This is a genomic window from Jiangella asiatica (assembly GCF_004349065.1).
Lineage (GTDB): Bacteria > Actinomycetota > Actinomycetes > Jiangellales > Jiangellaceae > Jiangella > Jiangella asiatica.
On sequence record NZ_SMKZ01000007.1, the window covers coordinates 1 to 57,671 of the forward strand.

A 57,671-nucleotide genomic window follows, 5' to 3' on the forward strand; every position below is an offset into this window, starting at 1 on the left:
GGCCGCCTCGACGAGGTGGTAGCCGCCCGCCGCCGCGGTCTCGAACGTGGCGAGCGCGGCTGCAAGCCACGGGCCCGTCGGCACCGCCGCGAGAGGTGTCGCCGCGACCGAGGCCGGCTCGGGCGCCGGCACGTCGGCCGGCGCGCCGGCGATGTCGAGCAGGCCGTCGGGCAGGACCCCGCAGACGGTCACGTCGTCGGGAAGCTCCCACGGGTCATAGCTGACCCACGCGCCGGTCCGCGGGTCACGAGCGACCAGCGGAGCAGCATCCAAGACGGCTTCTTCGAACATGTGAACGACTCTACCCGACCCCACCGACAACGTCGATCTCGCACCGAGCAGCCGCCCGAGCAGCCGCCTCGTGGCAGAGAACCCGTGACGACGCCGGCGGCGGCTGGCTAGCGTCGCGCTCATGAGCGGACACGCGATCATCGTCGGGAGCACGGGGCAGATCGGCCGCGCCAGCGTCGAGGCGCTGCTGAGCGCCGGCTGGGCGGTCACCTCCCTGCACCGCGGCACCACCACGCAGCCGGCCGACTGGCCGGAGCGAGGCGTCGTCGAGGTCCGCGCCGACCGCGCCGACCTGCTGGCCGCCGTGCGGCAAGCGGGCGGTGCGGACGTCGTCGTCGACACCGTCGCGTATGACGACACGCACGCCCGGCAGCTGCTCGACCTGGCCGGCGACATCGGCTCCGCCGTCGTGATCTCCAGCGCGTCCGTGTACACCGACGACTCCGCCCACTCGCTCGACGAGGCCACCGGCGTCGACGACTTCCCGGACTTCGACGGCCCGGTCGTCGAGACACAGCCGACCGTCCCGCCCGGCACCGCCACCTACTCGACCGCCAAGGTGCTGCTGGAACGGACCCTGCTCGACGATGGACGGCTGCCGGTCACGGTGCTGCGCCCGTGCGCCATCCACGGCGTCGGCAGCACCAGCCCGCGGGAGGTGTGGCCGCTGCTGCGCGCCCTGGACCGGCGGCCGGCCATCCCGCTTGCCTACCGGGGCGAGAGCCGGTTCCACACCACGAGCGCCGTCAACCTGGCCGAGCTGATCCGGGTCGCCGCTGGGCAGCCGGCCAGCCGCGTCCTCAACGCCGGCGACCCGGAGCCGCCCACCGTCGCCGAGATCGTCGGGGCAGTCGGTGCCACCGTGGGCCACGAGCCGGAGCTCGTCCTCCTGGACAAACCGTCGACCGACGGGGTCGGGCGGACGCCGTGGTCGGTACCGCGCCCGTTCTTGGTCGACATGGGCGCGGCCGAGCGGGAGCTGGGCTACGCACCGGCGGCCCGCTACGCCGACGCCGTCGTCGAGACCATCGCGTGGCTGCGCGACCGGCTGGCCAAGCGGCCGTGGCGCGCCGCGTTCCCGCTGCTCGAGACGTACTACGGCGACCTGATGCAGAACTACGACGCCGAGGACGCGCTGCTGGCATCGCGGCGGAACTGACGCGCCAGGACCCGCCAGCCGAGCAGGAACAGACCGAGGAACACGGTGGCGACCACGACGAAGGACACCGCAGTGCCCTGACCCGACGGCACCAGGGCGGCGTCGAGGACGATTGCTCGACCGGTCTTCACGCCGAGCTCTCTGGCTGCTCGGACCACCAGCGCAGCAGCTCGGCGCGGGCGGCCTCCTCGTCGAGGACACCGTGGTCGAGCCGGACCTCCAGCAGGTGCCGGTACGCGCGGCCCACGACCGGCCCGGGCGGGATGCCGAGGATGCTCATGATCTGGTTGCCGTCGAGGTCCGGCCGGATGGCGGCCAGCTCCTCCTCCTCGGCCAGCCGCGCGATGCGGTCCTCCAGGCTGTCGTACGAGCGCTGCAACGCCTGCGCCTTGCGGCGGTTGCGGGTGGTGCAGTCGGCCCGGGTCAGCACGTGCAGCCTGGCCAGCTCGTCACCGGCGTCGCGCACGTACCGGCGGACCGCCGAGTCGGTCCACTCGCCGCCTCCGTAGCCGTGGAAGCGCAGGTGCAGCTGCGTGAGCAGGGCGACGCTGTCGACGACGGCGGACGGGTAGCGCAGCGCGGTGAGCCGCTTGCGCGCCATCTTGGCTCCGACGACGTCGTGGTGGTGGAAGCTGACGCCGCCGCCGCTCTCGAACCGGCGGGTCCGCGGCTTGCCGATGTCGTGCAACAGGGCGGCCAGCCGCGTCACGAGGTCCGGCCCGCCGCCGGGCAGCCGGTCCTCCAGCTCGATGGCCTGCTCCAGCACGGTGAGCGAGTGCTCGTAGACGTCCTTGTGCCGGTGGTGCTCGTCGATCTCCAGCCGCAGCGCCGGCAGCTCCGGCAGGACCCGCTCGGCCAGGCCGGTGTCGACCAGGAGGGTCAGCCCGGTCCGCGGCCGCGGAGACAGCACCAGCTTGGACAGCTCGTCGCGGACCCGCTCGGCGGAGACGATGTCGATGCGCTCGGCCATGTCGCTCATCGCCGCCACCACCTCCGGCGCGACCGCGAAGTCCAGCTGGGAGGCGAACCGCGCCGCACGCAGCATCCGCAGCGGATCGTCGGAGAACGACCGCTGCGGCGTCCCGGGCGTCCGGATGACCTTGCGGCCGAGGTCGGCCAGGCCACCGTGGGGGTCGACGAACTCGCGTCCGGGCAGCAGCACCGCCATCGCGTTCACGGTGAAGTCGCGCCGCACGAGATCGTCGGTGATGGACGTGCCGTACTCGACGGCCGGCTTGCGCGTGGTGCCGTCGTAGCTGTCGGCGCGGTAGGTTGTGATTTCGATCTGGAAGCCGTCCTTGTGCGCGCCGATGGTGCCGAACTTCTGGCCGACGTCCCAGATGTTGTCGGCCCAGCCGGACAGCAGCCGCTTCGTCTGCTCCGGGTGCGCGGACGTGGTGAAGTCGAGGTCCTGACCGAGCCGGTCGAGAAGCGCGTCCCGGACCGACCCGCCGACCAGCGCCAGCTCGTGTCCGGCGGCACGGAAGCGCGCGCCCAGCTCGTCGGCCACCGGAGCGATGCGCAGCAGTTGCCGCACCGCCTGCCGCTGGGCCTTCGAGAGCACGTCGGTCGCTTCCTTCGGTTCGGTCACGACGCACCAGGGTACGGCTCCCAGCCGGGTGCCACCCAACCGCGGCCCGCCCGCCCGGCGGAGCATCGCGGCTCATGGGAGCAACCCGGCTACTCTGGGCGTATGCCCGGCTCGCCGCCTACGCCAGCCGACGGCTCGCACCACCGGCGACGTCGGGGACCGAGGCGTCGGCGGAAGTCGGCTCGGCCCAGGCTGCGCACCGTCCGGGAGACCTCAGCGGGTGGGCTCGTCGTGGACGACTACGAGGACGCCTCCGCGGTGGCTCTCATCGGCCGGATCGACCGCCGCGGCCGGATGGAATGGGTGTTGCCGAAGGGACACGTCGAGGCAGGTGAAACTCCGGAGCAGGCTGCGGTCAGGGAGGTATGGGAGGAAACTGGGCTGCAGTCCAGGGTCGTCACGGCGGTCGGCGACATCGACTATTGGTTCGTTGCGGACAATCGGAGGATCCACAAGACGGTGCACCACTTTCTCCTGGAAGCGACCGGCGGGAGCCTGAGCACCGACGACGTGGAGGTGAGCGACGTGGCATGGGTGCCGCTGGACGAGCTGACCGAGCGGATGCGCTATGCGTCCGAGCGGCGACTGGCCCGACGGCTGCGCGAGCTGCTGCCAGCGGCGCGGGACCTCGAGACCACACACGACACCGCTCGACACCGAGAGGAGACGCCGTGACGTTCCGGCGCCTGCTCCTGGTGCCGGCCGCGGTGGTGACCGCCGTGCTGGCACCCGCCGTCGCGGCGGCGGCGACCACCGCGACCGCCACCGTGCCCGCCGCGGATCCCGCGCCCGCCGAGGGACCGGCCGCCGTCAGCACGATCCAGGGCGTCACGCCCAGCGTCCTGACCCCCGAGGACGAGTCGATCACGCTCACCGGCACCGTCCACAACACCGGCGACGTCACGCTCCACAACGTGCAGGCGCTGCCTCGCTTCAGTCGCGTGCCGCTCGACAGCCGCACCGACGTGCGCCGGGTCTCCGCCGACCCCGAGGTGAACCCCGGCCAGCGTTACGCCGACGTGCACGACGTCGTCGACGAGTCGCTGGAGCCGGGCGAGGTGGGCACGTTCTCGCTCGAGATCTCCACCGACCTGCTCTCCTTCGACCAGACGGGCGTCTACACGGTCGGGACCGACATCCGGGCCACCCCCGACGACGGCGAACGGCTCGACGTGGCCACCTCCCGCACGGTGGTGCCCTGGCTGAGCAGTACCGCCGACCTGCCCACCGTCCCCGTCGGCGTGCTGTGGCCACTCGCGGCGCGGCCGACGATGATGCCCGACGGCACCCTGCTCGACGACTCCCTCGCCGCCGAGATCGGCCCCGAGGAGTCGCTGAACGGCCTGGTCGAGGCCGGCGCCGGCGCGCCGGTCACCTGGGCCGTCGATCCCGACCTGCTCGACACCGTCAACGTCATGGCCGAGGGGTACGAGGTCGCGTCGCCGTCCGGTCCGGTCGATGGGTCGCGGGCCGACTCCGACGCCGCGCGCGAATGGCGGGAGTCGCTCTCGCAGGCCACCGGCGAGAGCGACCTGTGGGTGCTGCCCTATGCGATGCCCGACGTCGCGGCGCTGGCCGGCTCCGATCCGGGCCTGGCCACCGAGCTGACCGCGCAGGCTACGGCCGCCGCGGACCAGGCCGCCCGGGCCCTCGGCGGCGGCACCTCCGGTGTCGCCTGGCTCGACGCGGCCTCCGTCACCGACGAGGTGCTCGGTTCGCTCGCCGCGGCCGGCACCGAGACCGTGGTCGTCCCCGGCAACGCCGTGGCGGAGTCCGGGGCGCTGGGCGAGTTCCGGGTCGACGACGCCGCCATGCGCGTGGTGGCCACGGACCTCGGGCTCAGTGACGCACTCACCGACGCCGGCGCCATCGACGACCCGCAGGCCGCCGCCGTCGATCTGCGGCAGCGGTGGCTCGCCGAGACCGCGATGGTCGCCATGGCCGCGGCCGCCGAGGACGTCGAGCCGTCGCTCCTGGTCGCCGCGCCGCCGGTTCGCTGGCGACCGGATCCCGCCGTCGCGCTGTCGGTGATCGAGACCTGGACGACCATCCCGTGGGTCGAGACGTTCGACGTCTCCCAGCTGGACCAGACCGGGGAGCGCGAGAGCTTCACCCCTGATCCGGCCGAGGACGCCAACTTGCTGCCCGCGGCGAACGTCGACGCCACCGCGGCGCTGCACGAGGACGCCGCCCACTACGCCAGCCTGCTCGCCGACGACGACGGCGTCACCGACGCCCTCACCCTGGCCACGCTCCGCTCCGCGTCCACCGGCTGGCGCGACGACCCCGTCGCCGGCGCCGCCTACGCCGCGGCCATCACCGACGACCTCGACGCGCAGTTCTCGCGCATCACCGTCACCGTCCCGGAGTCGGTCACGCTGTCCAGCCGCACCGGGTCGTTCCCGCTGACCATCACCAACGAGCTGTCCGAGCCGGTCAACGTGACGCTCGACATCCACTCCACCAACGTCGACCGCCTGCGCGTCGAAGAGGTCGAGCCGACCCTCGTCCAGCCGGGCGAGCGGCAGCAGGTCACCGTCACCGCGGAGGCCGCCGCCAACGGCCGGGTGCCCATCGCCGTCCGGCTCACCACCGCCGACGGCACACCCATCGGCCCGGCCCAGCCCACCATCGTCAACGCCACCGACTACGGCACAATCGGCTGGATCATCGTGGGCGCCGCCGGTGCGCTGTTCGCCGCCGCGATCGTCCGGCGGACCCTGCGCAAGGGCCACCGCGACGATGATGACGCCGTCGACGACGACCCCGCCGACCGGCCCGTCCCGCCGGACGAGCCCCCGCGAGGCTCGTCGCACGACCCGTCGCCGGCCCAGGAGGTTACTCGGTGACGGCCACCCAAGAGCCATCCCGCAGCTCGGGTCTGCTCGGTTCCAGCGCCATCATGGCCGCTGGGACCGTGGTCTCGCGGCTGACCGGGTTCGCGCGGGCCGCCGTCATCGCCGCCGCCATCGGCCTGACGGCGGCCACCGCCGACGTCTTCAACGTGCCCAACGTCCTGCCCAACATGATCTACATTCTGGTGGGCGGCGGAGTCCTCAACTCCGTGTTGGTCCCGGTGCTGGTGCGGGCCATCAAGAACGACGCCGACGGCGGCCAGGCGTACTCGCAGCGGCTGTTCAGCCTGGCCATCACGGTGCTCGGCCTGGCGACGGTCATCGCGGTACTCGCCGCGCCGCTGCTCATGCGGCTCATCGTGGACGACCGGTTCCTGCAGCCGGACATGCGGCCGTACTTCGACAACATGGTCATGTTCGCCCGGTTCTGCCTGCCGCAGATCTTCTTCTACGGGCTGTACGTGCTGATCGGCCAGATGCTCAACGCCAAGGGCCGGTTCGGCCCGATGATGTGGTCGCCGATCCTCAACAACGTCGTGGCCATCGCGGTGTTCGGCGTGTTCCTGGGCGTCTGGGGCACCCAGGGGTTCGAGCCGTTCACCACCACCCAGACCCTGCTGCTCGGCGTGGGCTCGACGTTCGGCGTGGTCGCGCAGGCGCTGATCCTGATCCCGGTACTGCGCAAGACCGGCTTCTCGCTGCGGTTCCGTACCGACTGGCGCGGCCACGGGCTCGGCGAGTCGGTCCGGCTCGGCCTGTGGACGGTCGCGTTCGTCGTGGTCAACCAACTGGCCTACCTGGTCGTCGTCAAGGTGGCCTCGGGTGCCAGCAGCGTCAGCGCGGGCGACGCCGGCGCCGGATACTCCGTGTACGCGAACGCCATGCTGATCATGATGGTGCCGCACTCGGTCATCACCGTGTCGCTGGCCACCGCACTGCTGCCCAGGCTGTCCGACCTCGCCGCGGACGGTGAGCTGAACCAGGTCCGCACCAAGCTGATCTCCGCCTTGCGGATGTGCCTGGCGGTGATCATCCCGCTGGGCGCGCTGATGGCGGCGCTGGCGTTCCCGCTGACCGCCATGATCTTCGACTACGGTTCGGCCGGCGGGCAGACCGATCGACTGGCGTTGACGCTGGTCGTGCTGATGCCAGGGCTGGTCGCGTTCACCGTCCACTACCTGGTGCTGCGCGGGTTCTACGCGCTGCAGGACACCAAGACGCCCTTCTACACGCAGATCTGGGTGTCGGCGGTCATCATGGTCGGCGCGGTCGGCGTCGCCGTCTTCGCCCCCGGCGACCAGTACGTCACCATGGCGTTGGCCGGCGGATACAGCGTCGGCTACCTGATCGGCGCCATGGTCGGTGTCCACCGGCTGCAGCGCCGCATCGGGTCGCTGGCCGGCGGCGAGCTCGTCCAGCACGTCATCCGGCTGGTGCTGCACTCGGCCATCGCCGCCGCATTGGCGTGGCTGGTGTGGCGCGGCTGGAGCTCGCTCGGCGCACTCGACGCGCTGCCCTCGATGATCGTGCGGCTGGTCGAGCTGATCGTCGGTGGCACGGTGGGGCTGGTGACGTTCATCGGCCTGGCCTACGCGTTCCGGGTCCAGGAGATCCGGCGGGCCGTCGCCCTGGTGCTGGCCAAGCTGCGCGGCGACACCGCGCCGTCGATCGCCATCGACCCCGGCGACCTCCTGGAGGACACCGCCGAGTACCAGCTGCCCGCCGAGACCGGCACGCTGAGCATCTTCCGCCGCCCCATGGACCCCGGCATGACGTCGGAGTTCTTCCTCGACGAGACCCTGCCCGGCGTGCCGAGCTTTTTCGACACCACGGCCCACACGCATCGCGACCGAACCAGTTCGATTCGCCCTACCATGGAAGTGGACGGGGGTCGCGACGGTGCGAGGGCTGCCCAGCCCCTTGCCGGCACCCACGCGGGTCCCTCGGCGGAGGCGATGCTGGACCAACGCGGGCCGCTCCCGGGGCAACGGCGCACGGTCGCCGGTCGCTACCGGTTCGAGCGCCTGCTCGACGACTCCGACGGTGTCCAGTCCTGGCAGGCGGTCGACGACGTCCTACGCCGTGCCGTCTTCGTCCAGGCGATCGCCTCCAACGACCCCCGCGCGCCCGGGTACGCCACCGCCGCCCGGGTCTCCTCCACCGTCTCCGACCCACGCTTTTTGCGCATCCTCGACATCGGTGCCGACGACGTCACGTACGTCGTGCGCGAGTGGACCCCGGGTCAGAGCCTCGCCGCGCTGTTGGCCAGCGGGGCGTTCCACCCCGAGCAGGCGGCCGCGGTCGGCCGTGAGGTGGCCGAGGCGCTGTCCGCCGCGCACGCCCAGGGCCTGGCGCACCGACACCTCGACCCCAGCCTGGTCTTCGTCACCGCGGACGGCTCGGTCAAGATCGCCGGGCTGGAGACGGAGTACGCCCTGCGCGGTCCCGCCGCGGTGCCGGAGGAGCTCGGCGACCCCGGCCAGTTCGACCCCTCCGGCCGCCCCAACCCGGCCGAGCTGGACGCCATCGGCATCGGTTGCGTCCTATATGCGGCGCTGACCGCGCGCTGGCCCACCGGTGGCGTCGAAGGGCTGCCGCCCGCGCCGCTGATCGACGGACGGCTCGCATCGCCGCGGCAGGTGCGGCCCGGCGTCCCCCGTCACCTCGACGCCGTCACCGACCGCTCCATCGGGCACGCCCGCCGTCACCACGCCACGCCGCTGGTCACGCCCGTCGCCGTCGCCGCGGAACTGGCCGCCGGTGCCCGACCGCAGCGCGCCGTCATCACCGAGCCGGCCCGGTTCATGGAGCAGCCACCGGCCCTGCTCGACGAGCCCGGGACGCCCCCTCCGCCGAGCCGCATCGAGCAGCGGCGCGAGCGCCGCCGCTCCGGCCGCACCGCCCGGCTGCTCGGCGTCATGGCCGCGATGCTGCTGCTGGTCGGCGCCACCCTGGTGGGCCTGCAGCTGCTGCTGGGCGCCATCGACGATGCCGGCGACGACGAGTCCACGCCACAGCCATCGTCGTCGGCCTCCGCCACGACGTCGCCGGAGGAGGAGACCCCCGCCGCCGAGCCCACGCCGCTCGCGCTCGCCGCGGCCACCGACTTCGACCCGTTCAGCGACAACGGCCAGGAGAACCCGAGCGACGTCGACAACGTCCTCGACGACGACCCTGAGACCGCCTGGACCACCGTCAACTACTACGACCCGATGGAGCTGCAGAAGCCCGGCGTCGGGCTGTACCTCGATCTGGGGGAGGCCGTCGACGTCCGCGAGCTGCGGCTCGCGCTGCTCAGCGCCGACGCCGACTTCGAGATCAGGGTCGCCCCCGCCGATGCCGGCGAGGCGCCATCCGATCTCGACGGCTGGACGGCGGTGGGTTCCGTCGAAGGCGCGGAGCAGAATGTCACGCACACGCTTGACGAGGCCGTCAGCACCCGGTACGTCCTTGTGTGGTTCACTCGGTTGCCCCTGGATGGCGGCAACTACCGAGGTGGTATCGCCGAAGCGGAGGTATTGGGGTGACACAGCCCCAGCGAGGGCACGGGGTGACTGACGAGGAGTTGCTGCGCCGCCACGTCGACGGCGATCCCGAGTCGTTCGGCGAGCTGTTCACCCGGCACCAGGACCGCCTCTGGGCGGTCGCGCTGCGCACGCTCGGTGATCCGCACGACGCTGCCGACGCGCTCCAGGACGCCATGATCAACGCCTTCCGCCGGGCCGGCTCGTTCCGGTCGGAGTCGGCGGTCACCACCTGGCTGCACCGCATCGTCGTCAACGCCTGCCTCGACAGGGTGCGGCACAGCGCCGCGCGCCCCGCCGATCCGGTCGCCTTCGACGGCACCGAGATCGCCGGTGTGACTCCTGTCACCGAACCGGCCAGCGACCCGGCCGAGCAGACCGCGCTGCGGGTCGATCTGGAGCACGCTCTGGCCTCGCTCCCGGACGAGCAGCGGGTGCCGCTGGTCCTGGTCGATGTCGAGGGTTTCCCGGTGGCCGAGGCCGCTGAGATGCTCGGACTGCCGGTCGGGACGGTGAAGAGCCGGTGCGCGCGGGCCCGCGCGAAGCTGGTCCCGCTGCTGGCACCCGGGCGGCTGGCCTCCGGCCGGTCGGCGCCGGAGCGGGCGGGTCCGGGTCGCACGGGGCCGGACCGGTTGGCGCCCAGCGGGAACCAGCCCGCCGGCGGCGACGTCCCATCGGGGACACGACCACGACCAGGAGGTGAGCAGCGGTGACCGCAGCCGGCGCGCATCCTCCTGCTCACGTCCTGGCCGAGCTGGCCGGCGGTGCCCTCGACGCGCGCCAAGCGCGCGAGGTCCAGGCCCATGTCGGTCAGTGTGCCGAATGCCAAGCGGTGGTCGAGCAGGTCACCCAGGTCGGCGCCGCGCTGCGGCACGCCCCGGCCGAGGTGCCCGTCCCCGAGTTCGTCGCGGCGCGCATCGGCGCCGCGTTGGCGGCCGAGCAGGCTGCCAGGGCCGGCACCGTCGCCGACGGCGTCGCGGCGCGGTCCGCACCGGTGCGTACCGGGGCCGAGAGCGACGGCGGCACGGTCGCCTGGTTCCGTCGCCGGCTGCCCACCGCGCTCGCCGCGGCCGCCAGCGTCAGCGTCCTGGGCCTGGCCGGCTATGTGGTCGTCACCTCCGGCAGCGGTGGCGACGACGCCAGCAGCGGCGAGGTCGCCGCGGGCAGCGGGGCCGAGTCCGCCAGCGGCGACGACTCCGTCCAGTCCGACGCCCGCGTCGGCCCGGCTCCGAGCCTCTACGAAGGACAGGGCCCTTCGGCAGCCGAAGAGGAGGCCACCGCGGGTCTGAGTGCCGAGCAGCTGGAGAGCGCCGTCACCGAGGTCTGGGAGAGCCGCGGCCAGGTCGTCGACGAGTGCGGCCAGGTCCTTGCCGACGAGCTCGAGCAGGACCTCGTCGGCTCCAAGTACGAGTACGCGGGAGTGCTGGTAGTGCTCGACGCCGGCGACGGTAGCCTCGATGGCTGGCTGCTCGACACCTGCAACTCCGGCAGCACCGGGCAGATCGCCGAGCCGGTCACGGTGCCCATCCCGGACTGAGGTTTGACGCGGCGCCCGACCGCACCCCGTCGGGAATGCCGAACGCCTAGTATCCGTTGGGGCAGATGGAACCGACGAGCTAGGGAAGGCACCAGCGTGACCGACATCCGTGACCTGATCATCATCGGTTCCGGTCCGGCCGGCTACACCGCGGCCGTCTACGCCGCCCGAGCGCGGCTGCGGCCGCTCCTCCTCGAGGGGGAAGTCAGCTGGGGCGGAGCCTTGATCAACACCACCGATGTGGAGAACTACCCAGGATTCCGCGACGGCATCCTGGGCCCGGCGCTCATGGACGAGATGCGCGCCCAGGCCGAGCGGTTCGGCACCGAGATCCTCACCCGCGACGCGGTCGAGGTCGACCTCACCGGCGACGTCAAGGTCGTGACGGACAGCGAGGGCAACGACCACCGCTCCCGCGCCGTCATCGTCGCCACCGGGTCCCGGTACCGCGAGATCGGTCTGGAGAACGAGAAGCGGCTTTCCGGACACGGGGTCTCGTGGTGTGCCACCTGTGACGGCTTCTTCTTCCGCGAGCAGGACATCGCCGTCGTCGGCGGCGGCGACTCCGCGATGGAGGAGGCCACGTTCCTGACCCGGTTCGCGCGGAAGGTCTACCTCATCCACCGTCGCGACAGCCTGCGGGCGTCGAAGGTGATGCAGGAGCGGGCGTTTGCCAACGACAAGATCGAGTTCGTGTGGAACACCGTCGTCACCGACGTGCTCGGCGAGGACAAGGTGTCCGGGCTGCGGCTGCGCGACGCCGTCACCGGCGACGAGCGCACCCTCGACGTCACCGGGCTGTTCGTCGCCATCGGCCACGACCCCCGCTCGGAGCTGTTCAAGGGTCAGCTGCGGCTGGACGACCAGGGCTACATCCTGGTCGACGCGCCATCCACCAAGACCGGTGTCTCGGGCGTGTTCGCCGCCGGCGACGTCGTCGACCACACGTACCGGCAGGCCGTCACGGCCGCCGGCACCGGATGCCAAGCGGCCCTCGACGCCGAGCGGTACCTCTCCGACCTCGACGTCGCGCGCGAGGTCAAGCCGGAGCTCGTCGTCTCTTGAGACTCTCACCCGAAAAAGAAGCGCCCACCAACGAGGAGTCACACATGGGCAACATCCAGCACGTCACCAGCGCCGACTTCGATGAGAAGGTGCTGCAGAGCGACAAGCCCGTGCTTGTCGACTTCTGGGCCGAGTGGTGCGGGCCGTGCCGCATGATCGCCCCGGTGCTCGAGGAGATCGCGAACTCGCAGGACAACCTGGAGATCGTCAAGCTGAACGTCGACGAGAACCCGGACATCGCGGCCAGCTACCGGATCACCTCGATCCCGGCGCTGAACGTCTACTCCGGCGGCCAGGTCGTCAAGCAGATCGTCGGCGCCAAGCCGAAGGCGGCCCTGCTGAACGACCTCTCCGACTACGTCGGCTGACCGGAGAGCCTCAGCACCCCCAGCACGACCCGACGGCGCCCGCCCGGGACACACCTCCCCGGCGGGCGCCGTCATGTGTGCTCGGGTGGCTCGGCCGTCCGGCGGAGTCGGTTCGGCCGTCCAGCGCTCGCGCCTCGGCCATCCGGAGGAAGAATTTATCGGACATAACTGAACAATCGCACCAGAAGGCTGTTGTTCCGTGTATCAGTTTGGTTCGGACCTCTTGCCCCCGGACATGCTTCGGTCATTGAATGGCATATCCGTTCAAAGGAGCCGCTCCGTTTGCCGAGCGCCCAGTTCTCCCGGATCATCTCGTCACGGAGGTGCTTGCTCGGACACCTACGTGTCAGTGATCGGGGCTCCTGGGGCGCCATGGCGAAGAGGTGTACATGGAATACAGAGATGATTTCTTGAACGCCGAGAATGCCGCCGTCGAGGCTTATACCTCGATGGCGGTGCGGCAGACGAAGCTGTTGCTGCTCGGCATCGGCACCATGGTCGCGTCCATCGTGGCGATCGTCCTCGCCGCGGTGGCTACACTGCTCGACCTCGGCGGCATCGCGCCGTTGCACGAAGCCTTCATCCCGGTGGCGGTCATCGGCTTGGGGTGCGGCGGCGTCGACTTCATCGCTCGCCGCCGCGACAACGACCACGTGGCGGGCTGGGCCACGGTGATCGGCCAGGGCGCATTGACGGCTGCCGGGACGATCGGCCTGTTCGGGTGGTTCTCTGGCGACCTCTGGGTGTTCGGTGTCGGGCTGGTCACCGGCATCGTAACCAGTTCGATCTTGGTCAAGTACCCAGAATGGGAAACTGAGGCAGAAATGCTGGAGCGATTTGTCCGAGTTCCCGACGACGGCGACGACGAATACCGCTGACGTCGTCGAGATTTCGTGACATTTCGGACCCTCCACCCCGATCCGTGGGCACGCGGGACCTCGAAATGATCACGTTCAGCACGAAATCCCGTGTCACACCATGCTCGCAATCATGGTGAGGCACGGGGGATCCTGCTGAACGTGATCATTTCGGGGGCCACGGTGTGAGGCTGCTGCGGTTGACCGGGCGGCGGGGGCAGCGATGCCACCCGGCGGCCGCGGGACCTCGGGGGCACGGCAGGGCCTCGGCGTGTGCAGACAGCGACGACCCGCGGCCAGGAGCTCGCACCTACTCGGTCACAGAGTGACCTCTCCGTGCACTTTCGTAGAGGACAGACACCTGGGACCGGGAGGAAGAGCAGGCATGCGCATCTCCGCCCTCCACAACGGGCCGTTTCGAGGGCCCGCCGTGGCCGACGACGGCCCCACCCGGCTGGTCCACGCCGTCGAGGCCGCCGAAGACGCCGCGCGGCACCTGCGCACGCTGGCGGCGTCGGCCGCCGAGAGGGAGCGTCGTCGCCTGGTCGACGACCAGCACGAGATCGCCACCGCGGCCCGCCGCCGCCAGGCGCGCTCCACCGCCTCGCTGTTCGCCGCGGCCGACCGGGTCCGGCTCGACATCGCCGAACTCCTCGAGCGCGGCCCCGGATACGCGCACGCCGGCTGGGAGTCGCCGGTCTGGGCGGAGCAGTACGACGAGCCCGTCGAGGCCACCCAGGTGGTCCGGGTCGCCACACTGGGCCTCGCCTCCCCCAGCAGCATCGTGGAGCTTCCGTTCGTCCTGCCCGCGTTGGGCGGCAACGTCGTCATCACGCACGCACCCGGCGGGACTGCGCCCGCGCACAACCTCGCGCAGGCCTTCGTCACCCGCGCGCTCGCCTCCGCGCTCCCCGGCTCGCTGCGCGTCCACCCGCTCGATCCCGGCGGCCTGGGCCAGAACCTCGGCATTCTGAGCCGGTTGCCCGAGCCGCTGGTGGCCGGCGGCGTGCGGGCCACCCACGAGGAGGTCTCCGCGGAGCTGCGGGCCCTGCGCGAACACGTGCACCGGCTCAACAGCCAGGTGCTGCTCGGCGACGACGACTCCCTGGTCGGCCGCTGGCAGACGGGCTCGGCCGGCGGCATCCCGTGCTCGCTGGTGCTGGCCGCCGGGCTCGGGCCCAACCTCGTCGCCGACGACGCCCAGCAGCTCTGGTCCCTGGCCCGCACGGGGCAACGGTGCGGCGTCGCCGTCATCGCCGTCATCGACGCGGGTCGCCAGCTGCCAGGCGGCCTCGCCCTAACCGACCTCCTCGAGAACGCCGAGCACCTCCACGTCGACCATGAGGGTGGGGCCACCTGGGAGTCGTCACCACCGGTGCTGCACCACAACGCGCGCATCCGCTGTCCCAACCCGCCCGGTTCCGCCCAGCACCGGTTCCTCACCACCGTGCTCGCCCCGGCCGTCCGTCGCGGCGTCAACCGCCCCGTCGTCCTGGCCGATCTGCTCGCCACCCAGCCCGCCGGCACGGGCAGCACGCTCACCACCGTCGCGGCCACTGTCGGACAGAGCGCGAACGGCTCCCCTATCGAGCTGCGCGTCGGCGACGACGAAGACGTGGCCATCGGCGGCATCGTGGTCGGCCCGTCAGGCTCGGGCAAGACGACTCTCCTCCACGCGTTCATCCACGCGCTGGTCCGCCGCTACCCGCCGGAGGAGCTGGAGCTGTACCTGCTTGACATGAAGGCCGGTGTGGAGTTCGCCGAGTACGCTCCCCGGCCGGGCCGCCCCGCGGTGCCGCACGTGCGCGCCGTCGGCATCGAGGCCGACGCCACGTTCGCGCTGGGCGTGCTGAGCCACCTGCTGACGGTCGACGCCGGGCGCAAACGGCTGTTCAAGGAGGCGTCGGTCAGCAGCGGACGCGAGATCAAGAACCTCGCCCAGTACCGGGAAGTGACCGGCGAGGTCCTCCCCCGGGTGCTGTTCGTCGCCGACGAGTTCCAGCTCATGCTTGCCGGACCCACCGAGGACGCCGCGTGGGACACCCTGGACGTGCTGGTCAAGCAGGGCCGCAGCCAGGGCATCCATGTGCTGCTGGCCACCCAGAGCCTGAACTCCGTCGGCGCTGGGCGCGGCTCGCAGAAGGCCTCGGTCTTCGACCAGCTCGAGCTGCGGGTCGGCCTGAGGTGCAAACCCGACGAGCTGAGCCTGCTGTTCGACCGCACCGTCCGCGACCGCCTCGACACCGGGCGCCGCGGCTCCGGCGTTCTCAACCAGGCACGCGGCGACAAAGACGCCGACCAGCTGTTCCAGGCCGGACTGCTCGACGCCGACGAGCGTCAGCGCCTGCGCACCGACGTGGTAATCCGCGACGGCTCCAGCCCACGCATCCGGGTGAGCCGCGGCTCCGGCGGCGTCGACGTCTCGGACGTGGCGCCGGCGCTGGCCGCCGCCGCCGAACCCACCATCTACCTGGGCGCACCGGTCGGAGTGGAGCCACCGCTGGTCGGTGTCCCGGCCCGCCCGGGCGACGGTCGCGGGCTGCTGCTGGCCGCCCGCGACGAGCTCCGTGCAGTCAGCACAATCAGCGCCGTCCTCGCCGGCCTGGCGCTCCAGCCCAGCGCCGACGATGCCGGTTTCGTCGTCGTCGACCTGCTGCCCGAGCGCATCCCCGGCCGCCGGCCGCTGGACCAGGTCACCGAGTGGCTTGGGCGCCGGGTCGTGACGGTGGGCGAGGACCAGCTCGACCTGCTGCCGTCGTTCGCGACCCGAGCGGCCGGGCCGACGTTCGTGGCAGTCCTCGGACTGCAGTACGCCGGCATCGAGGTCCCGTACTACGACGACGAGCCGCACCCCCTCGCCTGGCTGTGCGGCACCGGTCCGTCCACGTCGGTGTTCCCGCTCATCTGGCTCGACACGCCGGACCGGCACCGCAAGCTGGGCCCGCACGGCGAGCGCCTCCAGCTACGCGCCGACGCCGGTGCCGACATCATCGACACCGGTGGGTTCATCGGCCGGCGTCCGCCGTTCGCGGCGTCACGGGGCCGGTTCTGGTTCCACGACCTCGCCGGCACCGGCGAGCCCGTGCTCGTCGATCCGCTCCAACCCGGCGAACAGCTACCGCCGTCGCGACCTGGTGTCGTGGCCGGCTTGGGCGAGCGGCTGGCCGGATCGTCCGAGGCACCGCGATGACCACCGACCTCGAGCCCGGCGCGACGAGCGCCTCCGGCGAACGCCACCAGCCCTCGCGCGGACCGGCCATGCGCGCGTACTGCGCGACCCTGTCCCGGTTCACCTCGGCGGTCCAGAGCACCGAACAGCTCCTTCGCAACGACGAGGCCGGCACTCGCGAGGACTCTGAGCAGCGCGAGGTCGCCTCGGCGGCGCGGCTGCGCAGCATCGAACGGGCCGGCGCGGCCGCGGAGGCCGGCCTCGAACACACCGCGGTGGTCCGCGCCGAGCAGGGGCTTCCGCCGCCGACGACGGACGACACCGGTGGTTCGGCGAGCGAGCCGCACCTGCTGCGACGGGCCGCGGATTCCGACGTCGGCGTGGCGCTGACCTCCCTCGGCCGCCGCCGCGACGCCGTGCGCGCGGCCGAGACGGAGTTCGCGCAGTGGTTGACCCAGCGCGACGAACAGTCCCGGCGCATCGTCGTGACCGTGACGGCTGTGGTCGCCGTGGTCGCGGCCGGGGTGATGGCCGTCGTCGGCACCACGGCGTCGGCGGCGACGTCCCTGGCGCTGCTGGCTGCCTGCACGGTCGCCGTGGTGGCGACGGCGCTGATGACGGCGGCCGCGCGGCGCCTGCCGCGGGTGTGCGCCGGAGCCGGTCTCGCGCGCAGGCCCCATCCGGTCGCCATGGCGCGGTATGGAGGGGAGCTGACGGTGGCGACCGCCGTGGCGCTGGCAGCCGTGAACGTCACGGCCGGAGCCCTGTGATCGATCCAGACCAACCCCACCGGTCGTGTCACATCCGGCGCCCCGGACGCACCTACAGAAGTGGGCGGCCCGCTGGACCACGGCGCGGCCACGAACGCTGAGAAAGGTGGCCCAGCATGCCGGGCATCAAGGAATCGGGCGAGATCCTCATCGAGGTGTCGGCCAGTCTCACCCACGGCGGTGACGAGACGTCGCGCGGCCTCACCGAGCTGGAGCAGAAGGCACAGGCCGCGGTCGAGGCGTTGAACGAGCTGCGTGCCCCGGCCGAGGAGGCGCGGGCGGCCAGCGAGCGGCTGCGCGCCAGGGCTGAGGAGGCGCGGTCCCGGTTCGCCGCGCTCGAACGCGCCGCGGCCGAGACCGAGGGCGGCGCGCGCATCCTCACCCAAGCGTGCGACCAGCTCCAACGCGGCGACGCCGATCTGGCGGCCGTGTTCGAGCCGCAGATCAGACCCATCGCCAGCCAGGTCGCCCAGCTCACCGAGAGCCTGCGCGCCAGCGCTGGCTCTCTCGAACACGCTGTCGACGACGTCGCCGCGGGCGCCGGGCAGCTCGGTAGCGGAGCCACGCAGATCCTCACCAGCGGTGAGCAGCTGCGAAAGCGCACCGACGACGTGTCCGGCACGCTCGGCCGCGCGAAGAAGCGACTGAGCCAGATCATCCCGCAGGCGGCCCGCGCCGTACGCGACCGCGGCCGCGAGGCCGTCCACGTCACCCGCCGCTGAGCGAGCTCTTCAGCGGCCTACCCGCCCCCGACCATGGCACGTGCACGAGCAGCGAGGAGGTGACAGGTGTCGACCGCACCGACCCACCGACGAGCCGAACTGGAGGACGAGGTGCGCCAGCTGGAGCGCACCGTCCGAACGCTGGAGAATGGGCTCGCCGAGGCGAGAGCAAGCAAGGAGCGCACCGTCGCCGAGGTCGGCGCCCTCCAGCGGAGGATCATCCGCAAGACGTACGACGCGGTGCCGAACCCGGCCGACGCCGCCATCCCGAAGCGCATCGAGAACGCCGTCACCTCGGTGTGCAATGCCGTGATCAGTTCGCTCGGCGAGCGGTGGGCCGCCATCCAGAACCTCATCAATGATGCGCTCAAGCGGGTCCGAGGCCGGCTCGAGGAGAAGAAGCGGGCGCTGCGACTACTCGAGGGCGAACGCCACGCTCCCACCACCGGCGCACGCGACGGCCACCTCGGTTTCATCGGCGGCCCAGCCGGCCACGGGCCCAGCGGCTGACCATGTCGCCGGTGTCGGATCGGGACGGAAAACGCATAGTCAGCCGGCGCCGCCATGCGCTACACAAGGACGGTGACGAACGAGCTCGAGCTCCGCACCGCGACCGACGATGACTACGACGAGCTGGAAACCCTGATCACCAGAGCGTTCCTCGACGATCCCGATGACGACGCCTCCAGCCTGTACCGCAAGGTGTTCGAGCCGGAACGGATTCAGGTCGTCTCCGACGCAGAGGCCATGGTCGGCACCGGCTCCGTCCTCACCCGCGATCTCGCCGTCCCGGGCGCGGTGGTGCCGACGGCCCACGTCACCGGCGTCGCCGTTGCGTCGACGCATCGCCGGCGCGGAGTGCTGACGTCGGTGATGTCCGCCATGCTGACCGATGCGCGCGGTCGCGGCACGGAGCCCATCGCGGCCCTGTGGGCAAGCGAGGGCGCCATCTACGGGCGCTTCGGCTATGGGCTGGCGTCATGGGAGGTCCCCTACGAGATCCCCACCCGCGCAACCTCGCTGCCGGGCAGCGTGCCGGCCGGCGCCCGGCTGCGGCACGCGGTGACCAGCGACGTGGTCGACCACCTCCGTGCCGTCTACGAGCGCATCCTCCCGGAGCGTGCAGGGCTGTCCAGCCGTCCCGGCCGCTGGTGGGAGTACCTGACCTCCGACCCGAAGAGCTGGCGCCGTGGCATGAGCGCCGAGCGCGCGGTCATGTACGAGGACGACGGCGGTGTGCGCGGCTACGCCCGGTACCGCACCAAGGGCGGCTGGAACAGCACCGGCCCGGACGGTGAGGTCAGGGTCATCGAGCTGGTGGCCGAGACGACCGACGCATACGTCTGCCTGTGGCGCTTCCTGCTGTCCATCGACCTGGTACGCACCGTCAAGTACGGCCACAACCCGATCGACGACCCGCTGCCGCACCTCGTCACCAACCCCGACGCGCTGGGCGGCGGGAAGCGCGGAGCGCTCTGGGTGCGTGTGCTCGACGTGCCGCGTGCGCTCGCCGCCCGCCGCTACGGCGCCCCCATCGACCTCGTGCTGGAGCTCACCGACACAGAGTTCAGGGAGAACGCCGGTCGCTGGCGACTGGTCGGTGACTCAACCACAGCCAACTGTGAGCGCACCGACGCCGAAGCGGACCTGACACTGGACGTTCGCCAGCTCGGCTCGCTGTACTTGGGCGGTGTGTCCGCGGGGACGCTGGCCGCCGGCGGTCTGATCATCGAGCGGACACCGGGCGCCGTCGCCCGCGCATCGGCCGGGTTCGGTTGGCACCGAGCGCCGGCGACACTGGAGATCTTCTGACACCGACCACAGCTGACAGAGCTGGATCGTCCTGGCCGCCGTGTCTGGGGCTACAGTCAGCTGGAGCCCCAGCCCTCGGTGTCGATCTTCTTGCTGCGCTGGCGCCGCGACACCATGGAACCGATGGCCAGGACGAGCACGATCAGGCACACGAGCAGCACGACGTGTGCTCCGCTGATGCCTGCTCCTTCCCAGCCCGGTACGGTCCACACGGCATCCTCGGCGGACGCGATGAAGCCGCGCTCGATCATCCATTCGCGGCCCTCTTCCCACGCGCCGAACACCAGTGGCGCGGCGATAGGTAGCGCGAGCGGGGCGGCGAGGAACATCATGAACAGGTCGTTGTCGGAGACGGAGTCGGCCATCGACACCCCCTAGTAGATGCCGTCGTTGAGGTGCCGGATGCGCACCGCGCGGGTCCGCGAGACGACCTGCGTGCCGGCGCCGTGGTTGCCGCGCCAGTGGATGCGCAGGCTGGTGCCGTCGTTCTCGACCGGATCGACCTGCTCGACGACGACCCAGCCGGTGTCGTCGTCGAGGCGGACGAGGTTGCCGGGTTGGACCTGCGACACCATGATCATCTCCGACCAGCCGGTGGCGTCCGTGCCGTCGGTGCCGCCGGACGGCGACGGTGTGCGGGCGCGGCTCCAGTCGGCGAGGCTGGCGGCCGGGCCGTAGCCCTCGGCGAGGTCGGCGTCGAGGTTGAGCCGCCACGCCGCCTCCGGGTTGTCGGTCAGCGCTCGCGACCGCCGCACATGCAGCACCGGATGCGTCACCAGGTTGGGCCGCAGGGCGTCGAGCATGTAGAGCTCCTGCTCGTCGTTGCCGCGTCGAGCCTCGCGCGGATCCGGGGTCCAGTAGCACTGGACGACCACGGGTGGCGCGTCGCCAGTCTGGATGGTGGCCCGGCCGGGCACGTGCTCGGCCGGATCGGCGTTGGCGGCGCTCCCCCACAGAGCGGATGCGGCCTTGCCGTCCAGCCGGCCCAACGCCACGACGGCGCCGAGGTCGTCGCGATTCTCCTCGCGTAGCAGCGGGTCGTCGGCGCGCTGGATGCTGAGCACCAGGAAGACGTTGACCTGCCGGCCGTGGCGCAGCAGGTCGGTGACCCGGTCCAGCGCCAGTGACGCCGAACCCGCGCCCAGGCCGGACCGGTGGGCGGAATCGGCGACGGCCCCGGCGAACTCACGGAAGTGGTGCACCACCACCACCAGAGGCTCGAGCTCGGACCGGCTGGTGCCGTTCTCGACCAGCGCGACCCGGCCCTCCATCTCACGCCAGGCCTGGTTGAGCACGACGATCTGGTCGTCCAGCGTGGAAGCGACGATTTGCACGTTCGGCCAGTCGCGCACGCCAAGCAGGTCGACGCGCCGGTGGTCGACGACCCAGACCGGCCAGCCGCGGGCGGCGATCTCGACCGCGATGCCGGTCAGCAGTACCCGCTTGCCCGAGCCCGACCGGCCCAGCACCAGCAGGTGTCCCTGCGGACCGGCGAGGTTCCAGCCCACCCGGGTGCCGGTGGCGTCGACGCCGAGCGGGATCAGCCACGAGGCGAGGTCGGCCTGAGTGGGCACCGGACGGTCGATCTTCTCCGGCAGCGCGCGCCGGACGGCGTCGCGGGCTCGCTCGGCCCGCCCGGCCGGGTCGGGCGCCAGGGACCCGCTGGCTCTGGTGGGATCGCGCAGGGTGAGGCGCCGCCCGCGGATGTTGTGCCGCCCCACCACGTACTGATGCTCCAGCTGCCCGTGCACGACCTCGACCATGCCCGCTGCCCAGTCCGCGGCCGTGTCGTCGACCTCGGTCGGGTACTGGACGTTCAGCACGTGCGGCACACCGACCCAGCCGTCCTGCCACTGGCGCGCGTCGACCTCCAGGTACGACGCGTCCGGCACGCCCAGGTGATCGGCCAGCGCCGTCGCCAGTTCGTCGATCACCGCGTCACGCTTCCGACGCCGGACCGACACCACGTACAGCCAGGCGGCGCAGCCCAGCACGGGCAGCATGAACAGCACGCCGAGCCCGGGCTCGCCGAGTACGGCCAGGATGACCCACAGTGCGAGGCCGAGGACAACAGTGGCCACCGCACTGGCCACGAGCGCGGCTGGCGTGAAGCCCTTCATGGTGGGCTCCGGCGGACGTGCGGCGAAGCGGCTCTCCGTCGCGGCGGACTCCGGCGCAGCCTCGCCGGCGGCGGTGTCCGCCGGATCGTGTCGCGCCACGGGACTGCCTCCGTTCGGTGGGCCTACTTCTGAAGGTGCTCCCGGAGGGCGGTTTGTGACAAGGGGCGTCGGGTCAACGGTGGGCGAGCGGGGTCTGCATCTCGACGATGCGCCATTCGTCCGTCGTGGAGTCGCGGGCCAGGAAGACGAACCACTGATGGACCATGAGATCGCCGTTCCAGGCGTCGCGGCCGACCGGCGTCACCCGCACGTAGAACCGTCGCTCCGCCTGGGTCGCGGTGTCGGGCCGGTCGACGTCGGTGGTCTGTGGCTCGATGGAGTTGATCGAGGCGAACGCCTGGTGCTCCGCCCACAGCTCCCAGTCGCGCTGGACATCCTGGGCCAGCCCTTCCAGGTCGTACGCCGACGACGCGTACTCCTCGGTCAGCCAGGCCTCGGCACGGGCCATGGCATCGCTGGCCGAAGCGTCACCGGCGGTGTCGAAGCTGTATGCCGCGGTCAGGGCGGCGAGGGCCACCGCGGACGGGTTACCGCCGTCGACGGTGACCGGGTCGGGCACGACCACCGGCTCGGGCAGCCGCATGCCGGGTGGCAGGGTGGGGGTCTGACGGGGCGCGGGAGTCGGCGCCGCGGTCGGGGTGTCCGTCGGCTCCAGCGGCTCGTCCTGGTCGGCGGGCGGGTCCGGCGACCCGTCCGCGGTGGGGCCGGGCGTCGTCGCTGCTCCGCTGCCCTCGTTGCCGGCTCCGCCACCGCTCGCCCCGCTGCCACCGGCCCCGTCGTCGTCCGTCGTCGGATCCTCGGCCGGTCCCTCCCCGGCGGTGACCCCCGCGGAGCCGCCGCTGCCACCGTCGTCGTCGGGACCGGAGAGGACCAGCACGAGCCCGACCACGGCGAGCACCGCCGCGGCCCCGATCAGCAGCCGCTGCGAACCGAGGCGGGCGCTCATGGGTTCATCCGGCCGTAGCCGACGACCGGGCCGCTCGGCCCCATGGTGAATGTGCCGGACGAGCGCTGTATGCGGTTGCTCTCGTTGCCGCCGACGGTGACCAGCGTGCGGCTGGCCTCGTCGACCTCGACCACGATGCTCACGTGACCGGAGTAGATCATGACGTCGCCCGGACGCGGCGGCTTGGCCGGTCCGCTGCCGGTGACGGGGATGAACTCCTGGCCGCGCCCGCCGGAACGGAACCACGCCTCCATGCCGATGACGGCCGGTATCTGCCAGTCGTGTCTCCAGAAGTACTGCGATGTTCCCGAGACCGCTTGGAACGGTATGCCGGCTTCCAGGAACACCCAGCTCACGAAGTCGGCACACCACTGCTCGCAGCCGCTGGCGATGTAGGTGTCGCTGATCCGCGGGCCGCAGTTGCTGCCCATCGGCTGCTCCTCGATGCCCTTGGCGTACTCCTGCTCGGCGATCTGCACGACGCCGTCCAGGCCACCGCCGGTGCCCCCGCCGCCGCAGCCGGTCCAGCCCCCGTCACCGCCGTCCTCACCGTCGCCGATGTCCATGCCGTATGGCGCGGGGTACGTGGCGAGGCCGCCGTAGTCGCCGACGCCGCCCTGGGTGAAGTTGGACGAGATCAGCGCATGGACGTTCTCGACGTAGCGCAGCGTCTCGTTGTTGTTCCAGTTGCCGGCCGGTCCGGCGTTGTAGCTGGCCGCGGAGTAGACGAACGTGCCCGGCTCCCAGCGATCGACGTCGCCCAAGGGCGTTTGCGCCGTGACGCTGCCGTACAACGCGTCGGCATGGGTGAACAGGTTGCCCGCGGTGTAGATGGCGTCCCAGGGATCCATGTAATCCGGTGGTCCGCCGTCGGCGCTGTACTTGTACGCATCCCACGTTCCCGCGCCCAGATTGAACTGCATGGGGCCGTGACAACACGCAGAACTGGGCCAATCGGTGTCCAGCGGTTTCCACTGGTTGCCGTTCTCGGTCAGGTAGACGGCGGCCAGGTAGGCGGGGTCGATCTGGAACTCCTCTCCGGCCGCGGTGAAGACCTCCGCCCACGGCTCAGGCACGTTGACCATGGTCGCCGAGCCCGTGCAGACGTCGCCGCCGGGCTCCATGACGCACTCCGCACCGGGAGCCCGGTCGGTGATCTCGCACCAGATGGCCATGACCGTGGCGACCGGGATGAACGCGATGGTCGCGGCCGCACCCACACTCAGGGCGACGGCGAGCGCGATGCCCATCAGCCACTTCTTGCCCGTGCTCGTGCCGCCCGGAGGCCGCGCCGGCGCCGCGCCCGTACGCGCCGCGATCGCGCCGGCGACCACCGAGCCCTGTGCCATACCCTGCCCTCCGTCCGGGCGTCCCCGACGGCGGCTTGCCGAGGACACCCATGTAGGTCAGGCAGGGTGGAGTTCTGTGACAGGCGGCGCCAGGCGGAACATGGGATCGGCCCACCGGGCTACCGCGGCGCTGTTGCCTTCAGGACCGATCGGCACTCCACGCGACAGCACGAGCACACCGTCCGACGCCTACCGGCTCCACTCCGGGGTGGGCCTGCGCCGATCGATGATCGACGACGTGCCGTAGAAGACTGCGACGTACACCACCCACGTCGACATGACCAGGCCGAACATCCACCGCTCGTCGGTGGTCGCGATGTCCCAATAGGCCAGCGGCCAGCCCGCCAAGCTCACCGCGACACCGAGGTGCAGATACTCCAGGCCATTCGGCGGATAGCGGATCGAGATGTACGCCACGAACCCGTAGGCGGCAACGAGCACCGCGACAGCGATCGGATAGTGCAGGGCGGCGCCCAGAGCATCCGCTCCAGCCGCGTCCGGGCGGATGAGGTCGTGGCCGAAGACCAGGACGCAGGCCAGGACGAGGAAGAGGGCGGCAGCGACCGCGTATCCGACCCGCAGCGCGACCGTTCCGCGCTCACTTCGGGCCCACAGCGTCAACGAGCCGGGCTCTCGCGCTCCGAAGCTGTCCTCGTATCGCCTAAGCTCCTGGCGGGCGCCGGCCAAGGCCATGTAGCCGACGAGCATCGCGTTGTAGAGAAGCCACAGCAGGACACCGGCGACGTAGGACCAACGCGCCGCACCACTGGCGATGTCCCAATACGCGATCGGCCAGGCCACCACCGCAGCCGTGAACGCACCATGAACCACGAGCAGGCCACGCGCGGACGCAATCCAAGCCAGACCGAGGAGCACGATGTACGCGAGGGTCACGACCAGCCGGACCCCGGGCCGATCCGCGTACCAGCCCAACAGGTCTGTGCCGGCCGATGCGGGCTGGAGCGCACCGGGGTTGTAGAGCAGGAAGGCAATGCCGATGACGATGCTGGCGACCAGAGCACCGGTCAGGGTCCGGAAGGCGACTCGACCACCTCGGCCATGGGCCCATGAGTCCGGCCTGTCCCGCTCAACTGATGCGGTGCGATCGTCGACGTTCCAGGTGGTCTCGTGACCCCAGCCGCCGTCAGCGTCGTGTTCACCCGACTCGGACTGGTGCCGGTCGTGCGGTGCTTGTTCTCGGTCCACTTCGCGCGGTCGCTCACCATGACCAAGCTGAGCGTCGTAGTCGGCGCGCCGGCCCGGATCGCTCAGCGTCTCGTACGCCGCCGTGAGCAGCCGGAACATGCCGCTCGTACCGCCGACATCAGGATGCGCTGTTCGGACGGCTCGCCGATAGGCCTCCTTGATCTCGGCGGAGCTGGCCGTGGGTGGCACATCGAGCAGTTCGTAGTAGTCGAGCTCGGACACGGTCAACCCAATCGTCGAGGGTCGCCCGATGCCGGCGGCAGCGCCACACGACGATCGCCTTCCACGGCCAGCGTGGCCGCGCCTTGGGTGGAAAGGACCAAAACCTCCTCGGGACCGAGCCGGGCGGTCAGCGCCTGGACGTGCCATGGCGTCGCGGCGAGAACGGCCTCCGCTCGTCGCTCGGACCATCGCCGCGGCACTTCGATCTGCCGCTTCGCATGGACTGCGATCATCACCCGGTCAGTCGCACGGAGGACGCCGGCCTCCTGCTTCCAAGGCCTGCCCTTCTTCGCGTACTGGAGCAGGAACTCGTCGTCGAAGGACGGATGGTGCACGGTGTCCAAGATCTGGCGGCGGACCGGCTGAGGTAACACATCCAGAACACCAGCACCGCGGCGGTCGTCGTCCATGCCCCGCTCGTCGGAGTCCCGGCGAAGATCGGCGTCCACGGGAACAGTGCCGGCGCGGTCCTTCACCTCGCCCACGAACGGGAATCGCCGGACCGTCAACCGCCATGGCGGACTCGTCTCGACGCTTCGCGCAGGTCGAACGGCCTCGACGATCGTCAAGATGTCGTCCTCGACTGCCCAGGCATCCGCACGTTCGACCTGTTCTCCGTCCCAGCTCACCACGTCCGGGCGGTTGGCACCGCCGACGATCGCCTCGAAGGGCTCACATCCAGCGTCAGCGAGGGCGAGGAGGACGACAGCGGGCACCTGGTCCCACGTCTCCCACTCCGACACCGACGCGGATTCGAACTCGACGTCAAGGGTGGATGCGGATCTTCCTGGCTCGACGGCGGAATCCGTGGACGATGGGCGCCGCTGTGGCGCGTCACGCCTCCTGCGCTGCAATGCCGACATGCTCTGTCGTCCTGTTCCGCCCGAGCAGTGATGGATCAACCCTAGGGTGCTGACGTGAGGCTGTCATTCGTCGTCGACCTCAGCTGAGATCACCTGCGCTTGACTGAACACCGCTTCGGCCTCGTCGAAGACGGCAAGTGACGACACGATGCCCGTGTTGATCACACGATCCACCTGGTCCAGCGTTGGCTCAGGTCCGAGGTCAACGGTGACCTCGGTGTGGAGTCCGACGAGCTGATCCTCGACCCGCGCGAAGACCTTGGGCCAGACACGTTCAGAGTTCCATTCGTTGGCGAAGAGCGCCGCCGCCGAGTGGTCCTCGACAGGAAGAAACCGTTCCCAGACGGCGTGGACCTGGAGGACGTCGGCCCGCCCGTCGGTGTCGACCAGGGCGCCGAAATCGAAGAAGCCGTTCTCCCACCTCCCGATGAACTCTCCGTCGTCTTCGACATACACGGCCGCCATGTGGTCCAGCACGGCGCGGACGAGGTCACGCACCTGTCCGGGCAACGTGCCGTCGGTCCGCGTCGTGGCATCGCTCACTTCGCCCGTCCTTGCGGGGGAGGCGGCCTGGCGACGCAGGACGTAGTCGTCCGACGGCGGAAGCTGCGCTCGTAGCCTGTCGAGCTGGCTCATGTCAGATCTCCTTCCGTCCGGCTGACACGACGATCAAACTCGGCCATCACCTGCGCCGTCCTTCCTCCTGCGGCGTGCCTCTCGCCGGGCGTTCTGTTGATCCTCCCGGATTCGCCGCCATCTGTCCTGCTCCTCGAGCCTGCGGTCACGCGCATCCGCGACGACCCGCTGCTCCGGCGTCAGCTGGCTCTTCTCGTCCTGGCTCTGCGTATGGTGATGACGGTTCAGCCGCCGGCGTTCTGCCTGCATCTCCGCGATGAGCCGGCGACGCTCGGCCGGCGCAGGGTTCGCGCGCTCCGCGCCGAATCGTCCGCCGCTGATCCTGGCGAGACGTTCCGCGCGGCGCGTGTCACGATCGAACTTCCGCAGCCGTGCTTGATCACTGCGCTGAGCACGAGCCATCTCGGCACGCCGTCGCTGGGTGTTGATCCGGTTGACGGCCGCGTGGTTGCCCTGCCTGAGATGCCGCTCCACCCGAACCCGACGGGCGAACTCGACGGGTCTGCCGGCTTGGTTGGCGACGAAGTCCCGAGCTGCTCTGCCCGCGTACGACTTGGCCGCCGCGGCGCCGCCCTTGGCGACCACGGAGCCGCCGCCGGTGGCCCAGGCGAGGCCGACCTGACCGGCGAGTTGGGAGGTTCGCCGGATGACGCCTTGCAGGCGGCCCTGGCCGGAGGAGCCGCCGACGTTCCGAGCCGCGTCGCTGACGGTGTTGAACCGTCCGGCCAGGCGGGCCATCCCGCCGCCCTGGTTGGGCATGATGCCAGGGCCGCCGCCGAAGCCGCCGCCTCCCCCGCCACCACCGGCGCCGGCTCCGAAGCGGGAGGACATGGCCGCCGCGACCCGTTCCTTGGTGTCGTTGACCGCGCCGCGGCCGCGCCAGAAGAGGACGATGCCAGCGACGAGGAGGAGGTCGACCAGCAGGAACTTGCCGATCTGCGCCCACATGGCGGTGCCGCCGTCCTCGATCGGGGATTCGCCCGACGACATGAGGTAGGTGAGGGCGCTGAGGAACACGCCGAGGAAGACGATGCAGAACATCAGCATCAGGACGGTGGCGAACAGCTGGCCGATGTTGCGCCACAGCGCCGAGCGGGCGCCGCCGGGGAGGATCGCCAGCATCAGCGTGACCAGCAGCTTCACGCACTGCACCAGCGCAGAGATGCCGGCGATGAACACCACGCAGGCAATGATCAGGATCAGCACCGCGAGGATCGTCACGGCCGGCTGGACGGCCAGCTGGGCCATCCAGCTGTCCGGGCGGGCCATCTTCGCGAACGCGTCGACGTCGTCGGCGACGCAGCTGCCGACGACCTTCCAGACCTCGGGGTCGTAGTTGACCGGCTCGTCGCCGGTGCCGCCCCACCAGGTGCCGGGGTCGGTGAGCTCGGAGCCGGTGTCGACCCCTTCGGCGGCGGAGCCCTCGCCGGATAGCCCGTCGAGGGCCTCCTTGAGGTCGTCCTTCGAGGTGTTGTTGCCCGCGTGCGACAGCGTGATGACGTACGCCTGCTCGCATTCACCGTCGAGGACCCGGCCGAAGTTGACCAGCATCGCCGGGTGGTAGAGGAAGGTCTCGAGGATGCTCTGGCCCGGTGAGCTCGGTTGCTCGGCCGATCCGGGCAGCTCGTCGAGGTCGGCGGTGAGGGTGTCGACCAGGTGGTTGGCGGTGTCGCGCGCGTCGTAGAGCAGCCCGTCCTCGTTGCCACCGAGCAGCCAGGTGACCGGGCTGAACGGGGTGAGGTTGTTCTCCGGGTGCTCGCGGTCGTAGCTGATGGCGGCGAGGGCGTAGTTGGCCACGATCACCGATATCAGCAGTTGCACGATGCCTTTGCCCCACATGCCGCGGGCCATCCAGATCACGCACACGAGTGCCGTGACCATGAGCATCGTGACGTAGATGTTGAGGTTGGTCAGCAGGCCGGCCACCCAGTCCTGGACCGCGCCGGCGAACCCGGCGAACCAGTCCAGCCAGGTCATGTCGAGGACGAAGTCGGTGACCCACGCCAGCGCGATCACCTGGAACTGGTAGATGGCCCAGGTGATCGTCATCAGGACCTTGAAGATCAGGTGAAAGGGGTCCGTGATGCCACCGGCCAGGCCGAGCTGCACGTGGAAGGCCGACAGCTCGCAGCTGCCGGCTGGGGCCAGGTGCTGGCCGCCCAGGCCACCGCCCTCGCCGACGCGGCAGGCCTCGGCGACGATGACGACGGAGTCGGCGACGATGCTCATCCCGGCCCCTAACCCGCGGCCTTGGTGGTCACGCCCGGCTCCAGCTCACCGGCGGCCCGGTGTCCGTTCCGCCCGCGCTGCAGCGCGGCCGCCGCGTCGGACCCGGGCTCGACGGCGTCGGGCTCGGCGTCCCAACCGCCCGGACCGACGGCCCGGCCTCCGATGACGACCTCGGGGGGCGACGTCTTCATCGCCTCGAACCGCTCCGGCCGCGACGGCGGCATGACCTTGATGCGGGCGACGTTGCCGAGTGCGTCACGCATGAGTGCCTCACCGCGGCGCATCTCCGGGACGCCGTCAGGGCCCACCGGGCTGGTGTGCTCGGTGATGAGCGCCACCAGCGACTCGTCCTCCGGGTCGAGGTCGAGCCAGCGCAGCCCGCGCTTGGCCAGGGTCTTGTCGCGGTGTCGCATGAGGATGCGAGTGGGGATCAGGCCCCGCAGGGTGGCATCGCCGAAGTCGCTCTCGGGGTCGTGGCTGCCCAGCGCGACCGCCGCCTGGTGCTTGCGGCCGTCGCGGACGAACAGGGTGATCTCGCGCTCGCCCTCCGGCGATGCGGTGACGTGGTGTGCCTCGTCCACGATGAACAGCGCCAACTCGGAGCGGTCGCCGAAGCAGACCTGTCGGCTCATGCTGGCCATCAGCGCGTACATGGCCCGGCCGAAGATCTTCTCCAGCTTCATCTGCTCGAACAGGTGGGCGTGCTGCAGTTCGTCGCGGTCGGGCAGCTCGAGCGTGCGGGTCCAGAAGACGATGGCGCGGTCGCTCAGCTCCACCGGCGGGAGCGAGGAGTCGAAGATGACCCGGCCGAACTCCTTGCGGGCGAACACGTTCATCAGCCGGCCGAGCTCGTAGGCGCCGTCCAGGGTGCAGCTCTCCAGCAGGTGAGCGGTGAGGTTGCCCAGCCCGCGGATACCGTGCCGGGTCAGGTAGCCGACCTCGAGCACCTCTGACAACAGGACGCCGCGCTCGGACGTCGGCGACACGTTGAGCAGCGGGGTCAGGAAGGACTGCGCCACCCGCGAGCCCGTGTGCCGGTCGAACACCCGGAGTGGATCCATGCTCATGGTGGGGTCGACGACGGAGACGATGGTGGGCGTGGTGAGCGCCTGGGCCATGGTGACCCACTCGCCTGACTCGGTGCGGTCCAGCGCGATGAACCGGCCGCCGCGGTCGACGGTGTCGGCGGCGATCTTCTTGAGCGCGACCGACTTGCCCGCACCCAGCTCACCGGCGACGGCCAGCGAACCGGAGACGTCGAGCCGGGTGGTGGCACCGGCAGGGTCGTGGTGGACCACTCCGGTCTGGCCGGTGGAGATGTTGAGGGCCAGCAGGGTGCCCTTGTTGTCGCCGACGTCGGTGGTGACGATCGGCACCGATGCGGAGAACGAGTGCGACGTGGTGATCTGGGCGAACTCGCGCACCGACTTCGCCAGCGGCGTGCCGGGGAGCATCGCCCACCAGAGGTCCTCCTGGTTGCCCAACGGGTGCATCAGCTTGAACCCCGACGCGCCGTAGAACGCCTGCAGCTCCTTCGCCTGCTCCATCACCTGCTCGCCGGTACGCCCGGCCACGCAGAAGATGACGGTCGCCTCGACCTCGACCTCGAGGTCGTCGGCGGACAGCAGCGCCTCGTACTCGGCGAGGTCGCGGGCGGACCGCTCGATGGCGTGCATGCCGGTCGAGAGCTGGCCCTCCTGCTGCAGGAACTGGTCGTTGAGGTTGGCGACGGCGCGGCGGTTGCGCGCGATGACCTCCTCGCGGGTCCGAGTGTGCAGCCGTACCGCCCAGTCGACGTCGAGGCCGGAGTCGTCGACGCGGCCCAGGTACTCGCCGCCGGGGAAGACCATGCCGTCGGCCGGGGTGTCGGCGAGCGCCAGCAGACCCTGGTACGACACCGCGTCCGGCTGATCGGGCTGGGTGATCTTGACGTACTTGCGGCGCAGCGGGTTCCAGGACTTGAGCTGCTTGCGGTCGAGCTCGGACTGGCCGCCCTCGTCGATCAGGGCGTCCGGCCAGAGCACGCCGTGGCGCGGCAGCACCGCGGCGTCGTGGTCGGCCTTCGTCTCGGGCAGGTCCATGTCGGCGAAGAGCCCGCGCTGCAGCGTGTGCTGGTACAGCCAGACCAGCTGCGCGACCGAAGCCTGGCGGGGCCGGAACACCCCAGGGATGCCCAGCTCGATCTTCCTGGCCTGCTCGACCCGGGACTTCAGCTCCGCCGGCGAGAGGCCCTGACGGGGCAGCGCCAGCTGGTCGCGGAAGTCGTCGACGGCGGCGTGGAACGACTCGCCGAGGTTGCCGAACCGGCCGCGGTTGCGCAGCGGGACGCTCAGCCAGAACGTGCGCTGCCCGAGCGCCAGCTCGTCGAGCGTGTCGAGGGTGGCCTCGCACTCCGCCGCCCACTCCGGGCACTCCTCCAGCGGGATGCCGTTGATCATCCGTTCGACGATGGCGGCCGGATCGAGTGCCGCGCACGCTCCGATGAGCAGCGCCTCGCCGGGCAGCGACCGCAGCAGTGCCTGGTGCGCCGCCCGGACACTGTGCTTGTCCTTGTCAGGGCGGAAGCCGTACGGGAGGGCCTGCAGGCGCCAGGTGGCCCACACCGTGCCTCCGCGCGACCACAGCATGTGACCGGCCATCGCACGAGCCGGACTACGCATCGTTCATCACCCCGTCATCTCCTGGAACCGCCCCTGCGGGCTGGGTGGGCCGGCGTGCGGCCTTCGGGGGCGGATGGTGCTCCGGCACCGTCGTCGGCGGGCAGCAGGGCGAGCAGCGCCTGGACCCCACTGAGCGGACCGGTCACCGGGACCGGCGCCGCCTCGCCGACCCGCTCGGCCTCGACCGCCGGGATCGCCCGGTCGAGCTTGCGACGCAGCCCGGCGGGCATCTGGCCGATCGGCTGTACCTCGGGCTCCATGCCGGCCCAGGGTTCGGTGTCGGGCAGCGGCCCGAGGTAGACGTTGACGCGGTGCCGGACCCGCCGCGGGCGCCGGAACCGCACCGGCTTGCCCTGGTACCGGCCGGTGACGGGCGCGTTGATCGCCCGGTACAGACCGAGCAGGGCGAACAGCGGGTTGCGCCCGTTCATGGGCAGCCGGCCGATCAGGAAGACCACGCCGAAGGCCAGGCCGAACAGCACGGCGACGTTGCCCAGGCTGCCGAAGACGCCCCACGTGTCGATGGTCAGCCCGCCGACGACGATGATCGCGATGGCCGCCAGCAACTGCTGGACGGTGTACGGCCCACCGGGGATCTTCGTGCCGTCAGGCATCCGCCCCAGCAGCTGCGGGAACTTCCGGGCACGGGTGTAGTACTTGACGGTCTCGAGTTCCTCGGCGTCGTCGGCCATCGCGAATCACCTCCGTTCGTGGCTCGGTCGTGGGCGGACGGGGTCAGCCGACGTCGACGTACGTGGACGCCGGCGCTGACCCGGGCAGGTCCTCGCCGACCGTGTCGCTGACGTCGGTGACGTTGAACACGAGCCAGATGAAGACGCCGGCCGCCAGCGCCGAGACGACGATGGTGCCGATGGCGAACTTCGACTGGACCGCCTTGTAGACGACGAACAGGATGGCCACGGTGATGGCGACCACGCGCAGAACGTCCTGCAGGTCGGTGGCGGTGGTCGACGTCCAGTCGAGCAGGCCGGCGTGGACGACGGTGTTCGACGAGGCGAGGTCGGGTGCCGTCGCCGCGAGAGTGGTGATGAGGCTCATGGCTCCTTCTCCTTGGATGCGGGCTGATGGTGCGGGTGCTCTAGGGCGACTCGGTGGTCGACCCCGGTTGCGCTGGGTCTGATCCGGCCTCCCTCGTCGGTTCGTCGCTTGGGTCCTGGGACGAGCTGCCGGACGAGGGGCTGTCCGAGCCGCTCGTCCCAGGGGTCGGTCTGGTGGGCGTCGGGATCGGCACGGGCTCGGCCAGTGCCGGCGACGTGCGCAGCTCGGCCACCTCCCACCGGCCCTGCCGGGCCAGCAGCTCCAGGGAGTACTGCGCGCCCAGCTCCTCGCCGTTGGAGCCGCTCAGCGTCACGTTGGCCTGGACCTCGACGCGCTGGCCGTCCTCGGGCTCCTCGGCCGGCGCGTCCTCGCCGGTGGCCACGATGTTGGTGACCTGGACGTCGGCGTACGGGACGGGGTCGAGCACCCGGAACGACGTGCCCGGGTTGCTGTATGCCTCGAGCTCGGCCTGGTCGCCGGTGACGAGCATGGCGGTCAGGAAGTTGGAGACCCGTGCGAACGCGGGGTGGTCGGACGGCAAGTCATGGACGTAGGCCGACTGCAGCCGGTCGAACTCTGCGGGCGCCGGCACCGGCGCCGGCAGCGCCTGGGCGGTCATGCGGCCCTCGACGTACAGGACGGGCAACTGGAAGTAGAGGCGGCCGGAGGTCACGCGCTGGACCGGCTCGGCGTCGTCCTCGCCATCGGCCGGCGCGGCGGTGGCCGGCGCGTCGGTGGTCGCGGCTGGATCGGCCGCGGCCTCAGCCTCGACCCGTCCCTCGGTGGCGTCGACGCCGACGACGACGGACCACAGGCCGCTGTCGTCCTTGACGATCTCGGCCACCGCCGAGCCGTTGGTGGTCCAGGGCACCTCGGGCCGGTTCTGCGGCAGATCGCCGTAGTACGCCCGAAGCTCGGGCGCCTGCTCGGCAGGGGTCTCGAGCCACGCGACGACGGCCCGCTCGGCGAACTCGCTCACCGCGGCGGCCTCGCCGATCCGGTCGACGTAGCCGTCCTGGCGCACGATGGGCTGCTGGTCGGGCAACAGCACCTGCATGGCCAGCGCGAGCGGGCCGGCGATCAGCGCCGCCCACAGCAACCCGACGATGACGCGGGTGGCCATGCCGGAGCCGGCCGTCCAGGTGTGCTGCTCCGACGACGTGGTCTCGCCCTTCGGCGCCGCCGCGTCGTCGCCGGTGTCCTTGGGTGGCCCGAAGCCCCAGTTGATCTTCATGGTGCAGGGTCCTCGTGAGCGGGGTCGGCGGCCGGGCCGATCGCCTCGGCCGCCCACGGCTCACGCAGCTCCGTCACCTGGAACAGGCGCTCGAGGGCCTCCTGCGCGCGATCGGCGTTGGCGCCGACGGCCTCGTGTAGGCGCTTCGCGGCCTCGCGGTCGAACGGGTCGGCGATCAGGTGCGCGAGCTCGCGGTCGATCGCCCGCCGCGCGGCCAGAACCGTCGCCGCGTCCATGAGGGACTGCCGGTTGCTGAAGCGCTGTTCCATCTGAGGGCTCCTCCGTCGGCAGGTCGTTGACGGAGTAGGTGTCGCGGAGTGCCGTCTTGTGACGGGTGGATGGAGCGGACTTCGCCGCGGGCCTCCCGAACGCCCAGCGAGCGCGAACCGGGCAATCGGGACGTTCCGGTATCCGGGCAAGCTCCGGCCGGGCGTTGCCCGCGCGCGGGCAAGAAGGCGAACCACCCTGGGGGCAGGTCGGGCAAGACGCTCGGCAAGGGCACCTGACCAGGGTGAGTCTGTCGATCCACCCCGGAGGAGACAGACATGCCGACCGCCATCACCACCCGACCCGGCGACACCGCCCACGACACCACGTGCACCGGCGCCCGTCGCCGCTCCGACGCCAGCCTCGTCGGGCAGCTCAACGGCGAGTGGGTCCGGCTGTGCGACGACCCAGCTACCGAGGTGGTCGTCGAACGGTGGGCGGACCGGTACGAGGCGCTGGCCGGCAATGCCTGCCTCTCCGACGTCGAGCGCGCGGTCGTCGCCGCGACCGGCGAGCGGACCGACGAGATCCTGCTCGCCCTACTACGGCTGGCACGAGACGGCGACGGACTCGCCGGCCGGACCGTGCTGCAGGTCATGCTCGGCAAGGCGGTCCGCATCGCGATGACGCGAGCCGGCCGGGACTCACGGACCAGCCTCGAGCACACCGCCGTCGCCGCGCTGTGGACGATCATCGCCACGTACCCCGTCGAGCGGCGCCCGGCGAAGGTGGCTGCGAACATCGCGATGGAGACGCTGCGCGCCGTCACCACGGAGCTGACGCACCACCATACCGAGACGCCCACCAGCCCGGACGTCCTGGACATCAGCGCCACCGCGGCGCCGGCCGCGCAGGAGCGTCCCCCGGCGGACTTCGAGCTGCTGAACCTGCTGACGTGGGCGGTGGACCAGGGCACGATCACGGCCGCGGACGCGACGCTGATCCTGGACATCTACACGCCGGCTCCCGGCTGCGACGGCGGCCCGGCAGCGGCGCAGCGGCACGGCTTGAGCTGGGCGGCGGCCCGGCAACGGGCCAGCCGGGCACTGCGCAAAGTGGCGCGGCGCATCCACGACGACGTGCCACTGCCGCTGGCGGCCTGACCGCACGGCCGCGCGCCCGCGCCACCTTCCGCCTATTTCATCGCGACCCGATCTCACCGCCGAGCCGGCGGCCGGCGCCGTCGTGCGGGGCCTGTATGGGGCATGTAGTCGCCCGATGGCTGCCAAGACTTAACAATTCGCGGCCTATGCAGTTTTGTGTCCAGTCACATACCCTCATGGACGAGGCGGGTCTCAGGGCGACCCGGTCTCACACCTCTTCCCCGGGAGGCTGGCATGACCCACTGTATTTCCCGCGACGCCGCCGCGCGCGCCGTCCGGCACGTTCGAGGCGCGCCCACGGCGGGTTCCAGCCTCCCCACAATGGACCCGAGACCACCCGCGCGATGACCCCCGGCAACCCGGAGGCGTCCGCGAACGGGCCGGCCATGGCTGCCGACCCGGCGGCCGGCTCCGGTGCCGGCGTGCCGGGCCAGCGGCTGCCCGCCGAGACGTTCCCCGGCCGGCCGATCGAACCGTCGCCGCTGGAGCCCGCGCCGCCGCAGCCCACTCCACCGACGCTGACCGGGCCGACGCTGACCGACCGCGGCCCTCTTCCGGAGGATCCGGCAGCCGGGCCCGCGCGAGTCATCCGCCCCAGCGTCGTGCACGTGCCCGCGTCGCTGCTGCCGCTCATCGTCGCCGAGCGGCAGCGGTCCGGGCGCTCCAACGGTCAAATCCTCATCGATGCGATCGAAGCCGGGCACGAACACCTGGTCAAACTGCACAATGAGTCCAACAGCATCGGAGGTCGCCTCTTCACAGCCCGCACAGCGAAGCCCCGGTTACCGGTGGCCCAGCCCTTGTCCCCACTCAACATCCGTCTGTACGAGCAGGACTACGAGGTGCTCGACAGGCTCGTCGACGAGCTCGGCGCAGGCTCCCGCAGCCGTCTGGCGACCCTTGCACTTGCCCGCTACCTCGATGGTTCCGCATGATCGACATCAACTTCCCCGGATAAAGCACCAGGACGGCAACGATGAGTTCGCCCCCCACCCATCAGCCGGCTCCCGACGAGGTCGACGACCCAGACCTCGAGATCGCCGAGTCCAAGCTCGGCCCGGCCGTGGCGGCGCCGCCCAAGCAGCGCCGCCGCCCCGCCCTGATCGGGCTCGGCGTGGCGCTGGTCGCCCTCGGCGGCCTGGGCGCCGCCTGGCTGGCCACCAGCGTCAGCAACACCGTCGACGTCATCGCGTTGCGCAACGACGTCGCACGGGGCGAGATCATCGAGGCGAGCGACCTCACCACGGCGAGCATCAACGCCGACCCCAGCCTCGAGCCCATCCGCGCCTCACGTACCGGCGAGATCGCCGGTCAGTACGCCACCAGCGACCTCAGCGCCGGCAGCCTCCTGACGGAGGGCAGCTTCGACGACGTCCTGCAGCCGGGCGAGGGCGAGGCCATGGTCGGCGTGGCCGTCACCGCCGCCCAGCTGCCGGCCGAGCCGCTGCGCCCGGGCGATGTGGTCCGCATCGTCGACACCCCGAACGCGCAGGACGAACCGCCGTCGGGCGCCCCCGACTCCATCGAGGCCACCGTGGTCCGATCGTCGCTGGACGAGGAGTCCGGCCAGCGCATCGTCGACGTCGTCCTGCCCGAGGTCCGGGCTCCCGACCTGGCCGCGCGCGTCGCCACCGGCCGCATCGTCATCGTGCTGATGGCCAGGGCGGGAGGCGACTGATGGCGGTCGTCGCCCTCACCTCGGCTCGCGGAGCACCCGGCGTGACGACGACGGCGCTGGCGATGGCCATGCTGTGGCCGCGGCCGGTCGTGCTCGTGGAGGCCGACGTCGCGGGCAGCAGCAGCATCCTCGCCGGCTACCTGCGCGGCACCGTTCCGCCCGACCGCGGCCTCGTCAGCCTGGCCGTCTCGCATCGGCGCGGCGTGCTGGACGACCGCTTCTACGACCAGACCATCGGACTCATCGAGAACCGCGTCCGGCTGGTTCCCGGGCTGGTCAACGCCCAGCAGGCGGCCAGCATGGACAAGCTGTGGTCGCCACTGGGCATGGTGCTGGCCAACCTGGAACGCACCGGCACCGACGTCATCATCGACGCGGGGCGGCTGGGCATGCAGCACGGGCCGATGCCGCTGCTGCGCTCCGCGGACGCCGTCCTGCTGGTCACCCGGACCACGCTGCCGGCTGTCAGTGCCGCACGCGCCCGGGTGCACCTGCTGCGTGAGGATCTCGTCGAGCTGGGTCAGGGCGACGACACGCTGGCGGTGCTGCTCGTCGGCGAGGGTCAGCCCTACCGGGCCCGCGAGATCCGCTCCGCGCTGTCCACCCCGGTGCTGGCGGCCATGGCGTGGGACCAAGCCGCCTCGGACTCGCTGAGCCAGGGCGCGGCGTACGGGCGCAAGTTCGCGGCGGCGCCGCTGTTCCGCAGCACCCGCGTCGTCATCGGTGCCGTGCACGAGCTGATCGAGCGGCACCGGACCCGGCTGGCTCCCGCGCCGGAGACCCTGATGGAGGAGCGCACCTATGGCTGACCCCACGAACGCCGCGGCGAGCCTGGAGAACCTCCCGCTGTTCGCCGAGCCGGAGGGCGGCCAGGGTTCCGTCGACGACTGGGGCGACGGCCACATCTCGCTCAGCGGCCCGGCCGGCCAGAGCGACCTGCGCCGCTCCCTGCAGGCTCGCCTTGCCTCGGCCAGCGCCGTCGGCCAGCGTGGACCTGCCGCACCGGCGGGCATGCACGCCCGGCGAGCCTCGGACGGCGAGCTCACCGCGCTGGAGCGCAACGGCGCCACCCTGCGCCGCGGCCCTGGCCGCGGCGAGGTCGACTGGGGCCTGGTGCGGGCCTACCGCGAGCAGGCGGCCGATCAGCTCGCCCACGCGCTGCGCAGCCGGGAGGGCCTGGACGAGGGCGGCCGGCGGGAGCTGGGGCGCAGCATCGTCGTCGAGCTGCTCGCCGACCACGCCGAGCGCGCACTCACCAAGGGCCTGCCGATCATCACGCCGGACGAGCAGATCCAGCTCGCCGAGGCGATCATGGCCGCGCTGTTCGGCCTCGGCCGGCTGCAGCCGCTCGTCGACGACCCAGACATCGAGAACATCGAGATCAACGGGCACGACAACGTCCACCTCATCTACAGCGACGGCCGCATCGTGGTGGGCCCGCCGGTCGCCGACAGCGACGAGGAGCTGATCGAGACGCTGTCGTTCCTGGCCACCCGCACCAGCGCGAACGAGCGTCCGTTCTCGCCGTCCAACCCGCGCCTGCACCTGCGGCTGCGCGACGGTTCCCGGCTCGCGGCCACCGCGTGGATCACGCCGCGCCCGGTGGCCGTCATCCGCCGGCACCGCCTGACCGACATCGGCGTCGACGACCTGGTCGAGCTCGACATGCTCAGCCCGGCCGCGGCGGCGTTCCTCACGGCCGCGGTCCGCGCCCGCAAGAGTCTCGTCGTCTCCGGAGCGCAGGGCGCCGGCAAGACCACGCTGGTCCGGGCCCTCACCAACGAGCTCGATCCGATGGAACGCATCGGCACCATCGAGACCGAGTACGAGCTCCACCTCCACGACATGCCGGAACGGCACAAGCGCATCGTGGCGTGGGAGGCCCGGCCAGGCAGCGGCGAGCGCGGGCCCGACGGCCGCGCCATCGGCGAGATCACCCTCGACGACCTCGTCTACGACTCACTGCGCATGAACCTCTCCCGGCTGATCGTCGGAGAGGTCCGCGGCCGCGAGGTGCTGCCGATGTTCAAGGCCATGCAGTCCGGCGCCGGCTCCCTGTCCACCACGCACGCGCACTCCGCACGGGCCGCCATCGAGCGGCTGGTCACGTGCGCGATGGAGGCCGGCCAGCACGTCACCGAGTCGTTCGCGTACCGCCAGATCGCCGAACACATCGACATCGTCGTGCAGATCGAGCTCCACGACGACAGCCACGCCGGTGGCAAGCGCACCCGCTACATCAGCGAGATCATCGCCATCGAGCCGGGCGAGCACGGCCTCCCGGCGATCACCGACGTGTTCCACCCCGGGCACGACGGGCACGCCGTCCCCGGCACGCCGCCGATCTGGCTGCCGGACCTCGAACGCGTCGGCTTCAACCCGCGGCTGCTCGACCACGGGAGCGTCCCATGACCCCGTTCGCGGCCGCGCTGGCCGCGATCCTGGTGCTCGGCGGGCTGATGCTGGTCGTCGTCGGCCTGATCCCGCAACCGGCTCAGGCCCGACCGGCCACGACGAGCCAGCGAGTCAAGGCGCGGTTCGTCAGCGCCACCGGCGGCCGCAACGCCGCCGCCCGCCAGCTGCGGGTGCTCCTGGGCATCGGGCTGGCCGGAGGCATGGTGGGCTGGCTGCTGACGGGCTGGCTGATCCTGGTGCTCCTGGTTCCGGCGGCGCTCATCGGGCTGCCCGCACTGCTGGCGCCCCAGGCGTCGGCCACTCCCGTCGCGAAGCTGGAGGCGATGGAGGAGTGGACCCGCTCCCTGGCCGGTGTGCTCACCGTCGGCGTCGGGCTCGAGCAGGCCATCACCGCGACCATGAAGTCCACGCCGGACGCCATTCGGCCCGAGGTGACGACCCTGGTGGCACGGCTGCGTGCGCGCTGGCCGACGGTGGCCGCGCTGCGCGCGTTCGCCGACGACCTGGACGACGCCACCGGCGACCTGATCGCGTCGTCTCTGATCCTCGGGGCCACCCGGCGCGGTGCCGGGCTGGCCGCCGTGCTGGAAGGCCTGGCCTCGACCGTGGCGCAGGACGTCCAGGTGCGCCGCAAGATCGAGGCCGACCGGTCCAAGCCGCGCACCACGGCCCGGATGGTCACCATCATCACCCTGGTCGTGCTGGCGTTCATGACGTTCAACAGCGGCTACATCGAGCCGTACGGCACGCCCATCGGTCAGATCGTGCTCATCGTCCTGCTCAGCTGCTACGTCCTGTGCCTGCTGTGGATGCGCCAGATAACCCGGCCCAAGCCGCTGCCCCGGATCATGGGCTGGGACCTGCGCACCCCGGTGCCCGACCGGACGGAGGTCGGCCGATGATCTGGGAGCTCGGCATCCTCGCCGGTGCGCTGGCCGGCCTGGGCCTGACGCTGGTGGTGCGCGAGCTGGTGCCGTCCCAGCCGCACCTGCGGGCCACGCTCTTCCGGCTGCACGACACCGGCACCGAGCCGACTCGACGACTCGAGGCGCAGCTCACACAGTCGTCGTCGCTGTTCCAGGACCGCATCGGCCGGTTCCTCGAGCAGCGGCTGCCGACGCTGGTGGGCTTCCGGCTGCCGCGCCAGGAGCTCGACCTGCTGCGGATCCCGGCATACCGCTACTTCGGCGAGAAGGCCCTGTGGGCGCTGCTGGGCCTGGCCTTCCCAGCCATCCTGGCGCTGACCCTGCGCATCACCGGCGTCTCGCTGCCGTTCACCGTGCCGGCGTTCGTCGGCCTCATCCTCGCCGTCGTCATGTGGTTCCTGCCGGACATCGAGACCCGGCAGAAGGCCAGCAACGCCCGCGAGGAGTTCACCCGCGCCCTTGGCGCCTACATCGACCTCGTCGCGCTGGAGCGCGCCGGTGGGGCCGGCTCCACCCAGGCGCTGGAGAACGCCGCCGAGGTGGGCGACTCATGGGTGTTCCAGCGGCTGCGCGAGGAGCTGGCGCGGGCCCGATGGTCGGGCACCACGCCGTGGGAAGGGCTGCACACCCTGTCGGTGCAGCTCGGCCTGAACGATCTGGACGATTTGGCCGACATCATGCGGCTGTCAGGAGAGGAGGGCGCCACGGTCTACGAGAGCCTGCGCGCGCGAGCCAGTGGACTGCGCGACGCGACGCTGTCGGCAGAACACGCCCGAGCGAACGCCGACAGCGAACGAATGGTCATGCCAGTCGCCCTCCTGGGCGTCGTTTTCATGGCTCTACTAGCTGCTCCGACGGTGATGCGTATGCTCGAATGATTTTTGACCTGTTGCTTCCATTGCCGTCGGCCGGCGGCCCGTCGTCGGGTCTTCCGCGTCGGTAATTCTCCAGGTCCCGACCGTCACAGAAGTCTCCCCGGACATGCCTACAGATGTGACGGGTTGGGGACAGCCCGCACCCCCGAGAGGAACCACGCCAATGCTGCAACTCCAGACATGGATGACGGTCCTGTCCGCCGAGCTGCGCGACCGCTACGCCGAGATCACCGAGCGCCGCCGCGAGCAAGGAGCCACGACGCTCGAGTACGTCGTGATCGCCGCCGCCGTGTTCGTCGCCGCCGTCGCGCTCGTCGGCATCATCATCGGCGTCATCAACCGCGAACAAGCGAAGATCCAGTAGCGTCATGAGCCGCCGGCCACCTGACGAGCGTCGTCGGCCGCGTCGCCGCCTCCCCGGGCGTGGCGAGCGCGGCGCGGCGACGCTCGAGCTGGTGGTCCTGTTCCCGGTCGTGCTCCTGATCACCTTCGGCGTCATCGAGGGTGCGCTCTGGTACCACGCCCGCAACGTCGCGCTCGCTGCCGCCGAAGAGGGCGTCCGGGCGGCCACCACCAGCGGTGGCTCGCTCGACGCCGGTGTCGCCGAGGCCCGCGACTTCGCCGCGCGGGCCGGCGCCGACGGCGTCCTCAGCGGCGTCGCCGTCGCCGGCAGCGGCGGCGAGATCGAGGTCACCATCACCGTCGAGGGGTCGTCGCAGAGCCTGTTCCCCGGGTGGTCCGGGCACCAGATCTCGCAGACCGCCAGCGGTCCCGTCGAGCGCTTCACCGGGCCGGACTGACATGGCCGGGCACGCGACGAGCAGGGAGCGCGGCTCGGCCACCGTCGAGCTGGCCGTGGTGGCGCCCGGTCTGCTCATGATCATCGCGCTTCTGGTGCTGGGCGGCCGCGTCACCATCGCCGGTGGTTCGGTCGAGCACGCCGCGGCCGAGGCCGCGCGGGCCGCGTCGCTGGCGCGCACCGAGGCCGACGCGCAGACGCGGGGCCGCGATGCCGCCGAGGCCTCCCTGAACGAGCAGGACCTGCTGTGCGTGGGCGGCCCGGTCATCGAGATCGACACCAGCCAGTTCGACCGACCACCGGGCGAGCCGGCCACCGTGGCCGCCCGGGTCACCTGCCAGGTCCAACTCTCCGACGTCGCCATCCCCGGCCTGCCCGGGTCGCGGGAGATCACCGAGACCGTGCGCAGCCCGCTCGACACCTACCGGATGCGCGGATGAGCGCGCGGGGGTGGCGGCCGAGCCGGCGCGACGGTGTCCGTGGCGGCGGGCACGACCATGAGCGCGGCGCCGTCGCCATCTTCGCCGTCGTCATCGTCATGGCGCTGTTCCTGGCGATCGGCCTGGTCGTCGACGGCGGCGGGCGCATCCGGGCGATGCAGCGCGCCAACGCCATGGCCGCCGAGGCCGCCCGCACCGGTGCTCAGGCCGTCATCGTCGACGGCGCCGGCGCCGGGCACCCCACCATCGATTTCCCCCAGGCCTGCCAGGCCGCGACGTCCTACGTGACGCAGGCGGGTGGGCAGCCGGTCGACTGCCGGCGCGTCAACGACACCACGGTCCAGGTCGACACCGTCGTCACCTACGACAACGTCTTCCTGTCCCTGATCGGAGAGCCGACGTCCCAGGCCACCGGCACCGCGCAGGCGCGGCTGGCTCGCGGCGTCGGCACCGAGGAGTGAGGAGAATCCCCGTGCCTACTCGGACACATCGCACCGCCCGCCCCAGGCGCACGGCCGGATCCGTCCTCCGCGGCCTGGGAGCGTTGGTCGTCATCGTCGCCGTGCTGGTGGGCATCCCGCTGGCGCTGCTCGCGATCGCCGGCAACCCCCTGCCCGACACCATGCCGAGCTGGGACGACGTCACCTCCGCGCTGACCTCGCCGGACGACGGCACGCTGTTCCTCGAGGCGTTGGTGTGGATCGCCTGGCTGGGCTGGGCGACGTTCGCGGCCAGCGTGCTGGTAGAGATCCCGGCGGCAGTCAGCGGCCGCCGGGCGCCGCGGCTCCCGGCGCTGCGGTTCCAGCAGCGGGCCGCGGCCGGGCTGGTGGCCGCGGTCGCCGCCGTCTTCGTCGTCGGCCCGGTCGGGGTCGCGACGGCGACCGCGCCGGCGCAGGCCGCCACACCGACCGCCACGCCCACAAGCCAGGCCACGCCCATCACCGAGGCCACCCCGGCCCAGGCACCCGCCGCCGCGGCCTCCCCAGCCGTAGAGACGGCTCAGGCGGCACGCACGACGGCACAGCCCACTCACGCCGTCCGCTCCGGCGAGTCGCTGTGGCGGATCGCCGAGCAGCACCTGGGCGACGGGGCCCGCTGGCCCGAGATCGCCGAACTGAACTACGGCCGCCCGCAGCCCGGTGGCCGGACCCTCGACGGCACCCACTGGATCGCACCGGGCTGGCAGCTCCTCCTGCCCGCGGACGCCGCGCCCCCGGTGGCCGACACCGGCGCCGCCCCGGCGCAGCACGTCGTGGTCGAAGGCGACACCCTGTGGGGCATCGCGGAGCAGCACCTGGGTGACGGCGCACGGTACCCGGAGCTGGTCGAGGCCTCACGCCACACCGTCCAGCCCGACGGCGACCACCTGCGCGACCCGGATCTCATCCGGCCCGGCTGGACCATCACGGTTCCCGGCGCCAGTGCCGAACCCGCCGGTGGGACACCTGAGCAGCCGCCGGCACAGGAGCCGGTCGCGCCGCCCGAGCAGCCACCGGCCGACGAGGCACCTTCCCAGGACGAGCCGGCCGCCGAAGCGCCCGCCGAGGAGCAGCCTGCCGACGAGCAGCCCCAGGTGAGCGGCCCTGGCAGCCAGACCGTCGCCGACTCCGACCTGCCGGCGGTCCCGGTGCGCACCACCGCCGGCGTCGGGGCCCTGCTGGCCGCCGGAGTCCTGGTCTACCTGGCCACGAAGCGCCGGTCCCAGCAGCGGCGGCGTGAGCCCGGCGAGCGCATCGCGATGCCAGCGGGCGCGCTGGCCGACACCGAGCAGGAACTGCGCGGCGTCGCCGACCCCATGAGCGTCGAGCTGGTCGACCTCGCCCTGCGCCGGCTGGCGGCCGAATGCGCCCGGAACGGCACGCCGCTGCCGCCGCTGCGCATCGGCCGGTTGACGTCGGATCAGTTCGAGCTGTACCTGACCGAACCGGCCCAGCTCCCCGAACCGTTCGTCGCCACCGACCAGGGCCATGTCTGGTTCCTGCCGGCCGGCGCCCGCGACCAGCTCGACGCCGACGAGCTGCGCGACGTGCCCGCCCCGTACCCGAGCCTGGTCACCGTCGGGCACGGTCCCGAGGACGGTCACCTGCTGCTCGACCTCGAGCGCCTCGGCACCCTGGCCATCGCCGGCGAGCCGGAGCCGTCGCAGGAGGTCCTGGCCGCCCTCGCGGTCGAGCTGGCCACCAGCCCGTGGGCCGACGACCTCCAGGTCACACTGGTCGGCACCTGCCCCGAGCTGGCCAGCGGACTCGATACGGGCCGCATCCGTCAGCTGTCCTCTGTCGGCAGCCTGCTCGACGAGCTGGACCGTCGGGCCCGGCAGGACCGCCAGGCGCTCGCGGAGTCCGGCGCCTGGTCGCTCGACGACGCACGGGCGAAGGGTCTGGCCGCGGCCACCTGGACACCCGAGATCGTGCTGCTCGGGCAGCCGCTCGACAGCCGGCAGCGGGTCCAGCTCGCCGAGCTCGTCGAGGCGCTGCCCAGGGTCGCCGTCGCCGCCGTCACCAGTGGCCGCAGCGCCGAGAGCAGCTGGTCGCTGGAGCTGTCGCCCGACGACCCCGACGCCGCGGTCCTGCGACCAGTCGGCGTCGACGTCCGGCCGCAGCGGCTCGACCAGCGGCAGTACGCGCAGATCCTGGACCTGCTCGGCATCGCCGAGCGGCCAGCGTCGCGCCCGGAGCCCAGCCTTCCCGACACCACACCTCCGGCGCCGCCGCCAGCCGGTCACCGCGAGGCCACGGACCCCTTTGTCTCGCCCGGGCCGGGCCTGCTGCAGAGCCTGGAAGCCGAGTTCGGGCACGACGAGCTCGCGAGCCCGGCCGCCGGGTACGACGCCACGGCGGGCGAGATGGCCGGCGGCGACGGTCCCACCATCCTGCTGCTGGGCCCGGTCGAGGTCGAGGACGCCACCGGCCCGGTCGAGCAGTCGAAGTACCGGCAGCTCACCGAGATCGCCGCCTACATCGCGCTCAACCCCGGTCGCGGCCATGCGGCGCTCGACGAGGCCATGTGGCCGGGCAGCCGGGTCACGCAGAACACCAGGAACACCGCCATCTCCAAGCTACGGCGCTGGTTCGGCCGCGACCGCAACGGTGACGACTACCTGCCCCGGGTCGACTCCGGGTACCGGTTCAACCCCGGTGTCACCACCGACTGGGACCAGTGGACGTCGCTGGTCGGCCCGGATCCGGCGGTGGCCGGGAGCCGCCAGCTCGTGGCGGCGCTCGAGCTGGTCCGCGGCCAGCCGTTCACCGGCGTCAACCCGCGCCGCTACGGCTGGGCCGAGCACCGCAAGCAGGAGATGATCTCCACCATCGTCGATGCGGCGCACGAGCTCGCCCAGCGGGCGCTGCGCGGCGGCGACGCGCACCTGGCGCGGAAGGCGGCCACGATCGGGCTGCAGGTCGAGCCGGGCATGGAGCTGCTGTGGCGCGACCGCATCCGGGCCGAGCACCTGGCCGGCAACCGTCCGGGCATGGACGAGGCGGTCGCCAGGCTGACCGCCATCAGTGCCGACCTGGGCGACGACCTCGAGGAGGCGACGGTTCGGCTCATCGCCGAGCTCTCGGCCGTGCCGCAGCGTCCGAGCGTGCCGGAGCGCCTCTGAGGTCGTGTCGTCGCGCAGACTGGAGCAACGGGGCAACCGGCAGACGGCAGGCGCGGCCGCCGTCAGCCCCTAGCGGACCAGCGCCTGGATCTCGCCGACCGGCACCAAGGTGCCGTTCCACGGGCTCTCCAGCGTGTCCGGCACGCCCGGCAGGTCGACCTCGACGCCGCCCACGGTGAACGTGACGTCGTAGACCAGCCGCGCCTGCGCCGGGAACGACGGGTGGCCGTCCAGGTCGAGCGTGACCTGCTCGTGCGACATCGACAGGTAGACGTGCTCGCAGGCGTTGGCGCGCAGGTCGGGCTGGCAGTCGATGATGCCGGAGGAGTCACCGGGATCGATCTCGACATGACTCAGCGTGCCGGTGGCCTGCAGTGGGCCGGCCACCCCGCCGATGATCTCGCCGTCGCCCAGGCCATCGAGGAAGAACCGGGTGTCGGCGCCGACGTAGGTCATGCCGGCCGGTGCGAAGCTCAGCGTGAACGCCGGCGTCTCGAGGCGCCCGAACGCCTGCCAGCCCAGGCCGGGTAACGCGTCCTCGTAGGGGATGACCCAGCGCCAGCGGCTCCAGATCTCCTCCTCGTCCGGGACGAGGCACTCCACGAACGTGAAGATGTGGTCCGGGCTCGGGCGGGTCTCCTCGGGCCACTTGTCCTCGGGGATCGGCGACGGGATGTCGGCGCGGCAGGAGCGCACGCCGAGGCAGAACTCGTCGTACGGGTCCTGGGTGAGGTCGCATTTCGGCCCGCCGCCTCCGTCGCCGTCGCCACCGCCGTCGTCCTCGTCCGGGCCGGCGCAGACGTTGACGTACTCGAAGACCCCGGGCCGCACCTCGAGGTACACCCAGCACACGTTGCGGGTCTGCGCGTCCTCGGCCGCGACCGTCATGGTGGTCGTCCCGAGCAGTGCCGCCACGAGGGCCACGCACGCCAGCAACACCTGGAGGAGCGTCCGGAGCTTCAGCATGTGATAGTTCCTCCAGGTTCGATCGGGTCTCCGATGAGCCACGAGCCGTCGGAGCCGACCACTTCGAAGACGACGGGGTGCGGCGCCAACTGCTCCTCCGGCGGCGGGAGCGTGGAGCCGTCGGGCAGCTGGGCCACCCAGTCCGACTCGTCGACGCACGCGCTCACGACCCCGGAATCGGACACGACGTTCACCGTGACGTCGCTGATGACTGGTTCCCCGACGCGGGTGATGCCCTCTTGGGCGTAACGCTGTGCGATACCGACGTTGTCCTCGGTCGTGGCGTCGGTGGCGATTCCGTCGAACAGTGACGCAGGATCGTCGGATTGCCCGCTTTGTGCCTGAATGACCGCATTCCAATAATCCTGGAACACGGACTCGATCTCCGCTTCGACCTTGGTCGCGGCATCGCCGCTGGTAGACGCCGTGGGAGTGGGGTCGCTGGCGGAATGGTTCTCATCGCCGCCGCTGCAGGCGGCGGCTGAGAGAGCAACACAAGCCAAGCCGACCATAAAGCGCCGGCCCGCCCGGGGACGCGAGCCGTTCATGCTGGGACAATAGCGATCAAGGCGTGACAGGAGCAACACATTCGCCGTTAACGGCCGGTGTCATTCTCCCAGGCGAGACACGGTTCGCCCGCAGCTGTCGCCGCCGCCCGCGGCACCGGACCCGGTGCCGGCGCACGGCCGGTTCGGATGCGCACGGAGCGTCCCCGATTCGGACCGCCCGTCGTGGGTAGAATCCCCGGGAGCTGTGGCGGAGGTTTGTGCGGCCCGTGTCGGGTTGGTGCGCTGGTCACGTCGTGCAGCCCAATGCCAGAACACGGCCGACGGAAGGACCACCCGCGGATGACCATGCTTCGCTACGAGTTGGGCGACACCGGCCCGGCGATCGCGGAGATCCGCTCCAAGCTCACGCAGCTGGGTCTGCTGGACGACACCGCGCCCGGCCCGAGCACGTTCGACGAGGACGTCGACCGCGCGGTCCGGCAGTTCCAGCAGGAGCGCGGCCTGACGGTCACCGGAGTCGTCGACGCCACCACGTACCGGGTCCTCGACGAAGCCCGCTGGCGGCTGGGCGACCGGCTGCTGTCCTACGTCGTGGGCAACCCGCAGGCCGGCGACGACGTCCTCGCGCTGCAGCGGCGGCTCTCGGAGCTGGGCTTCGACGTCGGCCGGGTCGACGGGGTCTTCGGCCCGCGCACCGGCGACGCCCTGCGCGAGTTCCAGCGCAACGTCGGGCTCCCGGCGGACGGCACCTGCGGCCCGAGCACGTTCAAGTCGCTGGGGCGGCTCGCGCCCATCGTCACCGGCGGGCGGCCGGAGAGCCTGCGTGCCGTCGAGGCGCTGCGACAGGCGGGCAAGCGACTGCCCGGCAAGGTCGTCGTCATCGACCCGGGTCACGGCGGTGCCGACCGAGGCCATCGCGCCCACGGCCTGGACGAAGCCGCCGTGGTCGAGGACCTCGCCGCCCGCATCGAGGGTCGCCTGACGGCCACGGGCGTGCGGACGTTCCTCACCCGCGGGCCGGGGTCGGACTCCTCGCCGACGGATTCCGAGCGGGCCGAGTTCGCCAACGACTCCGGCGCCAACCTGCTCATCTCGCTGCACGTCGACGCGCACCCGAACCCGGAGGCGTCCGGCGTCGCCACGTACTACTTCGGCGGCAACGAGCCGGGCACGGCCAGCGCCATCGGCGAGCAGTTTGCCGGCCTGGTGCAGCGAGAGATCGTGGCACGCACCGATCTGGTCGACTGCCGGACCCACGCGAAGACCTGGGACCTGCTGCGCCACACGAAGATGGCCGCGGTCCGGGTCGAGCTGGGCTACATCACCAACGAGGGCGACGGCGCCCGGCTCGCCGATCCCGACTTCCGCGACGTCGTGGCGGAGGCGATGGTCATTGCGATCCAGCGGGTCTACCTGCCGTCGGGCGAGGACGCCGCCACCGGCGCGCTGCGGTTCCACGACCTGGCCGCGAACTGACCGAAACGGGGCAATCGATTCGCCTTCGCCCCTGGTTGTAGGGCATGGTTGATGCTGGGCGCCGGTCTATCCCCCGGTGCCCGCGAGTCGTTGTCGGTCGATCCACGGGAGGTGTGTGACGTGAGCCATCAGTCGAGCCCGAACCGGAAGACGACCGACGCAGCAGCCGCCACCGGCTCACGTCTGGACTCATACGTCGACCGCTACGCCACCCGCACCCACGGCATGACCGCCTCCGAGGTGCGGTCCCTGTTCGCCGTCGCGTCCCGCCCCGAGGTGGTGTCGCTCGCCGGTGGCATGCCGAACATCTCCGGCCTCCCGCTCGACGTGGTCGGCTCCCTGGTACACGAGCTCGTCGACAAGCGCGGGATGACCGCGCTGCAGTACGGCTCCGGGCAGGGCGACCCCACGCTGCGCGAGCAGATCTGCGAGGTCATGCGGCCAGTCGGCATCGCCGCGCATCCCGACGACGTCACCGTCACCGTGGGCTCGCAGCAGGCGCTCGACCTCGTGACCCGCATCTTCATCGATCCCGGCGACGTGATTTTGGCCGAGGCGCCGTCCTATGTCGGGGCATTGGGGACGTTCCGCTCCTACCAGGCCAACGTCGTACACGTGGAGATGGACGACGACGGTCTGGTGCCGGCTCGGCTGCGCGAGGCCATCGCGACCGTCCGTGCCAGCGGAAGCGCCATCAAGTTCCTGTACACGATCCCCAGCTACCACAACCCCGCCGGTGTCACGCTGACACCGCAGCGCCGCGCGGAGATCCTCGAGATCTGCCGGCACGCGGACGTGCTCGTCATCGAGGACGACCCGTACGGCCTGCTCGGGTTCGACGGCGAGGTCCCGCGCGCGCTGCGGGCCGACGACGCCGAGCAGGTCATCTACCTGGGCTCGTTCTCCAAGACGTTCGCGCCGGGCTTCCGGGTCGGCTGGGCGCTCGCGCCGCACGCCGTCCGGGAGAAGCTGGTGCTGGCCGCGGAGAACAGCGTGCTGTGCCCGCCGGCATTCAGCCAGCTGGCCGTTTCGGATTACCTGGCGGGTCACGACTGGCTGGCGCAGGTCAAGGACTTCCGCGAGGCCTACCGTGAGCGCCGCGACGCCATGCTCGAGTCGCTGGACGACCTCATGCCTGCGGGCGCGCAATGGACCAAGCCAACCGGCGGCTTCTACGTCTGGCTCACCCTGCCCGAGGGCATCGACGCCAAGGCCATGCTGCCACGCGCAGTCACCAACCGGGTCGCCTACGTGCCCGGTACCGCGTTCTTCGCCGACGGCTTCGGCTCCCGGTCCATGCGGCTGTCGTACTGCTACCCGACGCCGGAACGCATTCGTGAAGGCGTGCGCCGGCTCGCGCAGGTCATCGAGCAGGAGATGGAGCTGCGTGCCACCTTCGGGGCATGGGCGGCCACCCGCCGGCCCGGCCTGGACGGTCCGGCACCGGACCAGAGTTAGGGGTTTCGTACCACCATGAGTGATCTCGGCCGCGTCCTCGTTCTCGCTGGCGGCCTCTCCCACGAGCGTGACGTGTCACTGCGCTCGGGCCGTAGGGTCGCCGAGGCACTGCGCGAGGTGGGCCTCGATGTCGAGCTACGCGACGCCGACGGCGACCTGCTCACCGCGCTGCGCCAGGATTCGCCGGACGTCGTCTTCCCGCTGCTCCACGGCGTGCAGGGCGAGGACGGCGCCATCCAGGAGGTGCTGTCGCTGTCGGACCTGCCGTACGTGGGGTCCGCGGCGGCCGCCTGCCGGCTGGCGTTCGACAAGCCGGCGGCGAAGTCCATTGTCCGGCGGGCCGGCATCGCCACGCCGCTGTCGGCGGTGCTGCCGCAGTCGACGTTCCGCGAGCTCGGTGCCGGCGCGCTTCTGGACGCGCTGGTCGCCCGCCTCGGGCTGCCGGTCGTGGTCAAGCCCGCCCGCGGCGGCTCGGCTCTCGGCACCACCGTGGTTCGCTCCATCGACGAGCTGCCGGCCGCCATGGTCGAGTGCTTCGCCTACGGAGAGCCGGCGCTGGTCGAGCGGTGGATCGGCGGCACCGAAGTGGCCGTCTCCGTCGTCGACACCGGCGACGGACCGCGGGCGCTTCCGGCGGTCGAGATCGTGCCGGAGTCGGGGACGTACGACTACCACGCCCGCTACACCGCCGGCGCCACCGAGTTCTTCGTCCCCGCCAGGCTGGACGCCGCCACTGCACGCGCCGTCGCCGACGTCGCTGTCGCGGCGCACAAGATGCTGGGGCTGCGCGATCTCTCCCGCACCGACGTCATCGTTGACGACGACGGCGTTCCGTGGCTGCTGGACGTGAACGTCGCTCCGGGCATGACGGAGACATCGCTGCTGCCGCAGGCGGTCCAGGCAGCGGGCCTCGACCTCGGGCTGCTGGCCCGCGACCTGCTGGCGGCCGCCGTCGCCCGGCACCACGAGCCCGACGCGTCCAGCTGACGCCGTCACGCCGCGCTTCAGCGCACCAGACGACGGCCGGGCCGCTCCGAAAAGGAGTGGCCCGGCCGTGGCGTTTCGGAGCGGTCAGCCCGCTGGGTCGCCGTCTCCGTCGCCGTTGCGGCCCGGCACGTGCATGGTCGGGTCGATGGTGCTGACTATGCGCTCGAGGTCGTCGATACTGGCGAACTCAATGGTGACCTTGCCCTTGCTGCGGCCGAGGTTGACCTTCACCCTGGTGTCCAGACGCTCCGACAGCGCGCTGGCGATGTCGGAGAGCCGAGGCGCGACGGGGCGCTGCGCACGCTTGGCGCGCTCCTTGGGCATGCCGGCGTCACCGATCGCCACGATCTCCTCGACCGTGCGGACGCTCAGCCCTTCGGCGACGATGCGCTGGGCCAGCCGCTCCTGTGCCGCGCCATCTGCCAGTCCCAGCAGCGCCCGAGCGTGCCCGGCCGACAGGACGCCGGCGGCGACCCGCCGCTGGACCAGCGGCGGGAGCTTGAGCAGGCGCAGCGTGTTGGAGATCTGCGGACGGCTGCGCTTGATGCGGACCGCCAGCTCGTCGTGCGTGCAACCGAAGTCGTCCAGCAGTTGCTGGTACGCGGCCGCCTCCTCCAGCGGGTTGAGCTGGCTGCGGTGGAGGTTCTCCAGCAGCGCGTCGCGGAGCATGTCGTCGTCGCGCGTGGTACGCACGATGGCGGGGATGGTGGCCAGGCCGGCCTCCTTGGTGGCCCGCCACCGTCGCTCGCCCATCACCAGCTCGTAGCTGCCCTCGCCAAGCCGCCGCACGACGATCGGCTGGAGCAGGCCGACCTCCCGGATCGACGACACCAGCTCCGCGAGCGCGTCCTCGTCGAAGACCTGTCGCGGCTGTCTCGGATTCGCCGTGATGGCATCGACCGGGATCTCGGCGAACGTGGCACCGTCGACAGGGACGAGGTCGCCGTCCGCCGGCTGCGTTTCACGTGAAACAGTGCCATCCGCCGTCGGGTGCGCGCCGTTCGCGCCCTGCCGTCCCTCCGGGAAGAAGACGTCGACGGGCGACCTACGCACCGTGCCCGCGTCCCCCGGCTCCCCCGTCGGGATCAGCGCACCCAGGCCGCGCCCGAGTCCCCGCCTCTTCTCAGCCATCGCGTGTCTCCCCATGCTGGTCCGTCGTCCCCCGCTCCGCGATCTCGCGGGCGGCCTCCAGGTAGGACAGCGCGCCGCTGGACGCCGCGTCGTACGTCATGACCGTCTGCCCATAACTGGGTGCCTCACTGATGCGCACCGACCGCGGGATCGCGGTACGCAGGACGGTGTCGCCGAAGTGCCTGCGTACCTCGTCGGCCACCTGTGCGGCCAGACGCGTCCGCCCGTCGTACATCGTCAGCAGGATCGTCGACACCGCGAGCTCGCGGTTGAGATGGGCGCGCACCATGTCGATGTTCTTGAGCAGCTGACTCAGCCCTTCCAGCGCGTAGTACTCGCACTGGATCGGGATGAGCACCTCGTCCCCGCCGACGAGCGCGTTGACGGTCAAGAGGCCCAGCGATGGTGGGCAGTCGATGAACACGTAGTCGTACTCGACGCCCTCGGACTTCAGGTGCTGATCCATTGCCTTCCGCATCCGCGACTCGCGGGCGACCATCGAGACCAGCTCGATCTCCGCACCGGCGAGATCGATGGTGGCGGGCACGCACCATAGCCCGTCGATCTCCTCGACCTTCTGCACCACGTCGGAGATGGGAGTCTCCTCGACCATGACGTCGTAGATGCTCGGGATCTCCGCGTGGTGGTCGATGCCCAAGGCCGTGGACGCGTTGCCCTGCGGGTCGAGGTCGACGACTAGGACGCGCAGCCCGCTGACGGCGAGCGCCGCCGCCAGGTTGACGGTCGTGGTGGTCTTGCCCACGCCGCCCTTCTGGTTCGCGACCACCATCACCCGCGTCTGCTCGGGCTCCGGCATCGGCGCCGTACGGCGGCCGACGGCCATCAGCGCTACCGCGGCCTCGCGGGCGATGGGGGTGTCCATGTCCGCCAGCGACCCGGACATCGCGAAGTCGGCCAGCTCGGCCGCCGTTCGCACCTGTGCCCGCTCCGCCACGTCAGCCGGTCGCTCGCCCGCATTCACCGATCTCTCACGCTCCAGGTTCGACGACGGTCCGCCCGCCGCATCAATGGTCCCATCGGTCGGCGGCCAGCCGATCGCCGACCGCCGTTCCCCCGTAGCGTCCATGCTCGCGACGACCCCAGCTGCCGTCGGCCACCCCAGGCCCGGTACGACAGTGGCATCGCTCATCTGTTCTTCCTCCGTTGTCGTGCACCCCGTTCCGGCACCCTGTCCGCGCGTCCCGCGGTGACCACGGCAACTCGCGCGACCGGTTCGACGACGCCGGTGCCGGCTACCTCAACTCTCCACGACGTCGCACCCATTCTCGCCAACGACGCGGCGGAATCGCGCAACTCTTCGGAAACCGACTCGCCCTTCATGGCCAGCAGCAGGCCACCGGGCCGCAGGAGCGGAAGGGTCCAGCCTGCCAGTCGTTCCATCGGTGCCACCGCTCGGGCCGCGACGACGTCGAACGTCGCGCTCGGCGTCACGTCCTCGGCGCGCGAGCGCAGCACCGTCACCGATTCCAGGCGCAGCCGCTGCACCGCCTCGGTCAAGAACTCGCTACGACGCAGCAGCGGTTCGATCAGCACCATCTCGAGGTCGGGGCGGGCGATCGCGAGCGGGATGCCTGGCAATCCGGCACCCGAGCCGACATCGGCCACCCGCAGCCCCGGCTCGACGAGCTCTGCCAGCACGGCGGAGTTCAAGATGTGCCGGTCCCAGAGCCGCGGGGCCTCGCGCGGTCCCAGGAGTCCGCGCTCGATGCCAGGGCCGGCCAGCAGCTCCGCGTAGGCCGCGGCCACCCCGACCCGGGGTCCGAACACGGAGGAGGCCGAGTCAGGTACGCCATCGGACCCGTACATGACCCGGCCTCCCAACGCTCGGTGTTTCACGTGAAACGGCGCCCGCCGGCAAGCACTCACGGGCGGGCGCCGTCGGCGTGAGAAGCCCTCAGGCCGGCGTCGCCGGCATGACGACCACGTAGCGGCGGGGCTCCTCGCCCTCGGACTCGCTCCGGAGCCCGGCCGCGGCCACCGCGTCATGAACGACCTTGCGCTCGAACGGCGACATCGCGCCAAGCGACTCCGGCTCGCCGGACGACCGGACCGCCTCGATGACCTGCTTGGCCAGCTCCAGCACCTCCGTGCGCCGGTTGGCCCGGAAGCCGCCGATGTCCAGCATCAGCCGGCTGCGCTCACCGGTCTCCCGCACGACCGCTAGCCGGGTGAGCTCCTGCAGCGCCTCCAGGACCTTGCCGTCGTCGCCGATCAGGGAATCCAAGCCGTCGCCGACAACGGACACCACCGCGCGGTCGCCCTCGACGTCCATGTCGATGTCGCCGTCGAGGTCCGCGATGTCGAGCAGTTCCTCCAGGTAGTCCGCCGCGATGTCACCCTCGCGTTCCAGCCGCTCGGCGACCGTCATGCCCGCTTCGTTCGCGCTTTCCTGCACAGCGTCGCGATCGGTGTCAGCCTCGCTCACCTTCGACTCCTCATATTCGTTCATGGGACGGGTCTCGCCCGTCAGGGCCCGGCCACACTCGCAACCACCGACGGCGGCTATTTCTTCTTGCGTTGTGCCCGGCTGGTCTTCTTCGGCTGGCGCCGCACGACCTCGCCCTGGGGCTCCTCCGGCTCCGGGCCGGCGTCCGGGGTGGGCAGGGCAACGCCCTTGCGCCGTGCCTTCTCCTCCAACCGGCGCTGGTGGGCCCGCTCGGCCTCGGTGCCCGGAGCGGGCATCCGCCGGATCACATAGAGCTGCTGGCCCATGGTCCAGAAGTTCGAGGTGAGCCAGTACAGCACGGTTCCGAGCGGGAAGTAGACACCGGAGAACGCGAAGACGAGGGGCAGCACGTACAGCAGGATCTTCTGCTGCTGCGCGAACGGGCCCTCCAGGGCCTCCTTGGGCATGTTCTTGCGCATGATCTGCCGCTGCGTGATGAACTGCGAGGCCACCATCAGCACGACCATCACCGCGGCGATGATCTTGGTGTTGAGGTCGTCGGACGTGAGGAACGACTCGGACAGCTTGGCACCGAAGATCTCGGCGTTCATCGCGGACTCGAACAGCGCCGACCCTTGCTCGAACGCGCCTCGGGCGTTGTCCTTGGCGATGCCGTCCAGCACCCGGAAGAGAGCGAAGAAGAACGGTGCCTGCAGCAGGATGGGCAGGCAGGACGCGAACGGGTTGGTCCCGGTGTCCTTGTAGAGCTTCATCATCTCCTGCTGGAGACGCTCGCGGTCGCCCTTGTACTTCTTCTGCAGCTCACGCAGTTGCGGCTGCAGCAGCTGCATCTTGCGCTGCGAGCGGATCTGCCGCACGAACAGCGGGATCAGCAGGATCCGGATGACGACGACCAGCCCGATGATCGACAGCGCCCAGTTCACACCGTCGTGGTCGATGCCCATCAACTCGGAGAAGAGCCAATGCCAGCCGATCATGATCCAGCTGACGAGGTACAGCAACGGTGCGAGGACGGTATCCACGGGTGTATCAGACTCCTCTGAGAGGGGTTGGGGTCCCTGGCGCCGTTACCGCCGGGGACTCGGAAGCTCCACGGGAATCGCCGGCACCGGGCGTCTCGCCGTCGGTGCCCTCTGCCCGTCCCCACCACCGGTAGGTCTCACGGCTGGGGACGAGGTCGACGCCGCCGGCACACCACGGATGGCACCGGCCGAGGCGGCGGGCTGCCAGCCATCCGCCACGCAGGGCACCGTGCCGCTCGACCGCCGTCAGCGCGTAGGCCGAGCACGACGGGTAGTAGCGACAGGTCTGCCCGTACAGCGGGCTGATGATCAGGCGGTAGCCCTTGAGCAGGGCGACCAGAAGAGTCTTCATTGCCGCTTCTCCGCCCGGACCATGGCCCGATCGAGAGCGGTATCGAGCTCACGCGCGAGCGTGGAGCTGGGAGCACCGGCGATACCCGGCAGCGCGCGAACCACCACAGAGGATCCGCGGGGAAGCCGGTCGAGGCGCTCGGCCAACAGATGGCGCAGCCGCCGCCGCACCGTGTTACGAACCACTGCACCCCCAACCGTCCGGCCGACGACCAGGCCCACCGACGGGGGCGCATCCGGGGGACCCGCCTCACCCGCGGGCATCAGATGCACGACCATGGTCGGCCGTCCGACACGGACGCCACGGCGCACGATCACCCGGAAATCGGCCGAGCGTCGGAGCCGGTGCTCGGCCTTCAGCACCTCAGATCGTCGAGCGAGCGCAAGCCGGCCAGCCGGATCAGGCGGACAGCTTGGCACGGCCCTTGCTGCGGCGGGACGCGAGGATGGCGCGGCCGGCACGCGTGCGCATGCGCAGCCGGAAGCCGTGAGTCTTCGCACGACGGCGGGTGTTCGGCTGGAAGGTGCGCTTGACCACGTCCGGGCTCCTGTGTCGATCGGTGAGATGTGCGTGCTTCGGGGTGCCGTGCGGGACCCGCGCGTCCCCGGGGATCGAACCCCGGGCACGTCAACAGGAGCCCTCGTCGGACCGATTAACGGTACGCGCTGGGCGCGCCTTCGGTCAAACGCGCCCGCCCGGCCGGCTGGGCGGCGGCAACCGCCCAGCATGACACCGTCGGTGTCGTCACTGGGAGTAGCGACACGCCGGTGGTTCTGGGCGAACCTGTGGACATCAGTTGAAGCCCTGGCCGCATGTTGTTAGCGTCACGTCCTCCGGCACGCTGTCCGGACCACGCGGCACCGGGTGACACGCATCGCGTTCATGCAGGTCACAATGGAGCGGATAGAGACAAAGCACCACGTGTCCACAC

At 71.2% G+C, this 57,671-nt stretch carries 54 protein-coding genes and 1 pseudogene; 29 read left to right on the forward strand and 26 right to left on the reverse strand.

Annotated elements, in window-relative coordinates; all coding sequences use genetic code 11:
• Positions 1–291: pseudogene (locus E1269_RS06895) on the reverse strand (hypothetical protein); the annotation flags it as partial.
• A gap of 121 nt (positions 292–412) precedes the next feature.
• On the opposite strand from E1269_RS06895, the gene E1269_RS06900 reads away from it, so the two are divergent.
• Positions 413–1,450 (forward strand): NAD-dependent epimerase/dehydratase family protein, encoded by a 1,038-nt coding sequence (locus tag E1269_RS06900; RefSeq protein ID WP_203433063.1) that lies wholly within the window; start codon positions 413–415, stop codon positions 1,448–1,450.
• Here the strand turns inward: E1269_RS06900 and E1269_RS06905 are convergent.
• Both E1269_RS06905 and E1269_RS06910 read right to left on the reverse strand, forming a co-directional pair.
• Positions 1,408–1,581: a DUF3054 family protein gene (locus tag E1269_RS06905; RefSeq protein ID WP_203433065.1), complete on the reverse strand. Its 174-nt coding sequence runs from the start codon at positions 1,579–1,581 to the stop codon at positions 1,408–1,410. The genes E1269_RS06900 and E1269_RS06905 overlap by 43 nt on opposite strands.
• Entirely contained in the window at positions 1,578–3,107 is a 1,530-nt protein-coding gene (locus E1269_RS06910) for a CCA tRNA nucleotidyltransferase (RefSeq protein WP_131892754.1), read from the reverse strand. Before E1269_RS06910 ends, E1269_RS06905 begins: the two co-directional genes overlap by 4 nt.
• A gap of 165 nt (positions 3,108–3,272) precedes the next feature.
• Here E1269_RS06910 and E1269_RS06915 point away from each other — a divergent pair, with 165 nt between their 5' ends.
• The 13 genes from E1269_RS06915 (at position 3,273) to E1269_RS06970 (ending at position 19,720) form a co-directional block, all read left to right on the forward strand.
• Positions 3,273–3,716 carry an NUDIX hydrolase gene (locus E1269_RS06915; protein WP_239000810.1) on the forward strand — a complete coding sequence of 148 codons (444 nt, stop codon included), beginning with the start codon at positions 3,273–3,275 and terminating at the stop codon, positions 3,714–3,716.
• Positions 3,713–5,890, forward strand: a complete 2,178-nt coding sequence (locus E1269_RS32125; protein WP_162606263.1) for a DUF6049 family protein — start codon at positions 3,713–3,715, stop codon at positions 5,888–5,890. Before E1269_RS06915 ends, E1269_RS32125 begins: the two co-directional genes overlap by 4 nt.
• Positions 5,887–9,423 (forward strand): murein biosynthesis integral membrane protein MurJ, encoded by a 3,537-nt coding sequence (gene murJ / locus E1269_RS06920; RefSeq protein ID WP_131892758.1) that lies wholly within the window; start codon positions 5,887–5,889, stop codon positions 9,421–9,423. The genes E1269_RS32125 and murJ overlap by 4 nt, the downstream gene beginning before the upstream one ends.
• Positions 9,424–9,446: 23 nt before the next feature.
• A complete protein-coding gene (gene sigM, locus E1269_RS06925; RefSeq protein WP_203433067.1) occupies positions 9,447–10,133 on the forward strand; it encodes an RNA polymerase sigma factor SigM in 687 nt (228 codons plus the stop codon).
• Positions 10,130–10,957, forward strand: coding sequence for a cupin domain-containing protein (locus E1269_RS06930; protein ID WP_131892762.1), 828 nt, complete (start codon positions 10,130–10,132; stop codon positions 10,955–10,957). Before sigM ends, E1269_RS06930 begins: the two co-directional genes overlap by 4 nt.
• 96 nt (positions 10,958–11,053) lie before the next feature.
• Positions 11,054–12,022: a thioredoxin-disulfide reductase gene (trxB, locus tag E1269_RS06935; RefSeq protein WP_131892764.1), complete on the forward strand. Its 969-nt coding sequence runs from the start codon at positions 11,054–11,056 to the stop codon at positions 12,020–12,022.
• Between the two features lie 44 nt (positions 12,023–12,066).
• A complete protein-coding gene (trxA, locus tag E1269_RS06940) occupies positions 12,067–12,390 on the forward strand; it encodes a thioredoxin (protein ID WP_131892766.1) in 324 nt (107 codons plus the stop codon).
• Between the two features lie 389 nt (positions 12,391–12,779).
• A complete protein-coding gene (locus E1269_RS06945; protein ID WP_131892768.1) occupies positions 12,780–13,268 on the forward strand; it encodes a hypothetical protein in 489 nt (162 codons plus the stop codon).
• 364 nt (positions 13,269–13,632) lie between these two features.
• Positions 13,633–16,437 carry an FtsK/SpoIIIE domain-containing protein gene (locus E1269_RS06950; protein ID WP_131892770.1) on the forward strand — a complete coding sequence of 935 codons (2,805 nt, stop codon included), beginning with the start codon at positions 13,633–13,635 and terminating at the stop codon, positions 16,435–16,437.
• A complete protein-coding gene (locus E1269_RS06955) occupies positions 16,434–17,186 on the forward strand; it encodes a hypothetical protein (protein ID WP_131892772.1) in 753 nt (250 codons plus the stop codon). Before E1269_RS06950 ends, E1269_RS06955 begins: the two co-directional genes overlap by 4 nt.
• Positions 17,187–17,302: 116 nt before the next feature.
• A complete protein-coding gene (locus E1269_RS06960; RefSeq protein ID WP_131892774.1) occupies positions 17,303–17,908 on the forward strand; it encodes a hypothetical protein in 606 nt (201 codons plus the stop codon).
• Positions 17,909–17,974: 66 nt separating this feature from the next.
• Positions 17,975–18,418 carry a hypothetical protein gene (locus tag E1269_RS06965; protein ID WP_131892776.1) on the forward strand — a complete coding sequence of 148 codons (444 nt, stop codon included), beginning with the start codon at positions 17,975–17,977 and terminating at the stop codon, positions 18,416–18,418.
• Between the two features lie 72 nt (positions 18,419–18,490).
• The gene (locus E1269_RS06970; protein ID WP_162606264.1) at positions 18,491–19,720 is read left to right on the forward strand and encodes a GNAT family N-acetyltransferase; all 1,230 of its coding nucleotides are present in this window, start codon (positions 18,491–18,493) and stop codon (positions 19,718–19,720) included.
• Between the two features lie 56 nt (positions 19,721–19,776).
• Here E1269_RS06970 and E1269_RS06975 read toward each other — a convergent pair whose 3' ends face one another.
• From E1269_RS06975 to E1269_RS07035, 13 genes are all read right to left on the reverse strand, one after another.
• Positions 19,777–20,085 (reverse strand): hypothetical protein, encoded by a 309-nt coding sequence (locus E1269_RS06975; protein ID WP_131892780.1) that lies wholly within the window; start codon positions 20,083–20,085, stop codon positions 19,777–19,779.
• A gap of 9 nt (positions 20,086–20,094) precedes the next feature.
• A complete protein-coding gene (locus tag E1269_RS06980; RefSeq protein WP_131892782.1) occupies positions 20,095–21,939 on the reverse strand; it encodes a hypothetical protein in 1,845 nt (614 codons plus the stop codon).
• Positions 21,940–22,012: 73 nt separating this feature from the next.
• Positions 22,013–22,846, reverse strand: coding sequence for a hypothetical protein (locus E1269_RS06985; RefSeq protein ID WP_131892784.1), 834 nt, complete (start codon positions 22,844–22,846; stop codon positions 22,013–22,015).
• Positions 22,843–24,195, reverse strand: coding sequence for a CHAP domain-containing protein (locus E1269_RS06990; RefSeq protein ID WP_131892786.1), 1,353 nt, complete (start codon positions 24,193–24,195; stop codon positions 22,843–22,845). The genes E1269_RS06985 and E1269_RS06990 overlap by 4 nt, the downstream gene beginning before the upstream one ends.
• A 189-nt stretch (positions 24,196–24,384) precedes the next feature.
• A complete protein-coding gene (locus E1269_RS06995; protein ID WP_131892788.1) occupies positions 24,385–25,623 on the reverse strand; it encodes a J domain-containing protein in 1,239 nt (412 codons plus the stop codon).
• Positions 25,624–25,625: 2 nt separating this feature from the next.
• Positions 25,626–26,033: a hypothetical protein gene (locus E1269_RS33290; protein WP_131892790.1), complete on the reverse strand. Its 408-nt coding sequence runs from the start codon at positions 26,031–26,033 to the stop codon at positions 25,626–25,628.
• Between the two features lie 516 nt (positions 26,034–26,549).
• Entirely contained in the window at positions 26,550–27,122 is a 573-nt protein-coding gene (locus E1269_RS07005) for a YbjN domain-containing protein (RefSeq protein ID WP_131892792.1), read from the reverse strand.
• Positions 27,123–27,155: 33 nt separating this feature from the next.
• Positions 27,156–29,351, reverse strand: coding sequence for an MAP7 domain-containing protein (locus E1269_RS07010; RefSeq protein WP_131892794.1), 2,196 nt, complete (start codon positions 29,349–29,351; stop codon positions 27,156–27,158).
• Between the two features lie 8 nt (positions 29,352–29,359).
• Positions 29,360–32,011, reverse strand: coding sequence for an ATP-binding protein (locus E1269_RS07015; RefSeq protein WP_203433071.1), 2,652 nt, complete (start codon positions 32,009–32,011; stop codon positions 29,360–29,362).
• A 14-nt stretch (positions 32,012–32,025) separates the two neighbouring features.
• Positions 32,026–32,703: a hypothetical protein gene (locus E1269_RS07020; RefSeq protein ID WP_131892796.1), complete on the reverse strand. Its 678-nt coding sequence runs from the start codon at positions 32,701–32,703 to the stop codon at positions 32,026–32,028.
• A gap of 43 nt (positions 32,704–32,746) precedes the next feature.
• Complete coding sequence (locus E1269_RS07025; protein WP_131892798.1) at positions 32,747–33,070, reverse strand: hypothetical protein; 324 nt, start codon at positions 33,068–33,070, stop codon at positions 32,747–32,749.
• A gap of 40 nt (positions 33,071–33,110) precedes the next feature.
• The gene (locus E1269_RS07030; RefSeq protein ID WP_131892800.1) at positions 33,111–34,304 is read right to left on the reverse strand and encodes a conjugal transfer protein; all 1,194 of its coding nucleotides are present in this window, start codon (positions 34,302–34,304) and stop codon (positions 33,111–33,113) included.
• Positions 34,301–34,573: a hypothetical protein gene (locus E1269_RS07035; protein ID WP_131892802.1), complete on the reverse strand. Its 273-nt coding sequence runs from the start codon at positions 34,571–34,573 to the stop codon at positions 34,301–34,303. The genes E1269_RS07030 and E1269_RS07035 overlap by 4 nt, the downstream gene beginning before the upstream one ends.
• A gap of 276 nt (positions 34,574–34,849) precedes the next feature.
• Between E1269_RS07035 and E1269_RS07040 the strand changes: the two genes are divergently transcribed.
• From E1269_RS07040 to E1269_RS33745, 12 genes are all read left to right on the forward strand, one after another.
• Positions 34,850–35,674 (forward strand): hypothetical protein, encoded by an 825-nt coding sequence (locus E1269_RS07040; RefSeq protein WP_131892804.1) that lies wholly within the window; start codon positions 34,850–34,852, stop codon positions 35,672–35,674.
• A 386-nt stretch (positions 35,675–36,060) separates the two neighbouring features.
• Positions 36,061–36,609, forward strand: coding sequence for a hypothetical protein (locus tag E1269_RS07045; RefSeq protein WP_131892806.1), 549 nt, complete (start codon positions 36,061–36,063; stop codon positions 36,607–36,609).
• Positions 36,610–36,650: 41 nt separating this feature from the next.
• A complete protein-coding gene (locus E1269_RS07050) occupies positions 36,651–37,352 on the forward strand; it encodes an SAF domain-containing protein (protein WP_131892808.1) in 702 nt (233 codons plus the stop codon).
• Complete coding sequence (locus E1269_RS07055; RefSeq protein ID WP_131892810.1) at positions 37,352–38,161, forward strand: CpaE/TadZ family protein; 810 nt, start codon at positions 37,352–37,354, stop codon at positions 38,159–38,161. The genes E1269_RS07050 and E1269_RS07055 overlap by 1 nt, the downstream gene beginning before the upstream one ends.
• Positions 38,154–39,764: a TadA family conjugal transfer-associated ATPase gene (locus tag E1269_RS07060; protein WP_131892812.1), complete on the forward strand. Its 1,611-nt coding sequence runs from the start codon at positions 38,154–38,156 to the stop codon at positions 39,762–39,764. Before E1269_RS07055 ends, E1269_RS07060 begins: the two co-directional genes overlap by 8 nt.
• Positions 39,761–40,669, forward strand: a complete 909-nt coding sequence (locus E1269_RS07065; protein ID WP_131892814.1) for a type II secretion system F family protein — start codon at positions 39,761–39,763, stop codon at positions 40,667–40,669. The genes E1269_RS07060 and E1269_RS07065 overlap by 4 nt, the downstream gene beginning before the upstream one ends.
• Entirely contained in the window at positions 40,666–41,571 is a 906-nt protein-coding gene (locus tag E1269_RS07070) for a type II secretion system F family protein (RefSeq protein WP_131892816.1), read from the forward strand. The genes E1269_RS07065 and E1269_RS07070 overlap by 4 nt, the downstream gene beginning before the upstream one ends.
• Positions 41,572–41,731: 160 nt before the next feature.
• Complete coding sequence (locus E1269_RS07075; protein WP_131892818.1) at positions 41,732–41,932, forward strand: hypothetical protein; 201 nt, start codon at positions 41,732–41,734, stop codon at positions 41,930–41,932.
• A 4-nt stretch (positions 41,933–41,936) separates the two neighbouring features.
• On the forward strand, positions 41,937–42,368 hold the full coding sequence (locus E1269_RS07080) for a TadE/TadG family type IV pilus assembly protein (protein ID WP_131892820.1): 432 nt from the start codon (positions 41,937–41,939) through the stop codon (positions 42,366–42,368).
• 1 nt (position 42,369) lies between these two features.
• Complete coding sequence (locus E1269_RS07085) at positions 42,370–42,807, forward strand: TadE family protein (protein WP_131892822.1); 438 nt, start codon at positions 42,370–42,372, stop codon at positions 42,805–42,807.
• Positions 42,804–43,268 (forward strand): hypothetical protein, encoded by a 465-nt coding sequence (locus E1269_RS07090; protein ID WP_131892824.1) that lies wholly within the window; start codon positions 42,804–42,806, stop codon positions 43,266–43,268. Before E1269_RS07085 ends, E1269_RS07090 begins: the two co-directional genes overlap by 4 nt.
• A gap of 11 nt (positions 43,269–43,279) precedes the next feature.
• Entirely contained in the window at positions 43,280–46,411 is a 3,132-nt protein-coding gene (locus E1269_RS33745) for an AfsR/SARP family transcriptional regulator (protein ID WP_131892825.1), read from the forward strand.
• A 69-nt stretch (positions 46,412–46,480) separates the two neighbouring features.
• Here the strand turns inward: E1269_RS33745 and E1269_RS07100 are convergent, their stop codons facing one another.
• Positions 46,481–47,377: a hypothetical protein gene (locus tag E1269_RS07100; RefSeq protein ID WP_131892827.1), complete on the reverse strand. Its 897-nt coding sequence runs from the start codon at positions 47,375–47,377 to the stop codon at positions 46,481–46,483.
• Positions 47,371–47,925: a hypothetical protein gene (locus E1269_RS07105; protein WP_131892829.1), complete on the reverse strand. Its 555-nt coding sequence runs from the start codon at positions 47,923–47,925 to the stop codon at positions 47,371–47,373. Before E1269_RS07105 ends, E1269_RS07100 begins: the two co-directional genes overlap by 7 nt.
• A gap of 300 nt (positions 47,926–48,225) precedes the next feature.
• On the opposite strand from E1269_RS07105, the gene E1269_RS07110 reads away from it, so the two are divergent.
• The 3 genes from E1269_RS07110 (at position 48,226) to E1269_RS07120 (ending at position 51,807) form a co-directional block, all read left to right on the forward strand.
• A complete protein-coding gene (locus E1269_RS07110; protein ID WP_131892831.1) occupies positions 48,226–49,362 on the forward strand; it encodes an N-acetylmuramoyl-L-alanine amidase in 1,137 nt (378 codons plus the stop codon).
• Positions 49,363–49,452: 90 nt separating this feature from the next.
• Positions 49,453–50,820, forward strand: a complete 1,368-nt coding sequence (locus E1269_RS07115; RefSeq protein ID WP_420810604.1) for an aminotransferase-like domain-containing protein — start codon at positions 49,453–49,455, stop codon at positions 50,818–50,820.
• 15 nt (positions 50,821–50,835) lie between these two features.
• Positions 50,836–51,807 carry a D-alanine--D-alanine ligase family protein gene (locus E1269_RS07120; RefSeq protein ID WP_131892835.1) on the forward strand — a complete coding sequence of 324 codons (972 nt, stop codon included), beginning with the start codon at positions 50,836–50,838 and terminating at the stop codon, positions 51,805–51,807.
• An 84-nt stretch (positions 51,808–51,891) separates the two neighbouring features.
• Here E1269_RS07120 and E1269_RS07125 read toward each other — a convergent pair whose 3' ends face one another.
• The 8 genes from E1269_RS07125 to rpmH form a co-directional block, all read right to left on the reverse strand.
• Positions 51,892–52,938 carry a ParB/RepB/Spo0J family partition protein gene (locus E1269_RS07125; RefSeq protein ID WP_131892837.1) on the reverse strand — a complete coding sequence of 349 codons (1,047 nt, stop codon included), beginning with the start codon at positions 52,936–52,938 and terminating at the stop codon, positions 51,892–51,894.
• The gene (locus E1269_RS07130) at positions 52,931–53,821 is read right to left on the reverse strand and encodes a ParA family protein (RefSeq protein ID WP_131893009.1); all 891 of its coding nucleotides are present in this window, start codon (positions 53,819–53,821) and stop codon (positions 52,931–52,933) included. The genes E1269_RS07125 and E1269_RS07130 overlap by 8 nt, the downstream gene beginning before the upstream one ends.
• Positions 53,822–54,084: 263 nt before the next feature.
• Positions 54,085–54,765, reverse strand: coding sequence for a 16S rRNA (guanine(527)-N(7))-methyltransferase RsmG (gene rsmG, locus E1269_RS07135; protein WP_131892839.1), 681 nt, complete (start codon positions 54,763–54,765; stop codon positions 54,085–54,087).
• A gap of 88 nt (positions 54,766–54,853) precedes the next feature.
• On the reverse strand, positions 54,854–55,327 hold the full coding sequence (locus E1269_RS07140; RefSeq protein WP_203433125.1) for a Jag family protein: 474 nt from the start codon (positions 55,325–55,327) through the stop codon (positions 54,854–54,856).
• A gap of 134 nt (positions 55,328–55,461) precedes the next feature.
• Complete coding sequence (gene yidC, locus E1269_RS07145; protein WP_203433073.1) at positions 55,462–56,388, reverse strand: membrane protein insertase YidC; 927 nt, start codon at positions 56,386–56,388, stop codon at positions 55,462–55,464.
• 7 nt (positions 56,389–56,395) lie between these two features.
• Complete coding sequence (yidD, locus tag E1269_RS07150; protein WP_131892843.1) at positions 56,396–56,740, reverse strand: membrane protein insertion efficiency factor YidD; 345 nt, start codon at positions 56,738–56,740, stop codon at positions 56,396–56,398.
• On the reverse strand, positions 56,737–57,102 hold the full coding sequence (gene rnpA / locus E1269_RS07155) for a ribonuclease P protein component (RefSeq protein ID WP_131892845.1): 366 nt from the start codon (positions 57,100–57,102) through the stop codon (positions 56,737–56,739). The genes yidD and rnpA overlap by 4 nt, the downstream gene beginning before the upstream one ends.
• Positions 57,103–57,139: 37 nt before the next feature.
• Positions 57,140–57,277 (reverse strand): 50S ribosomal protein L34, encoded by a 138-nt coding sequence (gene rpmH / locus E1269_RS07160; protein WP_131892847.1) that lies wholly within the window; start codon positions 57,275–57,277, stop codon positions 57,140–57,142.
• Positions 57,278–57,671: the final 394 nt, after the last annotated feature.

Coding starts and splice junctions, on each gene's coding strand:
- E1269_RS06950 (WP_131892770.1), top strand. CDS start 13,633: ATGCGCATCTCCGCCCTCCACAACGGGCCGTTTCGAGGGCCCGCCGTG.
- E1269_RS06945 (WP_131892768.1), top strand. CDS start 12,780: ATGGAATACAGAGATGATTTCTTGAACGCCGAGAATGCCGCCGTCGAG.
- E1269_RS06990 (WP_131892786.1), bottom strand. CDS start 24,195: ATGGCACAGGGCTCGGTGGTCGCCGGCGCGATCGCGGCGCGTACGGGC.
- E1269_RS06975 (WP_131892780.1), bottom strand. CDS start 20,085: ATGGCCGACTCCGTCTCCGACAACGACCTGTTCATGATGTTCCTCGCC.
- E1269_RS07015 (WP_203433071.1), bottom strand. CDS start 32,011: ATGCGTAGTCCGGCTCGTGCGATGGCCGGTCACATGCTGTGGTCGCGC.
- E1269_RS07075 (WP_131892818.1), top strand. CDS start 41,732: ATGCTGCAACTCCAGACATGGATGACGGTCCTGTCCGCCGAGCTGCGC.
- E1269_RS07050 (WP_131892808.1), top strand. CDS start 36,651: ATGAGTTCGCCCCCCACCCATCAGCCGGCTCCCGACGAGGTCGACGAC.
- E1269_RS06910 (WP_131892754.1), bottom strand. CDS start 3,107: ATGCTCCGCCGGGCGGGCGGGCCGCGGTTGGGTGGCACCCGGCTGGGA.
- E1269_RS07040 (WP_131892804.1), top strand. CDS start 34,850: ATGCCGACCGCCATCACCACCCGACCCGGCGACACCGCCCACGACACC.
- E1269_RS07010 (WP_131892794.1), bottom strand. CDS start 29,351: ATGAGCATCGTCGCCGACTCCGTCGTCATCGTCGCCGAGGCCTGCCGC.
- E1269_RS07035 (WP_131892802.1), bottom strand. CDS start 34,573: ATGGAACAGCGCTTCAGCAACCGGCAGTCCCTCATGGACGCGGCGACG.
- E1269_RS07110 (WP_131892831.1), top strand. CDS start 48,226: ATGACCATGCTTCGCTACGAGTTGGGCGACACCGGCCCGGCGATCGCG.
- E1269_RS06960 (WP_131892774.1), top strand. CDS start 17,303: ATGCCGGGCATCAAGGAATCGGGCGAGATCCTCATCGAGGTGTCGGCC.
- E1269_RS07070 (WP_131892816.1), top strand. CDS start 40,666: ATGATCTGGGAGCTCGGCATCCTCGCCGGTGCGCTGGCCGGCCTGGGC.
- yidD (WP_131892843.1), bottom strand. CDS start 56,740: ATGAAGACTCTTCTGGTCGCCCTGCTCAAGGGCTACCGCCTGATCATC.
- E1269_RS07100 (WP_131892827.1), bottom strand. CDS start 47,377: ATGCTGAAGCTCCGGACGCTCCTCCAGGTGTTGCTGGCGTGCGTGGCC.
- E1269_RS07120 (WP_131892835.1), top strand. CDS start 50,836: ATGAGTGATCTCGGCCGCGTCCTCGTTCTCGCTGGCGGCCTCTCCCAC.
- E1269_RS07060 (WP_131892812.1), top strand. CDS start 38,154: ATGGCTGACCCCACGAACGCCGCGGCGAGCCTGGAGAACCTCCCGCTG.
- E1269_RS06985 (WP_131892784.1), bottom strand. CDS start 22,846: ATGAGCGCCCGCCTCGGTTCGCAGCGGCTGCTGATCGGGGCCGCGGCG.
- E1269_RS07125 (WP_131892837.1), bottom strand. CDS start 52,938: ATGGCTGAGAAGAGGCGGGGACTCGGGCGCGGCCTGGGTGCGCTGATC.
- E1269_RS07055 (WP_131892810.1), top strand. CDS start 37,352: ATGGCGGTCGTCGCCCTCACCTCGGCTCGCGGAGCACCCGGCGTGACG.
- E1269_RS07140 (WP_203433125.1), bottom strand. CDS start 55,327: ATGACGGTCGCCGAGCGGCTGGAACGCGAGGGTGACATCGCGGCGGAC.
- E1269_RS07065 (WP_131892814.1), top strand. CDS start 39,761: ATGACCCCGTTCGCGGCCGCGCTGGCCGCGATCCTGGTGCTCGGCGGG.
- E1269_RS07020 (WP_131892796.1), bottom strand. CDS start 32,703: ATGGCCGACGACGCCGAGGAACTCGAGACCGTCAAGTACTACACCCGT.
- E1269_RS06900 (WP_203433063.1), top strand. CDS start 413: ATGAGCGGACACGCGATCATCGTCGGGAGCACGGGGCAGATCGGCCGC.
- E1269_RS06955 (WP_131892772.1), top strand. CDS start 16,434: ATGACCACCGACCTCGAGCCCGGCGCGACGAGCGCCTCCGGCGAACGC.
- E1269_RS07045 (WP_131892806.1), top strand. CDS start 36,061: ATGGCTGCCGACCCGGCGGCCGGCTCCGGTGCCGGCGTGCCGGGCCAG.
- E1269_RS07080 (WP_131892820.1), top strand. CDS start 41,937: ATGAGCCGCCGGCCACCTGACGAGCGTCGTCGGCCGCGTCGCCGCCTC.
- E1269_RS07085 (WP_131892822.1), top strand. CDS start 42,370: ATGGCCGGGCACGCGACGAGCAGGGAGCGCGGCTCGGCCACCGTCGAG.
- rsmG (WP_131892839.1), bottom strand. CDS start 54,765: ATGTACGGGTCCGATGGCGTACCTGACTCGGCCTCCTCCGTGTTCGGA.
- E1269_RS33290 (WP_131892790.1), bottom strand. CDS start 26,033: ATGGACGACGACCGCCGCGGTGCTGGTGTTCTGGATGTGTTACCTCAG.
- E1269_RS07025 (WP_131892798.1), bottom strand. CDS start 33,070: ATGAGCCTCATCACCACTCTCGCGGCGACGGCACCCGACCTCGCCTCG.
- E1269_RS07130 (WP_131893009.1), bottom strand. CDS start 53,821: ATGGACACCCCCATCGCCCGCGAGGCCGCGGTAGCGCTGATGGCCGTC.
- trxA (WP_131892766.1), top strand. CDS start 12,067: ATGGGCAACATCCAGCACGTCACCAGCGCCGACTTCGATGAGAAGGTG.
- E1269_RS07090 (WP_131892824.1), top strand. CDS start 42,804: ATGAGCGCGCGGGGGTGGCGGCCGAGCCGGCGCGACGGTGTCCGTGGC.
- E1269_RS07105 (WP_131892829.1), bottom strand. CDS start 47,925: ATGAACGGCTCGCGTCCCCGGGCGGGCCGGCGCTTTATGGTCGGCTTG.
- E1269_RS07030 (WP_131892800.1), bottom strand. CDS start 34,304: ATGAAGATCAACTGGGGCTTCGGGCCACCCAAGGACACCGGCGACGAC.
- E1269_RS07005 (WP_131892792.1), bottom strand. CDS start 27,122: ATGAGCCAGCTCGACAGGCTACGAGCGCAGCTTCCGCCGTCGGACGAC.